The following is a 57,671-nucleotide window of genomic DNA, read 5'->3' on the forward strand; positions in this document are numbered from 1 at the left end:
GCATCACGCGTATGGCAATCTCGCCGCGATTGGCGATCAGGATCTTGTTGAAGTCGGTCATTGCGGGTCCCGGTCTTGGTGGTTTGGCCTTCTCATAGGCGGACAATACGCGCTGCTATATCAGTCTTTTTGACAGAACCGGCATGTTAACGCTCGCAAACGCCGCTTATATGCGCAGTATTAATACACACGCTGCACCGCAGCATCAATCACCCATGTGAATTGAACTCACGAACCGGCTTCGGGACCCGAATTAGGCTGCACGACAGGTCGTGAGAATCACTCTGGCGGCTGACGAGTTGGCGTTGCTTTGGGCGTTCGGGCCATCTAGGCTGCTGACGATCGCTTGGCGGGCTTTACCGTCGCAGAGTCGACTGCACCAGAATCCCTGAGTGCAGGCAAAGACTGCGCTGCGACCTGCACCTGATTTCGCCCACCGTCCTTTGCGGCATATAATGCGTCATCGGCTGCACGCATCAGATCCTGCGGCATTGAACCATGTGCGGGGTAATGCGCCACCCCAACCGAAATCGTGATCCGTGGCAGGGACTTTTCGCCATACCGGACCGACACAGCCTCGACCGCCTGCCGTAGCTGTTCGGCGCGTGTAACCGCTTCTTCCGGAGTGTTGTCGGGCAAGATCAGCATGAACTCCTCTCCACCGATCCGGCATGCGACCTCATCCCGGTCGCAGCCCTGTTCCAGCGCGGCACCCACCGCACGCAGAACCATGTCGCCGGCGTCATGGCCATGTGTATCGTTGAACTTCTTGAAATGATCCACATCCACCGCAACCAGGCTGAGGGCTGCTCCGGTCTGCTGGCTCCGGCCGATGGACTTTCGCAGCGATTCGGTCATGTGGCGGCGGTTGAACAAACCGGTGAGAGGGTCGCGTACCGATTGGTCATGCAACTGATCCCGCATCCGCACATTTGCGATCGCCATGCTGATCTGCTCGGCGCAGAGCTGCGCAAGCTTCTTGCTGGCATGGAATTCTTCGCAGGCGCCGTCATGGGCGCGCAGATGTAACAAACCGACGGTTTCCCCATGCGCAAGGATGGGAAAGCAGAAATAGGCCCGACCATCATGCGGCTCTGCATGTTCGCAGACAAAATCGATCTCGGAGGCGCCGAATTCATAGGTTCGACCGCGACGCAGGCCCCAGCACCCTTCAGGGTGGATATGCGATTTGTGCGTGCCGCCGTTCCAACTGGCGCAGCCGTCCAGAACGTCGCGCGAATTGGAATAGACATATACGCTGCCCTCGGCCTCGGGCAGGATGTGGGTCATGAAACGCGAGACCATATCGAACAACTCGTCCAGCGAGCGGCTGGATTGCAGCCACTCATTCAATTCACCCAGCAACCGAACCTCGCGCGCAAGGCGCAGTTGTTCATCCATCAAGTCCCGTTCTTTTGCGGACTGCCTGTGCAGGGCCAGCACCTGAAACCGGTTGGTCCGATAGGTCGCAAAGGACACTGCCCCTAGGGCGAGCAGGGCAATTCCACTCAGAACGGTCAGTGAGACCCTGAGCCGCGATATGAAAGTGGCACGCAAGTCGGAGATATCGGTGAAGAATTCGATCGCACCGATAAAGCGCCCGTTGCGGGTGACCGGCATGAAAACCTCGGCCACGTGGTGTTGCAGTGTGTTGTTGATATTGTCGGTATGCAGATCCAGCCCGTCAATTTCCGAAAGCGGGACGACCTCCTGAATGTAATGGATCATCCCTCGGGCGACGTCGCTGCGAAAAAAGTCGCGGCTTTCGACACTGCCAATCTCATCGGGGCGAGTTGACCATGTCACCTTGCCCGACGCGTCGAACAGCTTGAAGCGATAGACATCCGAGGCTTCGGGCATCGAGGACAGAAACTCGGCATCGTGCGTATCGATCAAGCCCGTCTTCAAGGCGCGCTCGGGGTTTTCCAGGTGCAGAACGACCCGTCGTTTCCAGAGTTCGGCCTGTTTCAGGATATCGGTCTGCAGCATCCTGTCGACCAGCGGGGCCGGCAACTTATAGATGCCCCAGCCGCATCCAACGGCCAGAGTTATCAGCATCACGCTGATGCCGATCCATTTCAGACGATGTTTCACGGTCCCCTGAGGTTTCTGTTTCATACCCTACGCTCCCACAGCAATGAGACGATCATGGCGGCCTGGTTTTTACAGGTGGTTAATGGCACCGTGGCAGTTCTGCTCGGTTTGTTTAGAATTGGCGGGAACCCAGCGCGAAATTCTGCGCGAACAAGCCGTGAACAAACCCTTTCCCTTCGCGCCCATCCGGCGTAGTTTGGAACCATGAGCAGTTTTGACGAAATGGACGCCTTCGAGGGCGCATCGCTGTCGGCGCGGGCGATGGCGCGGTTCTCGCAAGAGAAGGGTTTGTATAAGAAGGGTCTCAACCCCGACCAAGAAAAGGCAGTCGATAAAGTTGACGGCCCCCTCTTGATTTTGGCCGGTGCAGGTACCGGAAAAACAAGGACGTTGATGGCGCGGGTTGCACATCTCATAGAACAGCACAACGTAAAAGCGTATGAGATTTTGGCGGTTACGTTCACCAACAAAGCTGCACAAGAAATGCAGGTTCGATTGGAGAAGACCCCTTATTCGCTCCAAGAACCTGTTAAGTGGCTGGGTACGTTTCACTCAATCAGCGCGAAGTTGCTCCGACGTCACGCTGAACTGGTTGACCTTAAGCCTAATTTCACCATCTTGGACACCGACGATCAAATTCGGCTGATTAAACAGCTATTGAAGGTCAATAATATTGATGAAAAGCGCTGGCCGCCGAGGCACTTGGCTGGAGTTATTGAAGATTGGAAAAACCGCGCTTTGACGCCCGATAAGGTGCCCGCATTGGACGCGGGGGCCTTTGACCATAAGGGTATTGAACTTTACGCCCAGTATCAGACTCGCCTGCGTGAGTTGAACGCGGTGGATTTCGGTGACTTGCTTCTACACATGGTGACGATTTTTCAAAGCCACCATGATGTGCTTGAGAAGTACCAGCGCCGGTTTCGTTATATTCTCGTGGATGAGTATCAGGATACCAATGTGGCCCAATATCTGTGGTTGCGATTGCTATCACAGAATCACAAGAATATCTGCTGTGTTGGCGACGACGACCAGTCGATCTATGGCTGGCGCGGGGCCGATGTTACCAACATTTTGCGTTTCAAAGAGAATTTTCCAGGCGCTGAAGTTGTGCGGCTGGAACAGAATTACCGCTCGACCCCGCATATTCTGGCCGCCGCCTCGAACGTTATTCGCGGTAATGAAAACCGGCTGGGCAAAGAGCTTTGGACGGCGGAGAAAGAGGGTGAAAAGGTTCGTCTGATCGGCCATTGGGACGGCGAGGAAGAGGCGCGCTGGATCGGCGAGGAAATCGACGCCATGCAGGGCGGTACACGGGGTGTGCGGCCGATGAACCTCGATGAGATGGCTATCCTTGTGCGTGCCTCGCACCAGATGCGCGCGTTTGAGGATCGGTTTCTGACCATCGGTCTGCCTTACAAGGTGATCGGCGGCCCTCGGTTCTATGAGCGGATGGAGATTCGCGACGCGATGGCCTATTTCCGGCTGGTAGTCAGCCCCGAGGATGATCTCGCCTTTGAGCGGATCGTGAACACACCCAAACGCGGCCTCGGCGACAAGGCGCAGCAGACGATTCAGATGACGGCGCGGGAACATGGGGTGTCGCTGGTAGAAGGCGCTCGGATTGTCGTTGAAGAAAAACTGATCGGCGCGAGAGGTGTCAAAGCGCTGCGCGAACTAATCGACGGGTTGGCAAGGTGGAATGCCGTCGTCGGGACGAGGCGAACTGCGTCAACCTCACGGCAAAACGCTGCCCCACCCAGTGCAAGAAAACGTGTGGCCCGGCCTCTTGGCGCGGAAGAATACGATGCCTCGTATCGGCAGCATGAGTACGAAGGGCACACTGAATACGAAGATGAAGTGGTCGAGCCGATAGTCGAACCCTTTGAGGAAAGCCAAACTAGCAATTACGACCATATAGAACTGGCGCAGATCGTGTTGGACGAATCCGGCTACACTGCCCATTGGCAGAACGAAAAGACGCCCGAAGCGCCGGGAAGATTGGAGAACCTTAAGGAACTGGTTAACCAGCTGGATAATTTCGAGAACCTGCAGGGGTTTCTGGAACATGTCAGTCTGGTGATGGATAACGAGCAGGAAACCGATGGGGCCAAGGTCTCGATCATGACCCTGCACGCGGCGAAAGGGCTGGAGTTTCCCGCCGTGTTCCTGCCGGGATGGGAAGACGGATTGTTCCCCTCGCAGCGGTCGATGGACGAGCAGGGGCTCAAGGGTCTCGAAGAAGAACGACGGCTGGCCTATGTGGGAATCACCCGCGCCGAGGAGGTCTGTACCATTTCCTTCGCAGCCAACCGGCGGGTGTTCGGGCAGTGGCAAAACGCGATGCCGTCGCGGTTCATTGACGAGTTGCCCGAGGATCATGTCGAGGTTCTGACACCTCCGGGTCTTTACGGCGGTGGGCAGGTTTCGGCCAGTATCGAAACCCGCGCGGCCGAGGCGAATGTCTATAACTCTCCGGGCTGGAGGCGATTGCAGGCGCGGCAGGGGCAGTATGGGATGTCTCAGCCGAAAGAAAGCCGGAATACAGTGATTGATGCGACCGCCGTGGCCAGTTTCACGCTGGGCGAACGGGTGTTTCACCAGAAATTCGGGTACGGCGCGGTGATCGGCATCGAAGGCGACAAAGTCGAGGTCGATTTTGACAAGGCAGGTGTGAAAAAGGTGGTCTCACGCTTTCTGACTGCCAAGGACGACGTGCCGTTCTGACGCCTACAACCCTTCGACAAGCACAAGATTCGCCGTCGCGGTTTTTTGCCTGATCCGGGCCAACTCGGCATAGTCGGGGTCGTCCTTCCATGCTCTGGCGGCGGCCATGTCCGGAAATTCCATCAGCACGATCCCGTCTTCAGCCCAACTGCCTTCGACAATCTCGACGGGTTTCGAGGAAACGGTCAGCAGGCGCCCGCCATGCCGGTCGAAAATTGGCATGAAACCTTCAAGATATTCTTGGTAACCATCCGGATCATGAATGGAAATCTGGGCGATGAAATAGGCGGCCATGGGATGCTCCTGATGAACTCGTTCACGACCCAAGCTTACAACGTATGCGGAAAAACGAAAAACGGCGGTTCCCAGGGAGGAGGAAGGGGAACCGCCGTTCTTTTCAACACCAGGGTAGGGAGGAGGAGAACCCCGATGTATCCGAACCCGGGTTTGAACCCGGTATGAAGAAGTCGCGGCGACGTCAGGGAGGAGAAGGACGTCGCCGCGCGCTTTCTACATCAAGGCAGGGAGGAGGAGAGCCCTGATGTATCTGCTTCCGGCGTTCTGGGCCGGTATAAACTGCGGCAACGTCAGGGAGGAGGAGAGACGTTGCCGCTGAAATACAGGTCCGAAAGGGAGGAGTACGGACCTGATCTCGGTGTTCTGACGCGCTTAGCGCGCTGTCTGTTCTTCTGCCGCCTGCAAGGCCAACCGGCGGATCATCGAGCGATTCAAGCCCAGATCTGCCAACTCGCGGTTGGACAGCGCGGACAGTTCGTTGACCGTTTGGCGGTACATGCGATAGCGCACGAACCGGGTCGTGACTGATTCAAACAACGCGGCAATTCCGACTGCCGGGGCGCTCTTTGAAGCTGCGTTTGTGGTTGCGACTGCCATATTCGTATTCCGTATTTGATCTTTTGCCGGAACGTTCCGGCGTTTGCTTGAGACTGAAAATAGGCAAATGCTGCAGCTGCACAATAGCCCACGTCGTCAATGCTGCTATGCGGCGAACGCATGGATTGCCTTGAACACTTCGGATCAAGCCATGTTTGCCATGAAAACAAGGGGCTTCCGGTGCGATTTCGATGCCTCTAAACCTCTATCCGATTGCGCGCGCGACAATGACGTCAGGGCAATTCGGTGGCGCTGGCCTTGAATTGAGGGAAGCCGGACCCGGCGCTGCGCGAACAGTCTCATTGATGCTGAGCGGGAGGCAGAATCTCTTCATGGGAATTCATGGGCCGGGGCAGAATTCAAGCTGAGGGCGTCAGATTTCGGGTGATTTAACTCAGGTTTAGGTCGTTAGAACTTGAAAAGCTCTGTAATTTCCCAGGGCGCATGAAGTTTTTTCGGGAATTCATGGGCGCATTTTAGGTCATACATCTAGTGGTCGTTCTGTTTGCGCCGCCAAATTGTGGTGCAATTTCCGCCGATTCTCAGTATTTTCTAGATTTTTGAGCCCGGTCATCAGATGGTGGTGTTTAAATTTCCTATTGATTTCCATGAATTCCCATGTCATCCCTTATACATCCGATGAGGACGAGGCGTAGGGGCACCAAACGACCCCGAACCAAAAATATAAGAACAGGTTTCATACAGGCATCTCGCTTTCATCACTCAACAGATCCGGCGCGCGGGCGAGCAGACATCCCCCCAGGTGGCGCGCGCAGCTGGACATCCCGCAAAGCGGGTCAATGCGGCGGGTTGGTCAGTGGCAGCAGATCAACCCGCCGTTTTTCATCCGGGGGGGATACGAATTTTGAGGTGGGGCGCAAGCGAAAGGGACAGTCGTCTTGGCGCGCAGGTTTAGAGGTGAAAGCCACCATAAGGTGGACACGAAGGGCAGGGTATCGATCCCGGCCTCGTTTCGCCGTGTGCTTGAAGCCTCCGATCCCAACTGGCAACCTGGTGACAATCCAGAGCTGGTGATTGTCTATGGCGACCACCGCCGGAAATATCTTGAATGCTATACGATGGAGGCAATCGACGAGGTCGATGCCAAGATTGATGCCCTGCCGCGTGGCTCGATGCAGCGCCGGATGCTGCAGCGCCTGTTCCACGGTCAGTCCTTCCCGACCAACGTAGATGAGACGGGCCGTCTTGTGCTGCCTGCAAAGCTGCGCAACAAGATCGACCTCGAGAATGAGGCGTTCTTTATCGCCGCCGGTGACACATTCCAGATCTGGAAACCCGAAACGTACGAGGCCGAGGAATTGGCCACGACCGAGGAATGGCTGGACGATCTGCCCGAGGATTTCGATCCGATGCAGTATCTCGATGGCATCGGGGATGGGTGACGGCATGGCCGGCGCTCAGACTTCTGCGGACAAACCTCATATCCCTGTTCTTCTGCGCCCGTTGCTGGCTGCCGTGGCGCCGGTGTCAGGTGTCTGGCTGGATGGCACCTTCGGCGCAGGCGGTTATACCCGTGGCCTGCTTGAAGCCGGGGCCGAGAATGTTATCGGCGTGGATCGCGATCCGCTGGCCTTTGAAATGGCCGCAAGCTGGGCCGGGGAATACGGCGATCGGCTGGTGATGCAGCCGGGTGTGTTCTCTCGGATGGATGAATATGCGCAAGATCTTGACGGCGTCGTTCTGGACCTGGGTGTCTCGTCCATGCAACTGGATCAAGCCGAGCGCGGCTTTTCCTTCATGAAAGACGGCCCGCTTGATATGCGCATGAGTCAGCAGGGCGAAAGTGCTGCCGATCTGGTCAATACGGCCACCGAGGCGCAACTGGCCGATATCCTGTTTCATTTCGGCGAGGAGCGTGCCAGCCGTCGGATCGCGAAGGCCATCGTAAAGGCGCGGGCGGAAGAACCGATCGAAACGACACTGCGTCTTGTCGAGATCATTGAATCTTGTCTGCCACGCCCAAAGCCGGGTCAATCGCATCCGGCGACACGTAGCTTTCAAGGGCTGCGCATTGCGGTGAACGCCGAGTACGAAGAGCTGTTTCAGGGCCTCATGGCGGCCGAGCGCGCGCTGAAACCAGGCGGGCAACTGGCCGTTGTGACATTTCACTCGATCGAGGACCGGATGGTCAAACGGTTCCTACAGTCGCGCGCAGGCAAAACCGGCCGCGCCAATCGCTATGCGCCTGAGATGCAGGAAGATCAGCCTCAATTCACGTTAAAAACGCGCAAGGCCGTTGGGCCAGATGACCAGGAGTTGCAGGAAAACCCTCGTGCGCGCTCGGCCAAGCTGCGCGTGGCGGTGCGAACGGATGCGCCGGCGGGGGAAGAAATTGAGGCCCGTGCCATTGGCATGCCGCAACTGGGGGGGAGGGCAAGATGAAGAGTGTTTTATATGTGTTGACTGCCTTGGCCGTGTTCGGACTGGCCCTCTGGGCCTATCAGGAAAACTATCGAACCCAGCAAGTGCTTAAGGAAACGCAGTCGTTGCAGCAGAAAATCGGCAATGCGCAGGCGCGGTTGGCTGTGTTGAATGCGGAATGGGCCTATCTCAACCGTCCGGATCGTCTGCGTGAATTGGCAGATCTGAATTTCGAACGGCTGGGTCTGCTGCCGCTGCGCGCCGAACAGTTCGGGCGCGCGGATAGAATCGCCTATGGCGAGGACCCCGATCTTCCGATCGTCAGCCCTGACGAATTGCAGGCGATCACGGAAATTCAGTCGCTGGGCGAGGTGCAGATCCCATGACACGCACCCCGCTTCGACCTCTGGCCCGCGTTCTGGACGCCCGCGCTCGTGGTGAGAACCCCAAGGCGATTGAGCGCGAGAACATCCGTCAACGCCACGAGGACATGAAAGACCGCGCCCGCGCCCGGGCTGAGGGTCGCTTGCTGGTGCTGGGGCTGTTCTTTTTCTGTGCGTTTGCGGTGGTGGGCGTGCGTATGGGCATGTTGGCCACGTCCGAGGCGCAAGAGCCTTTGGCCACCGCCCAAGGTGCAACCATCGCGATGCAGCGCGCCAATATCGTGGATCGTGAGGGGCGCATTCTGGCCACCAACCTGGATACCTATTCGGTCTATGCCCAGCCCCCGTTGATGATCGATCCAACCGCGGCCGCTGATCAACTGGTGGCGATCTTCCCGGATCTGGACCGTGAACGGCTGATCAAGGACTTTACTGGCGACCGCAAGTTTTTGTGGATCAAAAAGCGGATCTCGCCAGAACAAAAGCAAGCGGTTCATGATATCGGCGACCCCGGTATTCTGTTTGGCCCGCGCGAGATGCGGCTTTATCCGAATGGCAAGCTGGCCGCGCATATTCTGGGCGGCTCGGGATTCGGGCGCGAGGGTGTCAGCGCCGCCGAAGTGATCGGAGTTGCAGGTGTCGAGAAGCAGTTCGACAATTATTTGCGCGACCCGGCCAACGGCAACAAGCCGCTGCAATTGTCGCTGGACCTGACGGTGCAGGCTGCGGTCGAGCAGGTGCTTTATGGCGGTATGAAGATCATGAACGCCAAAGGCGCGTCGGCGGTTCTGATGAATGCCCATACGGGCGAGGTAATCTCGGCCGCGTCGCTTCCGTCTTTCGATCCCAACGACAGACCGCGTCCACCAACCACCGGGTTCGACCCTTCGGATAGCCCGCTGTTCAACCGCTATGTGCAGGGCGTGTACGAGCTGGGGTCGGTCTTCAAGATTTTCACCGCCGCGCAGGCGGTGCAGCTTGGATTGGTCAACTCGAATACGATCATCGATACGTCCGGCCCGATGAAGATCGGCCGGTTTCCGATTGGCGAATTCAACGGCAAGAACTATGGCAAGATCAGCGTGGCCGATGTGATCGTCCACAGTTCGAACCGGGGTACCGGACGTTTGGCACTGCAAATTGGTGCGCAACGGCAACAGGATTTTCTGGAAACGCTGGGCATGTTCGAACCCACCCCGTTCGAGATCGTCGAAGCCAAGGGTGGACAGCCGCTCAAACCCAAAAAATGGGGTGAGTTGAGCACGGTCACTATTTCCTATGGTCACGGCCTCTCGACCAGCCCGATGCATTTGGCGGCGGGCTATGCGGCGATTGCAAATGGTGGGCATTATGTCAGCCCGACCATCCTGCGCAAAAATGGCCCGCAATATGGCCCGCGCGTCTTGTCGGACTCCGCCGCAAGCCAGGCCCAAAAGATGTTGCGCAAGGTTGTCACTGACGGCACCGCCAGCTTTGGTGACGTCGCGGGGTACGATGTTGCGGGCAAGACAGGCACTGCCGACAAGCCCAAACCCCGGGGTGGGTATTATGACGAGAAGGTAATCGCCACCTTCGCGACGATTTTCCCGGCCTATGATCCGAAATACGTGATGATCGTGACGCTGGATGAGCCTTCGATCGTGGCCTATGGCGAAAAGCGCCGTACCGCAGGGTGGACCGCCGTGCCGGTGGCGGCGGAATTGATCGGTCGGGTCGCCCCGCTTTTGGGCCTGCGTCCCCGGCTTGAGCCTGAGGCGGGCGCTGCTATAACGCTGACCTCGAATTAGGCTGTCCAATAGAGGTGGGTCATGGGCGCAAGGACAAAGAAACTCAGCCAATTGGCCCTGACAGCGCGCGGTGGTGCGAATCCCGATATCAATGGGCTGGCTGTGGACAGCCGCGAGGTTAAGGATGGCTATCTGTTTGCGGCCTTGCCCGGAACGCGGGTTCATGGCGGTGAGTTCATCCAATTCGCCCTGCGCATGGGGGCCGCTGCGATTCTGACCGACGCCGAGGGGGCGGAGATAGCGGCCAAGGAACTCGCCGCCTCCGACGCCGCCCTGATCGTGACCGAAGATCCGCGTCAGGCGCTTGCCGGGGCTGCCGCGCTTTGGTTCGGGGCGCAACCGCAGACCATCGTGGCCGTTACCGGCACCAACGGCAAAACATCCATCGCCACATTCGTGCGCCAAATCTGGTCCGAGCTTGGCCATGCCGCCATCAATCTTGGCACCACCGGTGTCGAAGGCGCATGGACCGCGCCGCTGGCCCATACCACACCGGAACCGATCACCCTGCATCGCGCTCTGGCCGAGGCTGCCGAAAATGGCGTAACCCATGCCGCGATGGAGGCGTCGTCGCACGGGCTCGAGCAGCGCCGCCTGGACGGAGTGCATCTGACAGCCGCCGGTTTCTCGAACTTCACACAGGACCATCTGGACTATCACGAAACATTCGAGGCGTATTTCAACGCCAAGGCCGGGCTGTTCGACCGGGTGCTGCCGCAGGACGGAACGGCGGTGATCAACCTCAGCGATCCCAAGGGCGCGCAGGTGCAGGACATTGCCGTGGCGCGGGGCCAATCCGTTCTGACCGTCGGGGCCGAGGGCGCAGACCTTTGCCTTTTGAATCAACGCTTTGATGCGACGGGGCAGGATCTGCGTTTCTCATTCCAGGGCAAGACCCATCAAACTCGCCTGAACCTGATCGGAGGGTTTCAGGCCGAAAACATCCTGCTGGCCTGCGGTCTGGTCATTGCCGCCGGAGAAGATGCCGACCGGGTGTTCGAGACCCTGCCGCATCTGACAACCGTACGCGGGCGGATGCAACTGGCCGCCACCCGGGAAAACGGCGCGACGGTGTTTGTCGATTACGCCCACACCCCGGATGCCGTTTCCACCGCTCTGAAAGCGATGCGCCCGCATGTCATGGGTCGTCTGATTGCCATCGTCGGCGCTGGTGGGGACCGCGATGCCACCAAGCGCCCGCTGATGGGGCAGGCTGCCGCTGACAATGCGGATGTGGTGTTCGTCACCGATGACAACCCCCGCAGCGAAGACCCCGCCACCATCCGCGCCGCCGTCATGCTGGGCGCTCCCGAGGCGACCGAGGTTGGCGACAGGGCCGAGGCCATCCTGCGCGGCATCGACGCCCTGCAACCCGGCGATGCGCTGCTGATCGCGGGCAAAGGGCACGAAACCGGCCAGATCGTCGGTGATCAGGTGCTGCCCTTCGACGACGCCGAGCAGGCCAGTATCAGCGTCGCCGCGCTGGATGGGAGGGTCGCATGACCCTCTGGACTGCATCCGAGGCCGCCGTGGCCACCGGTGGGCGTGCGACGACAGACTGGCAAGCCGACGGCGTGTCCATCGACACCCGCACCTTGCAGCCCGGCGACCTCTTTGTGGCGCTCAAGGCCGTGCGCGACGGGCATGAGTTCGTCGCTCAGGCTTTGGAAAAAGGGGCAGGGGCCGCGCTGGTGTCGCATATCCCCGATGGTGTCGACGACACCGCACCGCTTTTGATCGTGGACGATGTGCAGACAGCACTCGAAGCTCTGGGTCAGGCCGCACGTACGCGCACATCCGCTCAGGTTGTTGGCGTGACCGGCAGCGTCGGCAAGACCTCAACCAAGGAAATGCTGGCGACGATCCTGGAAACCCAAGGCAAGACCCACGCCAGCGTCGCCAGCTATAACAATCATTGGGGCGTCCCGCTAACGCTGGCCCGAATGCCGCGCGATACCGAATTTGCGGTGATCGAGATCGGCATGAACCACCCCGGAGAGATCGCCCCGCTCGCCCGTCAGACCCGCCCGCATGTGGCGCTGGTTACAACCGTCGCGGCGGTTCATCTTGAAGCGTTCGACTCGGTCTCCGGAATCGCCGCCGAGAAAGGTGCGATTTTCGACGGTCTGACCGAGGGCGGCACCGCCATCGTGAATGCCGATATCGAACACACCGGTATCTTGCGCCAATGCGCGACGCAAAACGGCGCGCGGATTGTGGATTTTGGCCGGAATGCTTCGGATTACGTACTGACCGAAGTGGAACCGCAGGCCAACGCGATCCACGCGCAGGCCATGATTGCCAGCCAACCCGCCGCTTTCGACGTCGACTCGGCAGGAACCCATTTCGCCATGAACGCGCTGGGTGCCTTGGCGGCTTGTGCGGCGATGGGCGTCGACACGGACGCGGCCATCAAAGGGCTGGGCCGGTGGTCTCCGGTCAAAGGGCGCGGCGTGCGCGTGGTGATTGACCTTGCAAACGGCGGCAGGATCGAACTGCTGGATGACAGCTATAACGCCAACCCAACCTCGATGGAGGCGGCGCTTGACGTGCTTGCGGCCGCGCAAGCCACGCGCCGCATCGCGTTTCTGGGCGATATGAAGGAACTGGGCGCGCAGGAACAGGCGATGCACGCCGCGATGGCCGATGTCACCGCGATGGCGCGTGTCGATCAGGTGCATTGCATCGGCCCGCTGATGCAGGCGCTGCATGAGGTGTTGCCACAAGACAAACGCGGACTGTGGTTCGAGACGAGCGCCGAAATGGCCGCCCACCTGCCGGATCTGATCCGCGACGGAGACGCCGTTCTGGCCAAGGGATCGCTGAGCATGGCGCTGGCGGGCATTGTTGACGGCCTGCGAGAAATGGGGCAAGGGGGCGCGCTTGATTGAACGCGCGCCGTGACCTCTGTGTGAGAAAGGTATTGGTATGCTCTATTGGTTGACCGCACTGTCGGACGGAGGGGACTTTTTCAACCTCTTTCGCTACATCACGTTCCGCGCTGGCGGCGCGTTTCTGACGGCGCTGGTCTTTGGGTTTATCTTTGGCAAACCCCTGATCAACGTGCTGCGCCGCAAGCAGGGCAAGGGCCAACCGATCCGTGATGACGGGCCCGAGGGGCATCTGAACAAGGCCGGAACCCCCACCATGGGCGGGCTGCTGATCGTCGGCGCGCTGGTGACATCAACCCTGATCTGGGCGCGCTGGGACAATCCGTTTGTATGGATGGTCCTGTTTGTGACACTGGCATATGCAGCGATTGGCTTTGCCGACGACTACGCCAAGGTGTCGAAACAAAACACCAAAGGCGTGTCCAGCAAGATGCGGTTGGCTCTGGGTGTGCTGATCGCGGTTCTGGCCGCGCTTTGGGCAACGTTGCATCACCCGGCTGATCTGCAGAACCAGTTGGCGCTGCCGGTGTTCAAGGACACTCTGATCAATCTGGGCCTGTTCTATATCCCATTCGCCATCGTGGTCATTGTGGGTTCGGCAAATGCAGTGAACCTGACCGATGGTCTGGACGGTTTGGCCATCATGCCGGCAATGATTGCGGCCACAACGCTGGGTATCATTGCCTATGCGGTCGGGCGCGTCGACTTCACCGAATATCTCGACGTGCATTATGTGCCGGGGACCGGAGAGATCCTGATCTTTACGGCAGCCCTTTTTGGCGGCGGGCTTGGTTTCCTTTGGTACAACGCCCCTCCTGCGGCGGTGTTCATGGGCGATACCGGATCGCTCGCGCTGGGCGGCGCATTGGGGGCCATCGCCGTTGCCACCAAGCACGAGCTGGTTCTCGCGGTAGTCGGCGGTCTGTTCGTGGTTGAGGCGCTGAGTGTGATCATTCAGGTTCTTTACTTCAAACGTACTGGCAAGCGCGTATTCCTGATGGCGCCGATCCATCACCATTATGAGAAGAAGGGTTGGGCCGAGCCGACGATTGTGATCCGGTTCTGGATCATCTCTCTGATCCTGGCGATGATCGGTCTGGCAACGCTGAAAGTCCGGTAGCTCTCCCGCCAGGTTCGGAGGGCCTTCGGCCCGCCTGCACCTGTTGGGTCCGGCTCGCGCGCAGGCGCGCGAGCCTGATCGCGCCCTTGCCTTTCGGTTTTCCTTGGGTGCAGTGTGCGCGTGGAATTCACGTCAGGAAGGTATGCGGCATGATCCCGGTCAAAGGGTTTTCTGGGCAGAAAGTTGCGGTATTGGGATTGGGTCGTTCCGGTCTGGCTACGGCGCGGGCACTGCGCGCAGGCGGGGCGGAGACAGTTTGCTGGGATGACAACCCAGCGGCGCGTGAAACGGCCGAGGCCGAAGGGTTTTCCTGCACGGAGCTGAAACGCCAGGGCGCGATGGAGGATGTCGCATCGTTGATCGTTTCGCCCGGGATTCCGCATCTTTATCCTGAGCCGAACCCTGTCGTGCTGGCGGCGCTGGAGGCGGGCGTGCCCGTCGACAATGACATTGGCCTCTTCTTTCGCAGCTTTGCCGGCCAGGATTGGGGCCGGTTCGAAACCCCGCCCCGTGTTATTGCTGTGACCGGGTCGAACGGGAAATCAACCACGGCGGCGCTGATTCATCATATTCTGACCGAGGCTGGGCGGGACTCGCAGCTTGCCGGGAACATTGGTCGTGGGGTTCTGGATATTGATCCCGGCGGTGACGGTTCTGTCGTTGTTCTTGAGCTCAGCAGCTATCAGACCGAACTTGCGCGGGCACTGACACCTGATATCGCGGTCTTTACCAACCTGTCGCCCGACCATCTGGACCGGCATGGAGGTATGGGTGGCTATTTCGCTGCCAAGCGACGCTTGTTTGCCGAGGGGGGACCGGACCGAGCCATCATCGGCGTTGACGAGGACGAAGGCGCCTTTTTGGCAGGACAGCTGGCCGAAGGTCCCGCCGATGACCGTGTTATCCGCGTCTCTGTTGAACGCAAGCTAACTGGCCCGGGATGGCAGGTCTTTGCACGTAAGGGGTTTCTGTCGGAATACCGCAAGGGGCGGCAGGCGGCTTCGATCGACCTGCGCGGCATTAAGGGGTTGCCCGGCGCGCATAATCACCAAAATGCCTGCTCTGCTTATGCGGCCTGCCGTGCGCTGGGGCTGGCTCCGAAATTGATTGAATCCGCACTGCACAGTTTTCCGGGCCTGCCACATCGCAGCCAGATCATCGCCGAGGCTGACGGGGTCACTTACGTCAACGACTCGAAGGCGACCAATGTGGACAGCGCCGTTAAAGCTCTGCGTGCCTTCCAAAGCATTCGATGGATTTGCGGAGGGCTTGAGAAAGAGGGCGGGCTGGCCGCCGTGAACGACGCCTCGGACCATGTACTGAAAGCCTATGTGATCGGGCGCGAGGCCGCGCGTTTTGCCATGCAGTTGGACGCGGAAACCGTGGTCTGCACCACGATGGCAGACGCCGTCGCGCAGGCGATGGCTGACGCGCAATCAGGCGAGACGATTCTGCTGGCACCGGCGGCGGCCAGTTTCGATCAATATGACAGTTTCGAAAAACGCGGTGAGGATTTCGAGGCCGAGGTTCGCAAGTGGCTGTCAGAGGCCAGCGGTTGCAAATGACCGCCGGTTCGGTCAGGCTCTGACCCTATCAGCTTGACGCGCCATTGCTTTTGGTTTTGCCTGCCGAAAATTTCACTACGAGGTTATGAATATGCCATACCGTAAGTTTGCCCTGATCCTTCCTGCCCTCTTTGTGGTAGGAGCTTGCACCAACACCGGTGCGAACTATCAGCCCGTGATTGATGGCCCCGTTGGCCCGAACTACAACAACGACCTGCTGCAATGCCAGCAGCTTGCCGCATCGCAGGCGAGCGTTGACGGCTCAACGGCAGGCAACGCCGCAATCGGTGCGGCGGGTGCGGCTGCGGTCACTGGAATCGTACAGGACAGCAGCGACAATCTGGGCCGCGCAGCGGTTGCAGGTGCGCTTGTCGGTGCTGGCGCGGACGTGATCAATAAGAATCAGAACAAGGAAGTCATCGTGCGCAATTGCATGCGCGGACGCGGCTATAACGTCGTCGGCTAACCACCTGCGATGGCGGTTCCAGCGGCGTGGCCTGACGACCACGCCCATTGAAAATTGTAGCCGCCCAGCCAGCCGGTGACATCCACCGCTTCGCCAATGACATAAAGGCCAGGGACATCCCTGGCCTCCATTGTTTTTGACGAAAGCCCATCGGTCGAGATGCCGCCGAGTGTCACCTCGGCCGTGCGATACCCTTCGGTGCCCGAGGGGGTCAGGTGCCAGTTGGACAGGGCGGAAACCAGTTCACTCAACGCGTCGTCGGATTGATCGGCCAAATTGCTATGCATCGGGATCTGATGGCTCAGATACTCGACCAGCCGAGCAGGCAAATGCCTGGCCAGTTCCGTTTTCAGGGCCTTACGACCACCGCTCTGGCGCTGATCACGCAGCAGATCATGCAGGTTGAGATCAGGGATCAGATTGACGCTGATATCCTCGCCCTCGCGCCAGTACGAGGACAGCTGCAAAACCGACGGACCGCTGAGACCGCGATGGGTGAACAGCAGTGCTTCGTCAAAGCTGGTGCGGTCATTCGAGAGGCGCACGGGCAGGGAAACCCCGGACAGATCCTTGAATTTGCCATCCGAGAAGGTGAACGGAACCAGCGCCGCGCGCGTGTCCGTGACACTCAGGCCAAACTGGCGAGAAATATCATAAGCCAGCCCGGTCGCGCCCATTTTGGGTATCGACTTGCCGCCCGTTGCCAGGACCAGATTGGCGCAAGACAGGCTCAGCCGCTGCCCTTCGCGATCGACGTCCAACGCAAATCCGGCTTCGGTCCGGCGCAGTTCTTTCACATCGGTCTGAACCCATAACTCTGCCCCGGCGCGCGCCATTTCGGTCAACAGCATCTGGATGATCTGTTTTGAGGACCCGTCGCAGAAGAGCTGCCCCAGAGTCTTTTCGTGCCACGCGATACCGTGACGCCCAACAAGATCGACAAAGTCCCATTGAGTGTAGCGCGCCAGCGCGGATTTACAGAAATGCGGGTTCTGCGACAGGAAGTTCTGCGCGCTCGCGTACATATTGGTAAAATTGCAACGCCCGCCACCCGAGATACGGATTTTTTCGCCAGCAGCCTTTGCGTGGTCGATCACCAGCACACGCCCGCCGCAATGGGCGGCGCACATCATGCCCGCAGCACCTGCGCCCAGTATGATGGTGTCATAGGTCATGCGAAGCCCATGGCGCGGTTTGCGCTCGATGGCAAGTCGAAGCTGCCCGTGCAGGGTCTGCCCATCCAGAGTTCTGCCAAGCCACACGCGATCTCTTGCCGGTGGCATGTATTCTTTGGATGTATCACGGCCACAGTTATGCGCGTGCATATCATCGATAGTTGACCGGTTCCGGCAACATTTCTATCAATCTCCAACCCTGACGCTAGGGAAGGGGCACTTTAGTCTGGCGGAGTCTCACCTGAATGCCGACTACGATTTATGGTGCATTTCGCAGCAACAGTACTCTGACGGACGCGGGTGCTTCGTCGACGGTTGTCGGGTCTGTTTTTGAAATCTCGTCATATAGCCAGATCACCATCGAGGATGGTGCAGACGGAACAGTGTTCGACGGTGATAGCAGTTCGAACGAAACCGCCAATGACCCCACCCAGACGTTTAACGACGAGATCATTTTCTGGGATTTCACGGTTTCGGTGACGGACGGCACGAATACCTATCAGATCGCCCTTTTCGACTATGACCTTGACGGTGACGGAAACTCGATTGGCGTGGATTCCGAAGATGGGTATTTCATGGCGTTTATCGGCCCGATTCCGCCGCTTGATACGCCGCTCGAGATTACGGCCATCATCGACAACGGGCCGAATATTGACGTCGACACCGTTGTGCCGTGTTTCGTTTCCGGTACAGCAATCCTGACGCCTGATGGCAGTCGACCGATCGAGACGCTAAGCGTTGGCGACACCGTCATCACATTGGACAACGGCCCGCAGGTGATCCGATGGATCGGATCCCGGACGCTCGATTGCATTGATCTTGCGATAAAGCCAAAGCTGCGCCCGATCAGGTTCGCGCCTGGGTCGCTTGGCAAGGGATTGCCCGAGCACGAGTTGTTTGTGTCCCGGCAGCATCGGATGCTGGTGCGGTCTCCGATCGTTGCCAGAATGTTTGCCAAGAACGAGGTGCTGATCGCCGCACATAAGCTTGTGGGTCTGCCGGGTATCACAGTGGGCGATGACGTAGAAGCGGTCACCTACCACCATATGCTATTCGACCGGCATGAGGTCGTCTTTGCCGAAGGCGCGCCATCAGAAAGCCTGTTTACCGGACCCGAAGCATTGAAAGCCGTCGGAGAGGCGGCAATTGCCGAGATCAATACCCTGTTCCCGGAGCTTCTGGCGGACGATTACGTGCCGCAGTTGGCTCGACTTGTTCCGGCAAAGGGCCGAAAGGTGCGTTCTCTTGTTGCGCGGCACAAGAAGAACGGAAAACCGCTTTTGTCCTGAATTGCGAGCCGGACAGCTCGGCTGAAATCAATTGGGCGTATCCGCAAAGGGCTCGGCGACGATCTGGTGGTCGTCCTCATAGACGACGTATCCGACGCGATCGGTGCGCAGGGTTTCGATGATATAACCGTTTTCCGCCAGCAAAGCGATCAACTCATAGGATTTGTCCAGCGCCTCTGATGCGCCGGGTTTGAACCAGCTCAACCCTTTGGTTTCGCGATGGAATGCACCCTTGGACTTGGTGCTGTTGAAGCGCGTCGGAGTAGGCAAATGTACGCGAAACCAGTCCAGCAGGTCCTCGAGACGCGCATAGGAATATTGGTCCAGCGTTTCCAGATCGCGAAGATCGTAGGCGGCGCAGAAAAATCCGCTGCGGGCTGCCATGCCGGCAACGGCGTCCTGACACACAAACCTGACATACATTACCTGATGACTTCCGCATTCATTGTCTGACGTTCAGTAAGCTATTCGCTCGTCCAAAGTGTCAATTGCGGTAAGGTCTGCGCGTTTCGCAACGCGTGCGCGAAATCCCCCCGCACCCGTCATTCCGCTAGCCCAAATGCAAATTTCCCTGTAGAGTCTCAATCAGACCCCGAAAACGGGGCGTTAACGAGGCAGATAGTGGCGGTATCTCATGACTGAGATGGTGTATGGCGCGGTCCAGAACCAGCGCGGCGAACCGATTCTTCCAAAGTGGTGGCGAACGATTGATCGCTGGAGCATGTCCTGCGTTCTGATCCTGTTTGTCATCGGGTTGTTGCTGGGGCTGGCCTCTTCCCCGCCGCTGGCAGGGCGCAACGGGTTTGATCCGTTCCACTATGTCGAACGGCAGGCGCTTTTCGGTGGACTGGCTCTGGTTGCGATGCTGCTGACCTCAATGATGTCCCCCATTTTGGTGCGGCGCCTGGCGGTGCTGGGGTTTCTGGGGGCCTTCGTGGCGCTGGCATTCCTGCCGGTATTCGGCACTGATTTCGGCAAGGGTGCGGTTCGGTGGTATTCGCTGGGCTTTGCCTCGCTACAACCATCCGAGTTCCTTAAGCCGGGTTTCGTGGTCGTGGCCGCTTGGCTATTGGCCGCTTCGCAAGAAATCAACGGTCCGCCGGGGCGGCTGTGGTCCTTTGCTTTGTGCATGGCCATTGTTGGCATGCTGGTGATGCAGCCCGATTTCGGTCAGGCCTGCCTGATCCTGTTTGGCTGGGGCGTGATGTATTTTGTGGCCGGCGCACCCATGTTGTTACTGGTCGGGATGGCTGGTGTCGTTGTCTTGGGCGGGATGTTTGCCTATTCGAACTCAGAGCATTTCGCACGCCGGATCGACGGCTTCCTCAACCAAGAGGTCGATCCGACCACTCAGCTTGGCTATGCGACCAACGCTATCCGCGAAGGCGGCCTGTTCGGTGTTGGTGTTGGCGAAGGACAGGTGAAATGGTCTCTGCCTGACGCGCATACGGATTTCATCATCGCCGTGGCCGCCGAGGAATATGGCCTGATCCTGGTGCTGATCATCATTGCGCTCTATTCGATCATCGTTGTGCGTTCGCTGCTGCGTCTGATGCGCGAACGCGACGTTTTCATCCGTCTGGCTGGCAGCGGTCTGGCGTGCATGTTCGGTGTTCAGGCAATGATCAACATGGGCGTTGCGGTCCGCCTGCTGCCCGCCAAAGGCATGACGCTGCCATTTGTCAGCTATGGCGGATCCTCTCTGATCGCGGGTGGTATTGCTGTCGGCATGCTGCTGGCCTTCACCCGTAGCCGCCCGCAGGGCGGGCTTGGCGAAATTCTGCGCGGACGAGGCTGATGGGCAAACCCTACCTTCTGATCGCGGCTGGCGGCACCGGGGGGCATATGTTCCCGGCGCAGGCTCTGGCCGAGGCGATGCTGCACAAAGGCTGGCGGGTACGCCTGTCCACCGACCCGCGTGGTGCGCGCTATACCGGAGCCTTCCCCGAAGGTGTAGACATCGTTCAGGCCTCCTCGGCAACTTTCGCCCGTGGCGGCCTCGCGGCCAAGGTGCTGGTCGGGCCCAAGATCGCAGCTGGTGTCACAGGAATGGCCGCGCAGATGATGCGCGACAAGCCGGACGTGGTGGTGGGCTTTGGTGGGTATCCTTCGATTCCGGCTTTGGGCGCAGCGACGCTGTTGAAGATTCCGCGCATGATCCACGAACAGAACGGAGTTTTGGGCCGCGTTAACAAGGTGTTTGCCACCCGCGTGGCGCATGTGGCCTGCGGTGTCTGGCCAACCGATCTGCCGGAAGGCGCGCAAGGCATTCACACTGGAAACCCGGTCCGCGCCGCCGTGTTGGACCGCGCCGCCGCGCCTTACATTCCGCCCGGAGATTACCCGATGTCCGTCCTTGTGATGGGCGGCTCTCAGGGCGCGCGTATCCTCAGCGACATGGTGCCGGGGGCAATTGCAGCGCTGCCCGAACACCTGCGCGGCTTCATCCGCGTCGCGCATCAGGCCCGTGATGAGGACGCAGAAAGGGTCAATGCGTTTTACGCCGACCACGGCATCCGTGCAGACGTTCAATCCTTCTTCGATGACGTCCCTCGGCGCATGTCTGATGCACAGCTTGTCATTTCACGTTCCGGGGCCTCGAGCGTGGCGGACATCTCGGTCATCGGGCGACCGTCGATCCTGATCCCGTTTGCCGCCGCCGCAGGCGATCACCAGACTGCCAATGCGCGCGGACTGGTTCAGGCCGGTGGTGCGATCATGATCCCCGAAAATGCCCTTGACGTTCCCGCGTTGACCGAGCAAATGACCACGGTTCTCACCAACCCCGAAGCCGCACAACATATGGCCCATGCCGCGCTATCGGTTGGGGCGCCGGACGCAACCGAGCGTCTGACAGCCCTTGTCGAGCAACTGGCGCAGAAGGAGACCTCATGAATCCAGCAACCAAACTGCCGCAGGACGTTGGGCCGATCCACTTTGTCGGCATCGGCGGAATCGGGATGTCAGGCATCGCCGAGGTGCTTCTGAACCTGGGCTACCGTGTCCAAGGCTCGGACCTGAAGGCGTCAAAGATCACCGACCGTCTGGCCGCGTTGGGGGCCGAGATTTTCGAAGGCCAGCGTGCCGAGAACTTGAAGAACGCTGCCGTTGTCGTGGTTTCGACTGCGATCAAACCGGGCAACCCGGAACTGGACGAGGCGCGTGCGCAAGGTCTGCCGGTGGTGCGCCGCGCCGATATGCTGGCCGAGCTGATGCGCCTGCGCTCGAACATCGCGATCGCGGGAACCCACGGCAAGACCACCACCACCACCATGATGGCCGAATTGATGGTGGCCGGTGATTTCGATCCAACCGTCATCAATGGCGGCATCATCCACGCCTATGGCTCGAATGCCCGCATGGGGCAGGGCGAATGGATGGTGGTCGAGGCCGACGAGAGCGACGGTTCCTTCAACCGCCTGCCCGCGACGATTGCTATCGTCACCAATATCGACCCCGAGCATATGGAGCATTGGGGTGACTTCGACACGTTGCGCGACGGCTTTTACGAGTTCGTCTCGAACCTGCCCTTCTACGGACTGGCCGTCTGCTGTACCGACCACGCCGAGGTGCAGACGCTGGTAGGGCGTATCTCGGACCGCCGTGTGCGCACCTATGGGTTCAACGCGCAAGCTGATGTGCGGGCCGAGAACCTGACCTATAAAGGCGGCATCGCGCATTTCGACATTCACCTGCAATACGAAGACAAGGTAATCGAGGGCTGCACCCTGCCGATGCCCGGTGACCACAATGTCTCGAACGCGCTGAGCGCTGTGGCCGTGGCCCGCCATCTGGGCATGAAAGCCAGCGAAATCCGCGATGCGCTGGCCAATTTTGGCGGCGTCAACCGCCGCTTTACCAAGGTCGGCGAAGTTGATGGGGTGACCATTATCGACGATTACGGCCACCACCCCGTTGAAATCGCCGCAGTCCTGAAAGCAGCCCGTCAGGCGACCGAGGGGCGGGTGATCGCCGTCCACCAGCCGCACCGCTTTTCCCGCCTGTCCGATCTGTTCGACGATTTCTGCACCTGTTTCAACGACGCCGACGTCGTTGCCATCGCCGAGGTCTTTGCCGCAGGTGAAGACCCGATCGAAGGGGCCGACCGCGACGCTTTGGTGCAAGGGCTGATCCGTCACGGCCACCGCCACGCGCGCGCCATTCTGGACGAAGGCGACCTAGAACGCCTTGTCCGCGAACAGGCCCGCCCCGGTGACATGGTCGTGTGTTTGGGGGCCGGTACGATCAGCGCTTGGGCCAACGGGTTGCCGGAAAGATTGCAAAGGAAAGTGGCTGTTTGACGCGGCCACTCAACAGGGCGTGACGCCCTGATGCTCGAAACCATATTTTAGCCGCAATGACGGTGTCAGAAGCGCATATGTATTTGTCCGTCGTCCTGTCCGCCCTTTGGGTCATCTGCGCTACAATCGTGGCCATGCTGCCGATGCGCTTGCAGTTTCCGCCGGGCATCACCCTGCTGATCTGCGCACCTGTGCTGATCGTCTGGCTGGGATATGATTTTGGATGGTTCATCGCAGTCCTCGCACTCGGAGGATTCGTGTCAATGTTCCGAAACCCGATCCGCTACTATTGGCGTAAATGGACCGGGCGCGAGGTGCAGGAATGAGCTGGTCTATCGCCTTGGCCGGGTTGTGGGGATTGATCGCCAATGTGCTGGCGATGATCCCCAGTAAAGACAACCACTGGACCCGAGCCTATGTCCTGATCGCCGTGGGCGTGCCCATTCTGGGCTATGTCACCTACGAAAACGGCCCCTGGATCGGGCTGGTCGTGCTGGCGGCCGGCATGTCTGTCCTGCGTTGGCCGGTGATTTACTTGGGGCGGTGGTTGCGCAAACGTGTTTGAGACCTTGCCATGTTTCCTCAAATCCGCGATCTAGCCCCCATGGACACCCTTCCTATCCCTCGCGGCAAACTAACCGAAAATCGTTCCCTGAACGACCTGACGTGGCTCCGCGTCGGGGGTCCGGCGGATTATCTGTTTCAACCGGCTGACACCGAAGATTTGCAGACTTTCCTACGCGACTTGCCTGCCAATTTCGCGGTGTTCCCCATCGGCGTCGGCTCGAACCTCATTGTGCGCGATGGGGGGCTGCGCGCCGTTGTGATCCGGCTTGGGCGCGGGTTTAACGGGATATCTGTTGAAGGCAATTCCGTCACCGCAGGGGCCGCCGCGCTGGACGCCCATGTTGCGCGCAAGGCGGCAGATGCAGGCGTCGACCTGACATTTCTGCGCACAATTCCGGGCTCTGTCGGTGGAGCCGTGCGGATGAATGCGGGCTGCTATGGCAGCTACACCGCAGACGTTCTGCAAAAGGCCACCATCGTCACACGAGGCGGAGAGATCAAAGACCTCTCACCCCAAGACCTCAACTTCCGCTATCGCCAGTCCGATGTGCCCGAAGGCGCGGTGCTGATCTCGGCTACGTTCCAAGGACCCAGTGGCGACCCCGCCGCGCTGCATGCCCGCATGGAAGCGCAACTTAAGAAACGTGACGAGACCCAACCTACCAAGGACCGCAGCGCCGGGTCGACCTTCCGAAACCCCGCTGGGTTCTCGTCGACCGGCAAGGCAGACGATACCCATGACCTCAAGGCGTGGAAAGTGATCGACGATGCCGGGATGCGCGGTGCGACAAAGGGCGGTGCCCAGATGAGCCCGAAGCACTCGAATTTCCTGATCAACACCGGCCACGCCACCGCCGCAGACCTCGAAGGTCTGGGTGAAGATGTGCGAAAAAAGGTTTACGAAACAAGCGGCATCACGCTAGAGTGGGAAATCATGCGGGTCGGCGATCCGCTGAAAGAATAAAGCCCCGACCGTCAGACCAAAACAGGCAAATTCAGGCGACGGATCAAAGGCATAAACGCAGTACGGACCACCACATAAGGTCCGGGGACATTGAGGCGCACATTGGGTATGTCGAGCAGGACAAACCCCAAAGTGGCGGTATTGATGGGCGGCCCCTCGGCTGAACGCGAGGTGTCTCTCAGCTCTGGGCGCGAATGCGCGGCCGCCCTTGTGGGAGAAGGCTTTGAAGTGGTCGAGCTGGACGCAGGTCCCGACCTCTATGCGCGCCTTTTGGACATCAAGCCGGATGTGGTTTTCAACGCCCTGCATGGCCGTTGGGGCGAAGATGGCTGTGTGCAGGGCCTGCTGGAATGGGTGCGCATTCCCTACACGCATTCCGGCGTTCTGGCCTCGGCTTTGGCGATGGACAAGCAGCGCAGCAAAGAGGTCTATCAGGCCGAGGGCCTGCCCATTGTGCCCAGCGTGATCGTGCCCAAGATTGAGGTGGTCGAGGTCCACGTGATGGAGCCGCCCTATGTGGCCAAGCCCAACAACGAGGGTTCCAGCGTCGGCATCTATATCGTCCACGAGAACGCCAACGGCCCGCCGCAGCTGTCCGAGGACATGCCCGAGCACATCATGGTCGAGAAATACGTGGCAGGCCGCGAACTGACCGTGACAGTGATGGGCGACCGCGCATTGACCGTGACCGAGATCATGACCGATGGCGGCTGGTACGACTACGACGCCAAGTACAAACCCGGCGGATCGTGGCACGTGCTACCGGCAGACATCCCGCAGGATATCTTTGACCGCTGCATGGACTACGCGCTGAAGGCCCACAATGCGCTGGGATGCAAAGGCGTCAGCCGAACCGATTATCGCTGGGATGACAGTCTTGGTGCGGACGGGTTGTTCCTGCTGGAAACCAACACGCAGCCGGGAATGACCCCGACCTCGCTTGTGCCGGAACAGGCCGCGCATATTGGCATGACCTTCGGCCAGCTCTGCGCCTGGATGGTGGAGGACGCCTCATGCGACCGCTGACCGCCACCCGCGCACCGGTTATTCACCGGACCAAAGCCGTTGCGGGGCCGGATGCGGATTTCGCTTCTGCGCCACGACCCGAGCCAAGGCCCGAGCCCAAACTGCGCCTACGCGGCGCGCGGCTATTTGGCCGATCGCGCCTGTCCGATCCCGCGCCATCGCGCCTCAGCTACCGCCTTCAGCGCTGGATGCTGACGCCAGGCATTCGGCGCGGACTGAGGATTGGCTTGCCGGTGCTCGCGGTCCTCGGCGCTGTCGGCGGCTATTTTGCTTCGGAAGACCGCCGTGAGGCGGTCAGCACCTATATCGCAAGCATCAAGACCTCAATTCAGGAACGGCCGGAATTCATGGTCAATCTGATGGCGATCGATGGGGCAGGGACAGGGCTATCCGAGGATATCCGCGAAGTCGTGCCGTTGGATTTCCCTCTCAGTTCCTGGGATCTGGACGTCGAGCGAATCCGCGACACGATCACCGGGCTTGATCCGGTAAAATCGGCGACCGTACGTATTCGCCCCGGCGGCATCCTTCAGGTGGATGTGGTAGAGCGCCAGCCGGTCATCGTCTGGCGGAACCGTGACGGGATCGAACTGCTGGACGAAACCGGTGCCCATGTGGATCAGATCGCCGCGCGCGCCAATCACGCCGAATTGCCTCTGATCGCGGGAAGGGGGGCGGACCGGCACGTGCCCGAAGCGTTGGAAATCCTGACAACGGCGCGCAGCCTGGGTGAGCGCGTGCGTGGCCTTGTCCGAGTTGGCGAGCGGCGTTGGGACCTGGTTCTGGACCGCAGCCAGCGCATCATGCTGCCGACCGAACGCCCGGTGCGGGCGTTGGAGCATGTTCTCGCAGTCAACGAAGTGCAGGACCTGCTTGAACGCGATGTTGCCGCGGTGGACATGCGACTCGGGCAACGACCGACAATCAGAATGAACAAAACCGCCAGTGACATCTGGTGGAACACAAAAGTTACAGCAAGTGACGGGCAGTAAGACCATGATGACCGATCTTTATCAGTCCCAACGGGCAATGCGGCAGATGCGCAGGCAAGCGATGCAGCGGGGCGTTGTCGCCATTCTGGACGTGGGCAGTTCCAAGATTGCCTGTCTGGTCCTGCGCTTTGATGGCACCGGCAGGCTGAGCGAGGATAACGCGATCGGCTCCATGGCAGGTCAGACCGGCTTTCGTGTGATCGGCGCAGCCACGACGCGTTCACGCGGGGTGCAGTTTGGCGAAGTCACGGCAATGCAGGAAACCGAACGTGCGATCCGCACGGCGTTGCAGGCGGCGCAGAAAATGGCCGACATTCGCGTCGATCACGTGATCGCCTGTTTCTCGGGTGCCAACCCGCGCTCATACGGATTGGATGCACAGGTCGAACTAGAAGGTCAACTGGTCACCGAGGCAGAGGTTGGCCGGGTGCTGAACGCCTGCGACGTGCCGGATTATGGTGCTGGCCGAGATGTATTGCACGCGCAACCGGTGAACTTTGCACTCGACAACCGCTCGGGTCTGATTGATCCGCGCGGGCAGCTGGGTCAGTCGCTGGCGGTCGACATGCATATGCTGACGGTCGATGCAGCCGCAATCCAGAACATCGTGCGTTGCATCAAACGCTGCGATCTCGAATTGGCGGGGATCGCGAACTCGGCCTATGTGTCGGGTATCTCGGCGCTGGTGGAAGACGAACAGGAACTGGGCGCGGCCTGTATCGACATGGGCGGCGGCACGACCAGCGTGTCGATCTTCATGAAGAAGCACATGATCTACGCCGATTGCGTCAAGATGGGCGGTGATCACGTGACCAGCGATATCTCGATGGGTCTGGGTGTGCCTGCTGCCGTGGCGGAACGGATCAAGACCTTTAACGGAGGTGTCCACGCAACCGGAGCCGACGATCGCGACCTGATCGATATTGGCGGGGATACCGGCGACTGGGAACATGACCGCCGGACCGTCAGCCGGGCCGAGCTGATCGGCATCATGCGCCCCCGCGTCGAGGAAATACTTGAAGAGGTCAGAACTCGTCTCGACGCCGCAGGCTTTGATCATTTGCCCAGCCAGCAGATCGTTCTGACAGGGGGCGGTAGTCAGATCATGGGGCTCGACGGGCTGGCCACACGCATTCTGGGCCAACGTGTGCGCTTGGGCCGCCCACTACGCGTTCATGGCCTACCGCAGTCGGCCACTGGGCCTGGCTTTTCGTCAGCCGTTGGTCTCAGTCTGTTCGCGGCGCATCCGCAGGATGAGTGGTGGGATTTCGAGATCCCGGTCGATACCTATTCCGCACGACCTTTCAAGCGGGCGGTGCGCTGGTTCCGTGACAATTGGTAAGGTCGCCGCCACGGCTGTGATGGCCATTGCGAGTGCTCTTGGATCAACAGCTGCCCTTGCTCAGACCCGTATCTCACCCGAGGCGTTTCTGGCCGCCCTTCAGGGCAAGACGGTCGACTTTCATGAGATACACAGCGGCGAGCTGGTCGGTACCGAACAGTTTCTGAGTACAACGCTTTCGGTCTGGCGACAGCAGGGAGAGGACTGCGTTTATGGTCGGATCACAACACCCGATGGTCAGGTTTGTTTCCTTTACGACAATGATCCGGACGGTTTGCCGGTCTGTTGGTGGCCGTTCGAGCATGAGGGCAGGCTAATGGTGCGGCTGTCCAGATTCGACAGTGCGGAAATTCAGGAAATTCGCCGCGTCTCGACCGAGGGTTTAAACTGTCCGGGGGCGCCGACCAGCTAAGAATTGGGTTGCACGGGCCAGATTTATCCCTAAAACTATCCACAGGGTCCGAAAGAGGCCCAGCGGCAGGACCTGAGCAGTTTTCCGCGATCAAAAACCGATCTACGTGATGCAACGTTTCGCTGTGGTGGCGGGGCGATGATGCCGTGCATTGTGCGTCTTTGGGTTGGCACCGCTACATGTGGCGTGGCATGCGAAATGCCGCTGATCTCTGCCATATTTCCTCCACATTTTGTGGATTCTCGCGATTTTTGGCGTGACGTTTGGGGATTTCAGCAGTAGAATCAAAGGTGGATAGGTCAGAAAAGTACCGCATTACGCGGCAACATATAAAACAGGCGGACAGAGCATGACATTGAATCTTTCGATGCCCGGGCACGATGAATTGAAGCCACGGATTACGGTATTTGGCGTTGGCGGAGCGGGTGGAAACGCGGTCGACAACATGATTGCAAAGCAGCTGGACGGGGTTGAGTTCGTGGTCGCGAACACCGACGCACAGGCGCTGCAGCAAAGCAGCTCGTCCGCGCGGGTTCAACTGGGCGTCAAGGTTACCGAAGGTCTGGGCGCGGGGGCTCGCCCGACCGTTGGTGCGGCGGCTGCCGAGGAAAGCATCGAACAGATCGTCGATCATCTGGCGGGTGCGCATATGTGCTTTATCACCGCAGGCATGGGCGGCGGCACAGGTACGGGTGCCGCCCCTATCATCGCGCAGGCTGCACGCGAACTGGGGGTTCTGACCGTCGGCGTTGTGACCAAACCCTTCCAATTCGAAGGCGCCAAGCGCATGCGTCAGGCAGAGGATGGCGTTGACGCCCTGCAAAAGGTTGTCGACACGCTGATCATAATCCCGAACCAGAACCTGTTCCGTCTGGCCAATGAGAAAACCACGTTCACCGAGGCGTTCTCGATGGCTGACGATGTCTTGTACCAGGGCGTCAAAGGTGTGACCGACCTGATGGTGCGTCCGGGCCTGATCAACCTCGACTTTGCTGACGTTCGCGCCGTCATGGACGAAATGGGCAAGGCGATGATGGGCACGGGTGAGGCGACCGGTGAGGACCGCGCCATTCAGGCAGCCGAGAAAGCCATTGCCAACCCGCTGCTGGACGAGATCAGCCTCAAGGGTGCCAAGGGCGTGCTGATCAACATCACCGGTGCACACGATCTGACCTTGTTCGAGCTGGACGAAGCCGCGAACCGCATCCGCGAGGAAGTGGACCCCGAGGCAAACATCATCGTCGGTTCGACCCTCGATACCGAAATGGAGGGCGGCATGCGCGTGTCGGTCGTCGCCACCGGCATCGATGCAACCGAGAAAACTGATGACGTCCCGGTCGCGCGCCGCTCGATGTCGGCCCCGCTGACCCGCACGGTTTCGGCAGAAGAGGCACCGGAAGAACCGGCTCAGGAGATCGCGGCCCAAGCGCCTGCGCAAGAGGAAAACGTGGCACCAACCCTGTTCGAATCCATTGAGGATGTTGAACTGCGGGAAGGTTGGCATGAAGAGCCTGCTGCGACAGCTCAGCAGGACGACGGATTGCCCCCGCCAGCCTATCAACCGCAAGTGGCAGAGTTTGAACCGCGCCACGAACCAGAAGAGCCGGTCGCCGAAAGCTATGTCGCTCCGCGTGCGCCAGCCCCGGGAACGCCGTCTCCAGCGGCCATGAAACGCCTGCAAGCGGCGGTGCAGAAAGTACCATCAAACGGACAGCGCATGCACGTAACACCCGCGCAGGAACCCGCCCCTCAGGCCCAGCCTGAACAAGAGGAACGGCCGCGGTTTGGCTTCAACCGTTTGATCGACCGGATGACCGGGCATGCAGCTGATACGCCCGCGCAACCAACGCGCCAACAGCCCGCGTTGCGGACATCTGACGCCACGGCACCCGCCCAGGATGAGGCCGATCCGGATCAGGAACGCATCGAAATTCCGGCGTTCCTGCGGCGTCAGGCCAACTGATCGCGGTAACAAAATACAACCCAAGGGCCGCCTCAGGGCGGCTCTTTTTTGTTGAAAAGCAGGGTGTTGGGTGGCTGTAAGCAGGGTTTTGCCGATCTGTCACATTCATGTTTCATTCAGTTGCAAAGAGTGAGTTGAGCCTTAGCGCGCCGTTCCTTAACTGATGTGCCAACACAGCCACTGCCAGGCTGGACACCGCTCTCTGAGGTTCATTTTGCAACATACGCTCAAATCATCGGTAACGTTCACGGGCGTTGGGCTGCACAGCGGCAAGCCTGTGGCGATGGTTCTGAAACCTGCTGCGGCGGGTCACGGAATCTGGTTCAAGCGGACCGATATCGAATTGGGCAATGCACTGATCCCGGCGATCTACGATGTGGTCGAGCGGACACCGCTGTGTACGCGCCTGATCAACGACGCGGGTGTGGCGGTCTCGACCGTGGAGCATATCATGGCGGCGCTGGCTGGCTGCGGTATTCACAATGCGCTGGTTGAAATCGACGGACCCGAAGTGCCGATCATGGATGGCTCGTCGGTCGAGTTTGTGCGCGGTATCATGGCCAAGGGCGTTCGTCGTCAGGCCAGCCCGGTTCTTGCGTATGAAGTTCTGAAACCGGTGACAGCGACTCGGGAAGGTGCAAGCGCCTCGATCGCGCCTGCTGACGGGCTGGTGATCGAATTCCACATCGACTTCGAAGACGAAGCAATTGGCAGCCAGACCAAGGTTCTGGACATGCGCAATGGCTCGTTCGCGCGTGAGCTGTGCGACAGCCGGACTTTCTGCCGCCGCACCGATGTCGAAGCGATGCGCGAAAACGGGCTTGCGCTTGGGGGCACCCTGGACAACGCCGTTGTCGTACAGGGCAGCGAAGTGCTGACCCCAGGCGGTTTGCGCCACGAGGACGAAGCCGTGCGCCACAAGATGCTGGACGCGCTGGGGGATCTGTACCTGGCAGGCGGACCGATTCTGGGTCGCTTTACCGGTGACAAGTCGGGACACGCCATGACCAATACGCTTCTTCGGAAGCTGTTCGAGACGCCGGGTGCCGTGCGTCCCGTTCTGTGCACGCCGGAACAGGCCGCGCAATTGCCCGGGCAGGGGCTCGTGCGCAGCGAAATTCCGCAGGTTGCGTGAACAGATCAACTCTGACGACATTTCCGACAGAGGGCGCATAAGGCGTTTTGCACCGGAATTTTATGTGCTAGACCAAGGCCGATCCGGGGCAATCCCCGCTTGGTAAGACGACAAGGATGTGCGGTATGATTGGCAGCAAAGCGGCAGTCAGGTTCGCGGGTGCGATTCTTCTGGCAGCAGTTTTGACGGCATGCGGTAATTCCGGTGGCCTGTTCAGCAAAAAAGGTGCCGATCGTTCGCAGAACCTGGAAGGTTTTACACCCGAGCAGATCTATACCCGAGGCGAGTTTGAATTGTCGCAGAATCGCTCGGACGATGCTGCGTGGTATTTCTCCGAGGTCGAGCGTCTGTATCCCTATTCTGACTGGGCGAAACGCGCATTGATCATGCAGGCGTTTTCGTTCCACACGGACAAGAACTACGAAGAAAGCCGGGCTGCCGCGCAGCGGTATATCGACTTTTATCCGACCGACGAAGATGCAGCCTATGCCCAATACCTTCTGGCACTCAGCTATTATGACCAGATTGACGAGGTTGGCCGCGATCAGGGCCTGACCTTTCAGGCGCTGCAAGCCCTGCGCACCGTGATTGAGGTTTATCCCGACAGTGAATATGCCACCTCGGCCATTCTGAAGTTCGATCTGGCCTTCGACCATCTTGCGGGCAAAGAGATGGAGATCGGGCGCTATTACCTGCGGCAGGATCACTATACGGCGGCAATCAACCGTTTCCGCGTTGTGGTTGAGGACTTCCAGACTACTTCTCACACCGCCGAGGCGCTCTATCGCCTGATCGAAGCATATCTGTCTTTGGGTCTGATCGATGAGGCCCAGACCGCTGGCGCCATCTTGGGTTACAACTATCAGTCGTCCGAGTGGTACGATGCAGGCTACAAACTGCTGACCTCGCGCGGTCTTGACCTCAAGAGCCGCGGCAACAACTGGCTCAGCACGATCTATCGCCAAACGGTCAAGGGTCAGTGGCTGTAATCGCGATGGCTTTGGGCTTGGGGCGGTAAAGACCCGATGCTGCGCGCCCTTGATATCCGCGACATGCTGATTATCGACCGGCTGGAACTGGCGTTTCAGCCAGGTCTAAACGCGCTGACCGGAGAAACCGGCGCGGGAAAATCGATCCTGCTGGATTCGCTGGGCTTTGTTTTGGGCTGGCGTGGGCGCGCAGAACTGGTCCGTCAGGGCGCCGCGCAGGGTGAGGTTGTTGCAGAATTCGAACTGCCCGACGGTCATCCGGCGCATGAAGTGCTGGCCGAGGCAGGACTACCGGGCGGAGAGGAGCTGATTCTGCGCCGCGTGAACACCGCTGAGGGGCGGAAGACCGCCTGGGTCAATGACCGTCGCTGCTCGGGCGAAGTGCTGCGTGCGCTCTCCGAGACATTGATTGAACTGCATGGTCAGCATGATGACCGGGGTTTGCTGAACCCGCGCGGCCACCGTGCAATGCTGGACGATTACGCGGGGGCGGGCAATCAACTGGCTGCTGTCCGTGCAGCGTGGTCCGATATGTCGCGCGCCCGTAAGGCACTTGAGCAAACCGAAGCCACCCTTACAGCCATGCGCGCGGAAGAGGAGTTCCTGCGCCATGCGGTCTCGGAACTCGATCAGTTGGACCCGCAGCCGGGTGAGGATGCCGAGCTTGATGCCCGCCGCCGGATGATGCAGGGGGCCGAGCGCATTCGCGATGACGTCGCGCGCGCGTTCGATCTCTTGGGCAATGACGGCGCCGAGGGCGCGATGGGCGATGCTGTGCGCTGGCTCGAAGGGGTTTCGGACAGCGCAGGCGGGCAGTTGGAGGAGCCAATCGCGGCTCTGGGCCGGGCGATGATCGAATTGGGCGAGGCACAGGACGGTGTAAATGCGTGCCTTCAAGCGCTTGATTTCAACCCAACGGAACTGGAAGCCGCCGAAGAACGTTTGTTTGCAATACGGGCACTGGCGCGCAAGCATGACGTGGCGCCCGACGATCTGGGCGGGTTAGCCGATACGTTGCGCGACCGTCTGAACCGGCTTGAGGCTGGGGACGCGGATCTGGCCGAGCGGCGCGCGGCGGTCGCGGCGGCGCAAACGGCTTATAACACCGCTGCCGAAAAGCTTGGCGCGGTTCGGCGCGCGGCGGCTGGTCAGTTGGACGCTGCCGTGATGGCAGAGCTTGCACCTCTGAAAATGGAACGCGCGGTGTTTCAGACCGAAATCTCGCCGACAGATCCGGGACCCGAAGGTGCGGATGCGGTGGCCTTCACAGTAGCCACCAATCCCGGAGCGCCATCTGGACCGCTGAACAAGATTGCCTCGGGCGGGGAACTCAGCCGCTTCCTGCTGGCGCTCAAGGTCTGTCTGACCGGCGAAGATACCGCACGCACGATGATTTTCGATGAGATCGACCGGGGCGTTGGAGGCGCGACGGCAGATGCGGTTGGCCGACGATTGGCAGCGCTTGCCAAGGGAGGGCAGGTTCTGGTGGTGACGCATTCGCCACAGGTCGCCGCTCGTGCCGCGCATCACTGGCGTGTGCAAAAACATGTTACCGACGGGCAAACACTGTCGACTGTTATACCCCTGGCCGACCCGGACCGCGTCGATGAAATCGCGCGTATGGTCGCCGGAGACACGATCACGGATGAGGCCCGAGCGGCGGCGCGCGCCTTGTTGCTCGCCTGACACAGTATCGGGCGACAACTGAGTGTGATGCGTCTTTTCTAAGGGCTCTCCGTGGCTTACTAAGGGTCACCAGCTATTCGACCGAGGGCCAATGACCCAGTCAACCCGCACCGTTCTGCGCAACCAGTTCAATCAGGCCGTCGCCGCGCTTTGGGATGCGTGGCGGGTTCTGCGGCGGCGCGGGCCCAGTCAGATACAGTTCTGGTTCATTGCGCTGGCCATCGGGATCGCGGCCGGCTTTATGGCGCTTGGTTTTCGCAAGGCGATCCGCTCGTTGCAGGCCTATATCTACGATACCGACGATATTTTGCTATTGCATTCGCACGCGGAAATGCTGCCTTGGTTCATTATCCTGATCATTCCGATCATCGGCGGTCTGCTGGTCGGTATCATCTTGCACAATTTTACCGATGATGGGCGGGTCAGGTCAGTTGCGGATGTGATCGAAGGGGCCGCCGTCACCGATGGGCGCGTCGAGACCAAAGCGGGGATCGCGTCATTCTTCGCCTCGCTCATTACCCTCAGTTCCGGTGGATCTTCCGGGCGCGAGGGGCCGGTCGTGCATATGGCGGGTGTGATATCGACCTGGGTCAGCAATCGCATCCACGCGGATGGGATCACCGGGCGCGACCTGCTGGGGTGCGCCGTAGCGGCCGCTGTTTCGGCCAGTTTCAATGCCCCCATCGCCGGGGCGTTGTTCGCGCTCGAGGTCGTCCTGCGCCACTTTGCCGTGCATGCTTTTGCGCCGATTGTCATCGCCTCGGTCGCGGGGACCGTGATCAACCGTTTGGAATATGGCGATGTCACAGAGTTCGCGCTAAAGACCCCCGGATCGTTGCAATTCTATGTCGAACTGCCCGCGTTTCTGATCCTCGGGCTGATCTGTGGGCTGGTATCGCTTATGCTGATGCGGTCGATTTTCTTTGCCGAGGACATCGGCACACATGTCCAGAACCGCCTGTCATTGCCGCGCTGGCTGCGCCCTGCGGTGTCCGGTGCCATGCTGGGTCTTTTGGCGATCTGGTTCCCGCATATCATCGGTGTCGGATATGAGACCACAATCCGCGCATTGACCGGGGATCTGGTGCTGACAACTGCGATCGCCTTTGCGGTGATCAAAACCGTGGCTCTGGCCATCACCATGGGTGGGCGCATGGGCGGCGGAGTATTTTCGCCCTCGCTGATGATCGGCGCGCTCACCGGCCTTGCGTTCGGGCTGATCGCCACCGGGCTGCTGCCGGACGTCTCGGGCACGCATACTCTTTATGCCTTTGCGGGCATGGGCGCAGTTGCGGCCGCCGTTCTGGGCGCGCCGATATCGACGACGCTGATCGTATTCGAACTGACCGGAGATTGGCAGATCGGGCTTGCGGTGATGGTATCGGTATCGATGAGCACCGCTTTGGCCTCGCGCCTTGTGGACCGATCGTTCTTCCTGACCCAGCTCGAGCGACGCAATGTACATCTGGCTGCCGGGCCGCAAGCCTATCTGCTTGCAATGTTGCGTGCGGGGGCTGTGATGCGCCCGATCGGCGACGCGCGTTCGATCACCAAGGACGAGGCGCAGGCTCTGATCGAGCAGGGGCTCTGCGTCAAGGCGAGCGCCACGCTTGAGGCCGCGATGCCCTATTTCGACCGCGACGACATCCCCTGCATCCCGGTTGTGATCATTGACGATGATGGGTGCGAGAACGCGGTGGGGGCGCTGTATCACGTAGATGCGCTCAAGGCGTATAACCGGGCGCTGGCAGCCACGGCGGCCGAGGAACATTCCTAGTTTCAGCCGCCATAGACACTGGCCGCATCGCCCAGATAGTTGTCCCAGGCAAACCAGTACGAGATATGTCCGGCCACCCGCGGCATTTGGGTGCCATTGGGCGCGATCAGGGCCTCTTCGGTCAATCGCCATCTTTGGCCTGCCTCATCGACAAGTCCGCCATCAGATGTGGTAAACCGGTGCGATCCGCGTTCATAGGCGCGCACTGCGCGTTTGTCCGCATTGCCGATCAATACCAGCGGTCGGTTGCCAATCGCATCGTTGATAACCCGCGTCCGGCTGAACGCGTCCAATGGCCAGGCTCTGGCGGCGCCGAATTGGCGGATCGTAAAGACATAGTCCTTCTGCCGATGCCGCGACTGATCGACCAGTGCCGGGAACATCAACTCGCTCGACGCGAAATAGTCGCGATAAACCACGCCCGACCCATAGTTCCTGCGATGCCCGGTTCTGAGCGACAGAACTTTGCTATCCGGGTGCGAGGTTTTCCAGCTGTCCCAGGTGGTGATCACCACGGGGCGTTGCCTTAGCTTGATCCCGCTGTCGACCAGAGGGCCGACAACCGGCCTGCCTGTATACTGGTTCCAAAGGGAATGCGTCTGGCGGTCGAACATCAACTTGTTCGAACGATAAAGAAACCCTGATGAGCCGAAGACCAATGGTTTGCTTCTACCCGCCACTTTCGTTTCAAAAAGGATGCCAGACCCGCAGAGCGTGCAATAGGCAAGGGCGACGGGAACCCCGCCGATCGTTTCGTTGAACATCTCGTGCCAGCCCATAATGCGCAGCGGATAGGCGCGTGCATCGCCGTTGATCGAGACGCCAAAGACCAGATCACCCTCTTTCAGGTAGTCCGCACTTGCCGCTGATATCAGCGTCGGATTGTCCAGCGAGGGAATGCCATCTTTGGATACACCGCCCCATGCAATCTCCTCCAGGCGGATCTTCATCCGGTTGGGTTGCAGGTATTCAGGTCGCAGGAAGACGTCGAAATTCGGGTCCACGCCCAGAAGAACCTCGCGTTTGAAGGGGATCAGCGAGGGATGCGGAGCGATCTGCGGGTTGCGTTCCTGCCACAGCATCCATTCGAACCAGTCAGTACCGTGCGACTGCCCTGTCAGGGCTTCGGCCACTTCGGCGATCTGGTCGTCCCGACGTCTGGCGAAGCGCATCGCCGTCAAAAGGGCGGCGACCACATCCGGGTTGCCTCGCTGTTTCAGGTAGGCCATGCCCTGTTCGAATTCGGCGGACGATCCGAACAGCGTGGATCTGACTGCGTCCAGAATCGGGTCCTCTTGCGCCCATAGCGATCCGGGAAGCCCAAGCGCTAATCCGAGCCCTCCTGCGAAACCACGACGTGAAATAGACATGGCACCCTCCGACATGTGTTCATGCCGAATGTGCCAGCTTTTACGTTCACATTCACACCACAGTGCCGTGACCGGCGGTCGGAGGTATCAGGGTTTTGGCTCTGACGCGTCCTGATCAGAGTCTGGAACGCTTTCCGTGTCTTTCAGCGTTAGGGGCGGGTCCTTCACCTCGGCGGCGATTGGCGCAGGGGCCGCGACCTGAGGCTCTGGTGTTGGGTCTGGCAGGCGTTCTTCCGGTCCGGGAACGGGACGTGCCAATGGGACGCCCTCGGGCTCTGCATCTTGGGGGGCGTCTTGATCCTGAGCGGTTGCATCAGTCAATGCGCGCCGAAACACCAGAACATTGCGCCAGTTCACCGCTGACCCGGTCAGACCGGTACGCTCTTCGCTGGGCAGCAGCTCGGCGCGTTGGTATTCCCAACCCTCCTGTCCCATCTGGTTCAGAAGCTGCTCGACCGAGTTCGCAAACCTGCCCTCGGGCGTCTTGACGCCTTTGGCCTTGGTGCCTTTCTGCGGGGCGGGGACAACTTTGTATTCGTAGCGCTGCATCAATCGGTCCTGATTGTCATGTCCCGGCAAACTAACATTTTGCTGCCGAGGGAAAAGCGATCTTCGGCAATTGGCGAAATTCAGCCCGCACTGTTGCTCGCAGCCCGCGCTGCCTTGCCGACAAGAGACAGGCAAACCTCGGTCGCGAGCGCCATATCCTGCACGGAAATCCACTCTTTCGGGCCATGAATGCATTGCATGCCGGTAAAGATGTTGGGCGTCGGCGTGCCAAACTCTGTTAGGCGCGAGCCGTCGGTGCCGCCTCGGATCGGCACCGAAATGACCTCGACCCCAAGGTCCTCGCAGGCTGCGCGGGCCAAATCGACGGGGGTCATGTCCTTTTCCAGCCAATAGCGCATGTTGCGGTATTGGTGGCTGATGTCGCAAGTAATGGTCGCACGCGGTTCGGTGGCCTGCACGGCAGCGCAAATCTGACGGACGATGTTGCGTTGGGCCTCCAGCCCGTCCATCTCGAAATCGCGCAGGATCAGCTTGATCTCCATCTCAGACGAACCACCATTCATGTCGGTGATGTGGATGAACCCCTCGCGCCCATCGGTCACCTCTGGTGTCATGGTGGCCTGTGGTAGCGCTTGCACGATCTTGGCCGCCAGATGGGCGGCATTCACCAATTGTCCTTTGGCCAACCCGGGATGGATCGACACGCCGGTGATCTTGATCACCGCCCGGTCGGCCGAGAAGCTTTCGTATTCGATCTCGCCAACCTCTTGCCCGTCGAGCGTATAGGCGAAATCGGCCTTCAGATCCTTGGGCAGCTGTTCTGTGACCCCGCGCCCGATTTCCTCGTCAGGCGTAAAGGCGATGCGGATCGGACCGTGAGCCACGTCCTTGTTTGCAATCAGGTGCCGCGCCATCGTCATCAGGATCGACACGCCTGCTTTGTCATCGCCCCCCAAAAGCGTCGTTCCCGAGGCTGTGATCAGGTCATGTCCGATCTTCTCGGCCAGATAGGGGTGATCGTCAGGAGAAAGAACAAGATCGGGATCATCGGGAAAGGTGATGTCCCCGCCATTGTATCCCTTGATCACGCGGGGTTTGACACCGGTGGCATTGAACTGAGGTGCCGTGTCAACATGGGCCAGAAAACCCACGGTCGGCCCCGGTGCGGTCCCGGGAATGGTTGCCACGACAACGCTGTCACCGGTCAGCTCCACGTCCTGCGCTCCGATCTCGGTCAACTCATCGCGCAGCAGGTTCAGCATGTCGAACTGGATTTCGGTGCTTGGCGTAGTCGCCGATGTCTCGTCGCTTTGGCTGTCAATGGCCGCATAGCGCATCAGCCGGTCTTCGAGTTCCTGATCAAATCTGTTCTGCATGATACCTCACCTCTCTGGTGCCGAAGAAAGAGCACAAAAGAAAACGGAGTCAAGCCGGGGCCTGACTCCGTTCAATCCATCGGAAGCTGGGTTTACGATCCCAGCTTTTTGCTCACCAACTCGTTAACGGCTTTCGGATTGGCCTTGCCGCCAGTGGCCTTCATGACCTGACCAACGAACCAGCCTGCCAGTTTCGGGTTCACCTTGGCCTTCTCGACCTGCGCCGGGTTCGCGGCGATGATTTCGTCCAGCGCGGACTCGATGGCGCCGGTATCGGTCACCTGCTTCATGCCACGCTCTTCGACGATCTGCGCCGGGTCGCCACCTTCGGTATAGACGATCTCGAACAGGTCCTTGGCGATCTTGCCCGAGATCGCGTCCGAGGCGATCAGGTCGATGATGCCGCCCAGTTGCGTAGGTGAGACCGGAGATTCAGTGATCTCATGATCTTCTTTCTTCAACCGGCCAAACAACTCGTTGATGACCCAGTTCGCAGCCAGTTTGCCATTACGCCCCTTTGCGACGTCTTCGAAATAGGCGGCGCTTTCGACCTCGGCGGTCAGCACGGATGCGTCATAGTCGGTCAGGCCGAATGCATCGATGAACCGTGCCTTCTTGTCGTCAGGCAGTTCCGGCAGGTTGGCGGCGATGTCATCCACCCATGCCTGCTCAATCTCTAGCGGCAGCAGGTCGGGATCGGGGAAGTAGCGATAGTCATGCGCTTCTTCCTTGGAGCGCATCGAGCGGGTCTCACCCTTGTCCGGATCATAAAGACGGGTTTCCTGCTCGACCTTTCCACCACTTTCGACGATCGCAATCTGACGGCGGGCTTCGACCTCGATCGCTTGCTGGATAAAGCGCATCGAGTTCATGTTCTTGATCTCGCAGCGGGTGCCGAGATGCGAGAAATCCTGCGTTTCCTGATACTTCTCATAAGCACCCGGCAAACAGATCGAGACGTTCACGTCCGCCCGCAGATTGCCGTTTTGCATGTTGCCGTCGCAGGTGCCCAGATAGCGCATGATCTGGCGCAGCTTAGCGATATAGGCTGCAGCCTCTTCCGGGCCACGAATATCGGGGCGGCTGACGATCTCCATCAGGCAAACACCTGTCCGGTTCAGATCGACGAAGGACATATGCGGGTCCATGTCGTGGATCGATTTGCCCGCGTCCTGCTCCATGTGGATACGTTCGATGCGCACCATCCGCGCGGTGCCGCCGCCCATCTCGACCAGCACTTCGCCTTCGCCCACGATAGGGTGATACAGCTGGGAAATCTGATAGCCCTGCGGCAGGTCAGGGTAGAAATAATTCTTGCGGTCAAACGCCGATTTCAGGTTGATATCCGCTTTCAGTCCCAGCCCGGTACGCACAGCCTGTTCGACGCAGTATTCGTTGATCACCGGCAGCATGCCGGGCATCGCGGCGTCCACAAAGGCCACGTTCGAGTTTGGTTCGGCCCCGAATTGGGTTGACGCGCCCGAAAACAGCTTGGCGTTGGATGAGACCTGAGCATGCACCTCCATCCCGATTACCAATTCCCAATCGTGCTTGGCACCGGCAATGGTTTTGACTTTGGGCATATCGTAGGTCAGGTCGAGCATGGCGCGCCTCTTATCCGCAGCAATCTAGACCAGCGTATTATGCCTGCCACGACAAGGGGGCAAGGGGGAATGGGGCGGAATCCCTGAAATCGGCCGCCGGTGCCAGTGCTGATCAGTTGCTGGAAAGGCGCAGCCCGCTGGGCGTGAAGGTCACGTTCAGACCGCTGCGCAATTCATCCCGGAACAGGTTGCCAATCGCTCGCAAGGCATCGCGGTGTCCCAATGCGGCGAAACGTTCGGCCGAGCTGATACGAAGACTGTTGTTGAACCCGTTTGCGGCATGCGCCCAGATCAGCGGGTGCAGTTCGGTCAAGTGGTCGCGGATCAGCCAGTCGGCCGCATCGCAAATCTGTTTGCGCGCTTGATCGGCCCGGTCGTTGCGACCCATGCGGTTCTTCAAAGTGATTGCGCAGTACGCGGCCAACAGGTTGATGGTTTCCTGATCCGGCCGTCGCGCTACGATATCGCGCATACCTTCCAGGAAATACTCGACATCGACGCGTGCGCAGGCTTCGTCATCCTGCGCAATCGCATCGAACTGAACCCAGGTATAGCCACCCGCGCCCCAGATCGCCTGGGTCTTTGCCGCCATACGTAGCGCCTGATTTTCAAGCTTTTCGTAGCTGCCAAAGAATCGCGGCAGCAGATGAGCCCCCATCACACGCATGTGGCGGTGATTGTGCGGGTCCAGCGAAATCAGGGTTTCGAACTTGTCCGCAGCGCGGACGTTTGCGGTACGGTGACCGGCCAACAGCGCGCAGTCGCCGGCAGCGATGGCCGGGCTGTCTTTCGCCTGGGCGCGGCATTCGGCCAATATCGCCGAGGCCCGGTCAAAATGCGCCGCGCAGCGCGAGCGGTGCAGGCGGGGCAATTGGGCTTCGGGCGTTTTCCCGCGCCATGCCCAAGCCAGGTCGATATGGGCCAAGGCGACGACAAGCGCGATCATCGGATCGCCGGGATGCTCATTCATCTCGCTTTCAAGCTCGGAGATACCGCAGAGCAAGTCGTAGTCTGCGATCGCTTTGCCGTCAGACAGGGCGTGCTCAACCGCCAGCACGACATCCGAACGCGCACCAAATGCCAGAAGGTCGGCAACCGGCTGACCGCACGGGGTCGTTTCACCGGCCCTGTCCGCTGTCTGCATCTCAGAGGACAGGTGGGACCACATGCCCTGGCGCGCCAGATACCGCCCGCGTTCGATGATCTTGTGATCAATCAACGCTTCGGCACTTGGTTTTGCAACGGGAATGTTCAGCTTTCCTGTCGCGAAATGCTCAACACCCTCGACCGGGCACTCCGCGAACGGATGCAATTTTTCTTGACGGGTAGGAGCAAATAACCGGGCAAACACAGCCCTCATAGACCGCAACATGGCAAAACTCGAACTTGAACACACTTCTAACCCCGCAAGTCTGGCCAAAAAACGCTCTTAAATCAAGGTAGCACCGTCGAAACGCCTGATTTTGGATCAATCCTGTGCAATGCTGCCGATCGTTTCAGAAAACGCGGAAATGGTGGCGTTCGACCGTGAACCCGGCGTCAATCAGGAGCTGTTCGAACTCTCGGTGCGGCGGAAGTGATTCATCCGGCAGGCGCACGCGTTTGTCCGTTTGCAGGATGGCGGACGCGCGGACCGAAAGATCCCAGCGCGTGTCGAAGCGGAATTTCTTTATCTGCGCCAATGGGATATCGCCCTGACGTTGCCCGCTGTGCCAGCTGAGCGTTTGGCCGTCCATCCGTACACCCGCATTCGTGTCCCGTACCACGTCCCAAAGCGCGGGCAGAGTGGCTAGGCCCAGCAAGCCGACCAGCCACCAGACAGCGTCAAACACGACCACCAGCCCGATCAGAGCGGCATAGACGCAGATCAGAACTGCAACCGTGCGCTGTGATCGGTTGTGGCGCGTAAAGGAAAAGGGTTCCGGCCCCACGTTTACGCGTCCAAAATGCGCGAGACCATCTCGGTCGTGTCGCGCGACAGGTCGGGGGTTTCAGCGATACGGGTCAACTGCGCGCGCAGCAGGTCTTGCCGGTCAGTGTCGTATCGTTTCCAGGTCTGAAAGGCAGAACACATCCGGGCCGTTGTTTGCGGATTGACGGGGTCCAGCCGGATCAGCCAATCGGCCAACAGCGCGTATCCCGTGCCATCTGCCTGATGAAACCCTGCATGGTTTGTCGCAAGCGATCCCATAAGCGCGCGGAACCGATTGGGGTTTTTCCAATTGAAATCTGGGTGCTGCGTCAGGTCTCGCGCGGTTGCAGGTGTGTCCTGCGGGGCCGCCAGCGACGCCTGAAGCGCGAACCACTTGTCCATCACAAGCCGGTCATGACGCCACTGATCATAGAATGCGGATAGTTGCGCCTTGCCTTTGCCTGCACGCAGCAAGCAGGATAAGGCCGCCAATTGCAGGGTCATGTTGCCTGCCGCGCCGTAAGCGTCCGCGGCTTGTGCGCCACCGTCCAGCCGGGTCGTCAACGCCAGTACCGCACCTCCCAAGGCTCTCTTGCCCGATTGGTCCGCATTCGGTTGGTAGGGGGCATTGACCAGAGCCTCGCTTTGCAGACGCGGCAGCAGATCCTGCAAATGCTGTGCCGTGGCCTGCCGCAACGTTTCCACTGCGGTCCAGATTGCCATCGGATCAGGTGTCGTACCCTGTTCGTGCAGGGCGGCTGCCAGTTCCGATTGCGTCGGCAGACCGAGCATAAGTGCGCGATAGGCCGGGTCCAGATCACCATCCCGCATCACCGCCAGCAGCCCGTCGAGATATTCGGCATCGGGTGCTGCGTCTTGCGTAATCATCTTCAACAGGCTGTCCTCGGCCAGCGAGCGACCGGCCTGCCAGCGGTTGAACGGGTCGGTGTCATGGGCCAGCAGAAAGGCGCGCTCGGCATTCGAGTGGGCATGCTCAAGGATCACCGGCGCCGAGAAATCCCGCAGAATCGACGGCACAGGTTTGGCGGCCAAACCTGTGAACTGAAAGCTTTGTTCGGCTTCGGTCAGTTCCAAGACCTGAGTCTCGTGGACCTCATCACCGTTTGGACTCAACAGGCCCACGGCCACAGGAATGACCTGTGGTTGCTTGTCGGGTTGCCCGGGTGTCGGGTGCGTCTGCTGGCTTAGGGTCAGCGTATAGGTGCCATCTGCCCAATCCTCGGCGACCGACACACGCGGCGTGCCCGACTGGCTGTACCAGCGTTTGAACTGGCTCAAGTCGCGGCCTGTCGCGTCCTCGAACACCTTGAGCCAATCCTCGATCGTGCAAGCCTGTCCATCGTGACGGTCGAAATAGAGGTCCAGCGCCTTGGCATAGGCGTCATCACCGACCAACCGTTTCAGCATGCCGATAACCTCGGCGCCCTTTTCATAGACAGTTGATGTGTAGAAGTTGTTGATTTCCTGAAAACTTTCCGGGCGAACAGGGTGCGACAGCGGTCCGTTATCCTCGGGGAATTGCCGCGCCCGCAAGTCGATGGCGTCATGGATTCGCTTCACCGGGGCTGAACGCAAATCGGATGTGAATTGCGCATCGCGGAAGACGGTCAGCCCTTCTTTCAAGCACAGCTGGAACCAGTCGCGGCAGGTGATGCGATTGCCCGTCCAATTGTGGAAATACTCGTGCGCGATGATCGCCTCGATCCGTTCGAAGTTCATGTCAGTCGCGGTTTCCGGGCTGGCCAGAACGGCTGAGGAGTTGAAGATGTTCAACCCCTTGTTCTCCATCGCGCCCATGTTGAAGTCATCTACGGCGACGATGTTGAACACATCCAGATCGTATTCTCGGCCATAGACGTCTTCGTCCCATTTCATCGACTTTTTCAAAGCCTCCATGCCAAAGGCGCACTTGCCTTCGTCGCCGGGGCGAACCCAGAGGTTCAGCTCGACTTCGCGACCCGACATGGTGGTGAACTGGCCCGGATGCGCGATCAGGTCGCCCGCCACCAGTGCAAAAAGATAGGCCGGTTTGGGCCACGGGTCGGTCCATTCGGCCCAGCCTTCGCCCTTTGCCGTCGGGTTGCCGTTGGACAGCAACACCGGAAGGTCGCCATTGATGCGCACGGTGAAGATCGACATCACGTCCGGGCGGTCTGGGTAATAGGTGATCTTGCGGAACCCCTCGGCCTCGCATTGGGTGCAATACATGCCGTTGGACATGTAAAGCCCTTCAAGCGCGGTGTTGTTGCCGGGATCGATCTCGACCTCAGCCTCCCACAGAAACGGCGCCTCGGGCACATCGGCTGTTAGCCCCTTGTCGGTTACCTCTGGCGAGATTTCTACGCCGTCGACCGAAGCGCGGATCAGGGTCAGGTCTTCTCCGTGCAGAAAGAAGGTGCGGTCGGTCGCCGCGGGGTTCGGGCGGAAGGCAATCCGAGATGTGACCCGGGTGGCATGGGCCGCAAGGTCGAAGGTCAGGTGCACACTTTCTACCAGATAGCCGAAGGGCGTGTAGTCTTTCAGATAGATGGTGGTAGGGGCGGCATCGCGCATCGGGGGCCTCGCATCAATACGGTTCTGGCGCGACGTTAGGGGCTTCGTCAGGGGGCTGCAACCGGCCCGGCCATTGCCTTGACGATTTTGAAACAGCTTCTTGCAGAGCCGAACGGCGCGCACGCAAAGTCAAAAGTTGCCTATCGGAAACAAACGGCCTAAGTGAGAAGCGCATACAATGGCACACAATTGCGAGAGAGTAGGGCGCATGACTGACAGAATGACCCGGAGCGGGCTGCAAATTGACCGGGATTTGGTGGATTTCATTGAAACCCGCGCATTGCCGGGTACAGGCGTCTCACCCGAGAGCTTCTGGGCCGGTCTTGCGCGTCTGGTCAATGAGTTGGGCCCGCGGAACCGCGATCTTCTGGCAAAGCGGGCTGATCTCCAAAGCCGCATCGATGGCTGGCACGTGGACCGTAAGGGGCAGCCGCATGACGCCGACGCCTATCAGGATTTCCTGCGCGAAATCGGCTATTTGGTCGAGGTTGGCCCGGACTTTCTGATTGAAACGGACAGTGTCGACCCTGAAATCGCGGTGACGCCCGGGCCGCAGCTGGTTGTGCCGATCACCAACGCCCGTTTCGCGCTGAACGCCGCCAACGCACGTTGGGGCAGCCTGTATGATGCGCTTTACGGAACCGATGCTTTGGGTGATCTGCCCAACGGAAAGGGCTATGACACCGAACGCGGCGCGCGCGTCATTGCATGGGCCAAGTCGTTTCTGGATCAGGCCGTGCCATTGGCCTTTGGTTCCTGGGCAGATGTATCCGGTCTGAGCGTGCAGGACGGCGCGCTGATGCCAACCCTTGCGGATCCCGGTCAGTTCGCTGGATTTGGTGGCGCGCCTGACAAGCCCGAGTTTGTGCTGTTGCGCAACAATGGCCTGCACATTCAGATCATGCTCGACCCTCATAGCGTCATTGGCGCGACGGATCCTGCGCATATCTCGGATGTGCGGTTGGAATCGGCACTGTCGACGATCATGGATTGCGAAGATTCCGTTGCCTGCGTGGACGCCGCTGACAAAGTCGTGGCCTATGGCAACTGGCTTGGGCTGATGAAAGGCGACCTGGCCGAAGAGGTGACGAAGGGTGGTAAAACCTTCACCCGCAAACTGGCGCGCGATCTGGACTATTCCGAACCGAATGGCGACGCTGCCACGCTGAAGGGCCGCTCGCTGATGCTGGTGCGCAACGTGGGGCACCTGATGACCAACCCCGCAGTGCTGGATGCCGAGGGTCGCGAGATCGGCGAGGGGTTGATGGATGCGCTTTGCACCACGCTGATTGCTATGCACGACCTTCAGCGCGGTGGTGGCAACTCGGACGCCGGTTCGGTCTATGTGGTCAAACCCAAGATGCACGGACCGGAAGAGGTCGCCTATTCGGTCGAAATCTTCGACATGGTCGAAGATATTTTGGGCTTGCCCCGCAACACTGTCAAATTGGGCATCATGGATGAAGAGCGTCGCACGTCTGCCAATCTCCGAGAGTGCATCCGCGCCGCCAAATCGCGCGTCGCCTTTATCAATACCGGTTTCCTCGATCGAACCGGAGATGAGATTCACACCTCGATGGAAGCGGGCCCGATGCTGCCCAAAGGCGACATCAAGAACACTCCGTGGATCGCATCCTACGAAGATCGCAATGTCGATATCGGTCTGGCCTGTGGCCTGAAAGGCAAGGCGCAGATCGGCAAGGGCATGTGGGCGATGCCAGACCGGATGGGCGAAATGCTGGAGGCTAAAATCGGCCACCCGAAATCAGGCGCGACCTGCGCCTGGGTACCGTCGCCCACAGCTGCGACATTGCACGCTACGCATTACCACAAGGTAGATGTGCTGGCACGTCAGGACGAACTTGCAGCTGGCGGCGCGCGCGGGACGCTCGATGACCTGCTGAGCATACCATTGCTCGAAGGGCGCAACCTGAGTGACGAAGAGATCACCCGCGAGATTGAAAACAACGCGCAAGGCATTCTGGGCTACGTCGTGCGCTGGGTCGATCAGGGTGTCGGGTGTTCAAAGGTGCCAGACATTCATGATGTTGGATTGATGGAAGACCGCGCCACCTGCCGGATTTCCTCGCAGGCGCTGGCGAACTGGCTGCATCACGACGTTGTCAGCCGGGAACAGGTTATGGCCGCGATGCAAAAGATGGCCGCTGTCGTCGATCGGCAGAATGCGGATGATCCGGCCTATACTCCAATGGCCCCCAATTTTGACGGCATCGCCTTTCAGGCTGCCTGTGATTTGGTCTTCCGGGGCCGGGTGCAGCCCTCGGGGTATACCGAGCCTGTCCTGCATGCCCGGCGTTTGGAACTGAAGGCCCAAACCAAATGAGACCTTGAAGATACGGGCTCTGGGCTACAGTTTGATCCGGAGAAATTCTGTCGAAAGGACTCCATATGTCGGTTTCACTACGCAAAGCCCGCACGATCATCCGAAAAACGCTGGAAAACGGGCGGGAGAACGAATTGAAACCGCTATCCGTTGTGGTTCTGGATGCTGGCGGCCATGTCATCGCTTTCGAGCGTGAAGATGGCGCGGCCCCGGGTCGGTTCGCGATTGCCCAGGGTAAAGCCTATGGTTCGGTCATGTTGGGCATGGCAGGTACCGCTCAGATGCAGCGGGCCGAGGCACAGTCGTATTTCATGGCCTGCATGAATGGTGTCTATGGTGGTCAGCTGGTTCCGGTTCCCGGCGGTGTGCTGCTGCGCGACCGTAAAGGGGCGGTGATTGGCGCTGTGGGCGTAACCGGCGATACGTCAGACAACGACGCCGCAGCCGCGCTGGCGGGTATAGAAGCAGCAGGGTTGGTCGGCGAAGCCTGACCTAGGTCTTCGCGCCGTGCATCCACGGGCGGGTCGCGATCCACGTCGCGATTGCGAAGACCACAATCCCTCCGACCATGTCCATCAGGTGGTGACCGCCATGGGACAGTATCGCCGGGATCATCAAAATGTTCAGCAGAACGGCAGGTACAAACAACGCCGTTCTGCGTAGGAACCAGACGACCAGCAGCGACATCACCGTATGGTATGACGGAAATGCGATCGTTCCAACGATGTCCGACGGGCGTATAACCTCAAGCCCATGCGCGGACAGGGTACGCAGCGTCTCGGCATAGTAGGCGTTGGTTACCAATCCGATCCGGTCCTCAAGCCCGTCCGGCAGGCTATGAAAGACCGAAGGCCCAACGCTGGGAACAATCCACCAGATGATCGTGGTCAAAAGCAGGCTGAGCGTTCCTGCAAGCAGCGCTTGATCCAGCCTGTCGCTTCGGCCCGACAAGGCAAGATACCCGACCATGACAAAAAGCTGCGGCAGCGAGCTGAGGTAGACAAACCGCAGGACGTATCCGAATTCCGGATAGGCAGCGACGGTCTGGACAAGGTCAGGCCAGACATAGCCCATCGCGGCATCGGCGCGCAAAAGCACCTGGTCAAAGGCCAACTCTACAATCGGAAACCGAAGGTAGATCAACAGGGTGGTTACGCCCATGAATCCCAGAAATAGGCTGTTTGCGATGGCGAGCTGCGCAATTCTGGGCTGGTTCTTGACCTGGCGGATGTAAATCCCCGCCACAAACAGGCCAACGGTCGGCACAAGGCTCATCCCGAAACCGGCCCAGGCGATGGGTTGAGATTTCAGGATCGACAAAACAACACAAAGTCCGGTGATCGCTGCCAGCAGACAGGCCAGAATGACCTCGGCCCGGCTGAGGCTATCAGACAGCACCAGCCGCTGAATTCTGCTTTGGTTTTTGACTGTTATTGTCACGACAATCTGTCCAATCCCCTCGGATAATGGCTGTTTGGCCCAGAACTGCGGCATATCTATGGCCCGAAAATGCAGGTGTTGAGAAATTCACAGCCCAAGCTGCGCCCACGCACTTTGAATGTTCGGGCATTTTTGGCATGAATATTCGAACAGTTCTAAATTCTGGTGAGGATTGAATGGTGCGACCGGTCGTCGGAATAATCGGCAACTCATACCTGATGAATGATCAGTACCCGACCCATGCGGGCGGGACGATGAATTCTGACGCGGTTTCGAACGTATCAGATTGCGTGCCGCTGTTGATTCCGGCCGACCCGCGCTTTGTCTCGGTCGAGGAATTGCTGGAAGTGTGCGACGGGTTTCTGCTGACCGGCGGGCGACCGAATGTGCACCCGGAAGAGTATGGCGAATGCGCGACCGCCGCGCATGGGGATTTCGACCGCGCCCGCGATGCGATCACACTGCCCCTGGTCCGGTCTTGCGTCGAGCGGGGCCAGCCGTTCTTTGGCATCTGCCGCGGGTTTCAGGAGGTGAACGTCGCGATGGGCGGGACGCTTTACCCGGAGATCCGCGATCTGCCCGGGCGAATGAATCACAGGATGCCGCCTGACGGCACGTTGGAGGAGAAGTTCGCTCTGCGCCATGTGGTAACCCTGACCGAAGGCGGTGTGTTCCACGACCTGTTCGGGGCCACCGAGGTGATGACCAACACTCTGCACGGGCAGGGGATCAAGACCCTGGGACATGACGTTGTCATCGACGGCCACGCGCCCGATGGCACGCCCGAGGCGATCTATGTCAAGGATGCCCCGGGTTTCACCTTGTCGGTGCAATGGCATCCCGAGTGGGACGCGGCAAACGATCCGGTCTCGCGCCCCTTGTTCGAGAAGTTCGGCGCGGCGGTCCATGCCTGGGCCGCTGGTCGCAAGTCAGCGCGCCTGCAGCGTACGGCTTAAGGCGTTTGGCATCGACCCCGGACAAGCTCCGGGCCGATGCCATAGGTCAAACCAACAGATCGAACTGAGTATTCAGTGGCAGGGTGCGCGCGCGCTGACCCGTCAGGTCGAACAGCGCGTTGCCAAGCGCGGGCATGGACGGGGGCGTTCCGGGTTCTCCTGCGCCACCCAGATGCTTGTTGGTTTCAAGAATCCGTACTTGGGTCACGGGTGTGTTGTGCATGCGCAGAGCGTCGTAATCGTAGAAATTGCCCTGTTCGACCTCACCATCGGCAAAGGTGATTTCTCCCTGAACCGCTGCAGACAGGCCATAGATCATGCCGCCGATCATTTGCGCTTCGACCGTTGCAGGGTCCAGCGCTAGGCCCATGTCGCAGGCGATCCAGGCTTTGCTAATGCGGATCGTGCCGTCCTCGTCCACCACCTCGATCACCTGCGCGACCGGGGTGCCGAAACTGTAGGTCAGCGCGACGCCGCGCCCGACGCCATCCGGTGTCTTGCCGGTCCAGCCCGACATCTCTTTGACCGCCTGAAGGCACCCTGCCGAAGGCTCGTGTTCGGTCTTGGCCAGATCCAGCCGGAACTCCAGCGGGTCGCGACCTGCTGCATGGGCCATCTCGTCCATGAAGGTTTCGTGGAAGAACCCGTTATGGCTGTTGCCGACCGAGCGCCAGAAGCCAACTGGCACAGCCAGATCGGCGATATGGCCGCTCATCCGGTAGTTCGGGACCGCGTAGGGTTGGTTAAAGAACCCCTCAACCAAAACCTTGTCGGGGCCCCCTCCGGCAAATCCGGTATACCGTGTGACCGCCTGTTGCGTCGGCGATTGCGAGGCAACCTTGCCGTCGATCAGAACCGCCTTGCTGTCCTTGACCGCACCGCGCATCCGCGCGATCGCGGCTGGTCGGTAGAAGTCGTGGCGCATATCCTCTTCGCGGCTCCAGGTCGTTTGGACCGGGGTGCCGGGCATGGTCATTGCGACCTTGGTGGCAATTTCGCTAAAGTCCAGCTCCCCCCGGCGACCGAATCCGCCGCCCAGATAGGTGGTGTGTATCTCGACCGCGTCGGTGTTTAGATTGGCGACATTGGCGACGCGGAACTGGATCAGCGTCGGTGCCTGGTTACCGCACCACAGGTCGAGTTTCTTGCCGGTATAGAGCGCCGTCGCATTCATCGGCTCCATCGTGGCGTGGGCCAGATAGGGCACGGTGTATTCCGCGGTGATTTCGGTTGCACCTTGGGGGGTTACATCGACATCCCCGTCATCCCGCATGGTCGAGTTCGGGGCCGTGTCGAAGGCCTGCGCGATCTCGGCCATCAGACCGTCGGTTTCGGGCGGATAGGGCGCCTCGCCCCAATCGACGTCAATCGCCTCGACTGCTTGTATCGCCAGCCAGGTGTTATTCGCGATGACCGCGACACCGGTGCCTAGATCAACGATCTTTTCGACACCGGGCATGGATTCGGCTGCACTTGCATCGAAACCGTTCATCTGACCGCCCAGCTTGGGGTTCATCCGAACCGAGGCGAATTTCAAACCCTCGGGCCGGACGTCAATGCCGAATTCGGCGGTGCCGGTGGATTTGCCGGGAATGTCCACGCGTTTCTGAGGTTGCCCGAGCAGCCGCCATTCCGACGGGTCGCGCAGGGCCGTTTCGGGCGGTTCGATCTGGCCGGCGGCTTCGGCCAGTTCCGTATAGAGAATGCGTGTGCCATCTGGCGCGATAACCGTTCCGTTTTCGGTTTTCAGATTACCGCGGTCGACGCCCAGACGGTCAGCCGCAGCCTGCTTGAGCGTTTCGCGCGCGGTGGCTCCGGCCATCCGCATCCGCTCGAACCCGTCTTTCATCGAGGTCGAACCGCCAGTGACCTGCAAGCTCAGCGTTCTGCCGAGCACGCCCAGCGCTTCACCCAGATTGTGCTGAAAGTCCGAGACGTCATAACCTTTGTTCGGCAAGCCTTCTCCGACCAGGGCGGAGTTATAGTAAGCCGCTGCAGCCGGGCCATGCAGAACGCGAATCTGGTCCAGTTCGACATCCAGTTCCTCGGCAATCAGCGCGGTCCAGGTGGTCATAACGCCCTGACCCATTTCGGCGCGCGGGGCAAACAGCGTCACGCCTTGCTGGTCGATCAGAACAAAGGGGCTAAGGGCGGTTTCACCCTTTCCGGGTTTCAGCGGATTGGCCGCCGGGCGCGAGACATAGTACGCGCCAAAAGCAACTCCACCTACAACAGCTGCGGACCCGATCAGGAAGGTGCGGCGCAGGATTTTTCCGATGCTAGCCATGGCTCAGACCTCTTTCAGCTTGGCGGCGGCGTCATGAATGGCGGCGCGAATTCGGGGGTAGGTGCCGCAACGGCACAGATTGCCCTGCATCGCCTCGTCGATATCGGAGTCCGAGGGCGCTGGGTTTTCGGACAGCAATGCCGCTGCCTGCATGATCTGGCCAGACTGGCAGTAACCGCATTGGGCGACCTGATGATCGACCCAGGCCTGCTGGATCGTAGCCATCGCATCCGGGGTGCCCAAACCCTCGATCGTTGTGACGTCCCCCCACACATCGGACAGTGCGACCTGGCAAGAGCGCACGGCCTCACCATCAATGTGAACCGTGCAGGCGCCACAGGCGGCGACGCCGCAGCCGAACTTGGTGCCGGTCAAACCGACCTCGTCCCGCAGGACCCAGAGAAGGGGAACGTCATCGGGCAGGTCGACCTGATGCGCTTTTCCATTGATCTTAAGGGTGGTCGACATGGCGCACCTCTCTTGGCTGTGGCTGTTTTCTGACATATTTATCGCAAAGTGTCACTGTGTCAATTGACAAAATAAACAAAAACTGTCAAAGGTCGCATCATGATAGAAGACGTGGACGATCCAAAGCAGGCTGCGATCCTGAATTCGGCTTTTTTTGCCTTTGCGAGCTATGGGTTCCGCAAAACCTCGATGGATGACATTGCCAAGGGCGCGGGAATGTCGCGCCCTGCCGTTTACCTGCACTATAAGAACAAGCAGGACATCGTTCGCAGCCTGACGCGATCGTATTACGAAAAGAAGGCGCATGCCGTGGCCGAGGCGTTGCAGGCATCAGGAACCGTTCCTGATGTACTGGGTCAGGCGATTCAGGCGCAAAGCGAAGGTATGGCCCAGATTTTGTCGTCACCCCACGGGGTCGAGATGCTGGACGCCACCAAATCCATGGCCACCGACATTGTCGAGCAGGGCGAAATGCAGCTGACGCAGCTATACGCCGACTGGTTGAAACAGGAACAGGCTGCGAACCGTGCACGTCTGCCGGATGGAGCCGAGGAAACCGCCAAGACGATTACCGCTGCACTCAAGGGCATCAAGCTGACCGCAACAGATGCGCAGGAATACACCCAGCGGATAACCCAGCTTGCTACGCTGATCGGGGCCGGGATCAAGGGCGTCTGATACATCGCCGGCCCCGTAACGCGGTGTCGCCGACCTGCGACTATCTGTGTTTTGCCTTGACTGGTGGAAAACGGTAAGCCTGCCCCCGAAAACGACATGTTTGCGTGTGTTTTTGGAAGGTGGAAAGAAAGGTATGCGCAGTATTGATATCCCTCCGGTCTGGTTGCTGGGCGCTGCATTTCTGGCCTGGCTACAATCGCGGTATGCACCTCTGGACCTGTCGCTGGACGGATGGTTCACCGATCTGCTCAGTGGTTTGCTGATCGGGGCAGGGTTCATTCTGGTTGTCCTCGCGATTGCCGAGTTTCGGCGGTTCAAGACAACGGTGATGCCGCATCAGGTGCCAACTTCAATGGTTCAAACAGGGATATTCAAACGCAGCCGCAACCCGATCTATCTGGGCGATGTGCTGATCCTGACCGGGTTGATCCTCAGGTTCGATGCGGTCCTGTCATTGGTGCTGGTCCCGATATTCGTCTGGTTGCTGGAGCGCCGTTTCATACTGCCCGAAGAAGACCGATTGCGCCGCACCTTCCGCGCGGATTTTGCACGCTACGAACGCCAAACACGGCGCTGGATTTGAGGCTGTGAGGAATTTGACACAGCGGAAAAATTGCTGCGCTTGCGAAATAATCTTTCGCGAGATACATCAGGGCTTGAAGAAGAATACCTGCCACCCATGCGAACAGACCGAAAATTAGGGGGACCGCACCGTTGAAGATAGGAACGCCAAAGGAAATTTTTGACGGTGAGAACCGGGTCGCGATGACGCCGGACTCGGCCCGTCAGTTGCAGAAGCTTGGCTATGAGTGCCTGATAGAAAAGGGAGCCGGGGCTGCCGCCGGGTTCTCGGACGCCACTTATGAAGAGGCCGGAGTCGAAGTCGTCAAGACCGCCGCGTCCTTGTGGAAGGCGGCTGACATCGTTGCCAAGGTTCGCCAGCCGAACGAAACCGAGCTGAAGCGTCTGACCAAGGGTAAAACATTGATTTCCTTCTTCAATCCCGCCGGGAATGAAGAGGGAATGGAAGCGGCCAAGTCCAAGGGCGCAAACGTGATCGCCATGGAGATGGTGCCGCGTATTTCGCGTGCTCAGAAGATGGATGCGCTGTCCTCGATGGCCAATATCGCGGGCTATCGCGCGGTGATCGAGGCGGGCAACAACTTTGGCCGGTTCTTCACCGGTCAGGTGACGGCGGCCGGTAAAGTGCCGCCTGCCAAGGTGCTGATCGTGGGCGCGGGCGTGGCTGGCCTGGCCGCCATCGGCACCTCAACGTCGCTGGGTGCGATCACCTATGCGTTCGACGTACGCCCCGAAGTGGCCGAGCAGGTCGAATCGATGGGGGCCGAATTCGTCTATCTGGACTTCGAAGAAGAACAACAGGACGGAGCCGCGACCGGTGGTTACGCCTCGGTTCAGTCGGAAGAGTTCCGCAACGCGCAGTTGGCCAAATTTCGCGAACTGGCGCCAGAGATGGACATTGTAATCACGACGGCCCTGATCCCGAACCGTGAGGCGCCCGAGCTTTGGACCAAGGATATGGTCGAAAGCATGAAGCCGGGCTCGGTCATTGTGGACCTTGCGGCGGAAAAGGGCGGCAACTGTAAGCTGACAGTCGCGGATGAGAAGATTGTGACCGACAATGGGGTGACGATCATCGGGTACACCGACTTCCCCAGCCGAATGGCCGCTCAGTCCTCGTCGCTCTATGCAACCAACATCCGCCACATGATGACTGACCTGACCCCTGAAAAGGACGGTCAAATCAATCACGACATGGAAGATGACGTCATCCGTGGGGCGACCGTGACATTTGAAGGAGACATCACCTTCCCGCCGCCACCGCCCAAGGTGCAGGCGATTGCGGCGCAGAAGAAACCCGAGGTCAAGGAACTGACCCCGGAAGAGAAAAAGGCGCAGGAGATTGCTGCCTTTAAGGCGCAGACCAAGCAGCAGTTCACTCTGCTGGGTGTTGGCGGTGCGCTGATGTTGCTGGTCGGGCTGGTTGCTCCGGCAAGCTTCATGCAGCACTTCATCGTTTTCGTGCTGGCGATCTTCGTAGGCTTCCAGGTGATCTGGAATGTCTCACACTCGCTGCACACTCCGCTGATGGCGATCACCAATGCGATTTCGTCGATCATCATCGTTGGGGCCTTGATGCAGATCGGATCGGGATCGTTCCTGGTCATTCTGCTGGCGGCGCTGTCCGTCTTCATGGCCGGGATCAACATCTTCGGCGGCTTCCTCGTAACCCGGCGCATGCTCGCCATGTTCCAGAAATCTTAAGGAGGTCGGGCATATGATTGGCTTCACTTCTGCCGCTTACGTTGTTGCGGCTGTCCTTTTCATTCTTTCGCTCGGTGGTCTGTCGAACCAGGAAAGCGCCAAACGCGCGGTCTGGTATGGCATCGTCGGTATGGCGCTGGCGGTCTTTGCCACGCTGGTTGGCCCGGGTTCCGGCCTATGGCTGCTGTCGTTGCTGCTGATCATCGGCGGCGGTCTGATCGGTCAATATGTTGCGCAGCGCGTGCAGATGACCGAGATGCCACAGCTGGTGGCGGCAATGCACTCGCTGGTGGGTCTGGCGGCTGTGTTCGTCGGCTTCAACGCGCATTTTGAGATCGGCAATGTTGCCGAAGTCATGGCCATCGCGGACAGCGCGAAAGAGGCGGACCTGTCCGATCTGGGGGCCTTTGCCAAGCTGATCGCCAAGAAAACCTCGGCCGAGCTGGCGATCCTGCATGTCGAATTGTTCCTGGGCATCTTCATCGGTGCGATCACCTTTACTGGATCTGTCGTGGCCTATGGCAAGCTTGCGGGCAAGGTGACAAGCGCCGCGACCAAACTGCCCGGCGGTCATGCGCTGAACGCCGCTGCTGCGGGTCTCTCACTGATCTGCCTGATCTGGTACACCTCGTCAGGGGGTCTGTTCCCGCTGTTCCTGATGACGCTGGCGGCGCTGTTCATCGGCTATCACCTGATCATGGGCATCGGCGGTGCCGATATGCCGGTGGTTGTGTCGATGCTGAACAGCTATTCCGGCTGGGCGGCCGCGGCGATCGGCTTTTCGCTGGGCAACGACCTGCTGATCGTGGTTGGTGCGCTTGTTGGCTCGTCCGGTGCGATCCTGTCCTATATCATGTGTAAGGCGATGAACCGTCACTTTGTCAGCGTGATCCTGGGTGGATTCGGTGGCACCTCGGGCCCGCAGATGGAGGTCGAGGGCGAACAGGTCGCGATCGAAGCTGACGGAGTTGCTGCGGCTCTGAATGATGCGGACAGCATTGTCATCATCCCGGGCTACGGCATGGCGGTTGCACAGGCGCAGCAATCGGTTTCTGAACTGGTTCGCAAGCTGCGTGCCAAGGGCAAGAACGTGCGCTTTGCGATCCACCCGGTTGCGGGTCGCCTGCCGGGCCACATGAACGTGCTGCTGGCCGAGGCGAAGGTGCCGTATGATATCGTTCTCGAAATGGACGAGATCAACGATGACTTCCCGGACACCGATGTGGCCATTGTCATCGGCTCGAACGATATCGTGAACCCTGCGGCGCAGGAAGACCCCAACAGCCCCATCGCCGGAATGCCGGTTCTGGAATGCTGGAAGGCCAAACAAGTCTTCGTGTCGAAACGCGGCCAGGGCACAGGGTATTCGGGCATCGAAAACCCGCTGTTCTTCAAGGAAAACACCCGCATGTTCTACGGCGACGCCAAGGCGAGCCTCGACAAACTTCTGCCCATGATCGACTGATCGGGGCCGAAAACCACTGGAAAAGGCGCCCAAACGGGCGCCTTTTTTGCTTTTTGGTATATTCTGTTCCTAAAGGAGGTGTCTCATGGAGAAAGTAAACGGTATCGGTGGCGTATTCTTCCGCGCCCGCGACCCCAAGGCGCTGAGCGCTTGGTACGAGACGCATCTGGGCGTCAATCACTATGACCCCGTCCCCTGGAAACAGCGCGAAGGCTATACCGTCTTTGCCCCCTTTGCGCAGGACACCACGTATTTTGGCCGTACCGAACAGCAGTGGATGATCAACTTCCGCGTCGATGATCTGGCTGCGCTGACTGCGCAGCTTGAGGCGGCGGGGATAGAGGTTGAAACCAACGCTGACTGGGACAGTGAGGTCGGCAAATTTGCCCGCATTCACGACCCAGAGGGCAATCCGATTGAGCTCTGGCAGCCAAATCAATGAGATAGCGGGTCTGTATACCGTTGTATCCTTGT

49 protein-coding genes are annotated in these 57,671 nt (G+C 59.6%); 34 read left to right on the forward strand and 15 right to left on the reverse strand.

What is annotated here, in order from left to right:
• Nucleotides 1–327: 327 nt before the first annotated feature.
• Nucleotides 328–2,118 (reverse strand): sensor domain-containing diguanylate cyclase, encoded by a 1,791-nt coding sequence (locus tag ACR0LX_RS15180; RefSeq protein WP_480784437.1) that lies wholly within the window; start codon nucleotides 2,116–2,118, stop codon nucleotides 328–330.
• Nucleotides 2,119–2,298: 180 nt separating this feature from the next.
• On the opposite strand from ACR0LX_RS15180, the gene ACR0LX_RS15185 reads away from it, so the two are divergent.
• On the forward strand, nucleotides 2,299–4,821 hold the full coding sequence (locus ACR0LX_RS15185; protein WP_480784438.1) for an ATP-dependent helicase: 2,523 nt from the start codon (nucleotides 2,299–2,301) through the stop codon (nucleotides 4,819–4,821).
• A gap of 3 nt (nucleotides 4,822–4,824) precedes the next feature.
• Here ACR0LX_RS15185 and ACR0LX_RS15190 read toward each other — a convergent pair whose 3' ends face one another.
• Nucleotides 4,825–5,115: a DUF1330 domain-containing protein gene (locus ACR0LX_RS15190; protein WP_480573016.1), complete on the reverse strand. Its 291-nt coding sequence runs from the start codon at nucleotides 5,113–5,115 to the stop codon at nucleotides 4,825–4,827.
• A 375-nt stretch (nucleotides 5,116–5,490) separates the two neighbouring features.
• On the reverse strand, nucleotides 5,491–5,715 hold the full coding sequence (locus ACR0LX_RS15195) for a DUF1127 domain-containing protein (RefSeq protein WP_480784439.1): 225 nt from the start codon (nucleotides 5,713–5,715) through the stop codon (nucleotides 5,491–5,493).
• Nucleotides 5,716–6,614: 899 nt separating this feature from the next.
• Between ACR0LX_RS15195 and mraZ the strand changes: the two genes are divergently transcribed.
• The 9 genes from mraZ to ACR0LX_RS15240 all read left to right on the forward strand — a co-directional run bounded on the left by mraZ (nucleotide 6,615) and on the right by ACR0LX_RS15240 (nucleotide 16,309).
• Nucleotides 6,615–7,118: a division/cell wall cluster transcriptional repressor MraZ gene (mraZ, locus tag ACR0LX_RS15200; RefSeq protein WP_480784440.1), complete on the forward strand. Its 504-nt coding sequence runs from the start codon at nucleotides 6,615–6,617 to the stop codon at nucleotides 7,116–7,118.
• A 4-nt stretch (nucleotides 7,119–7,122) separates the two neighbouring features.
• Nucleotides 7,123–8,118, forward strand: a complete 996-nt coding sequence (gene rsmH, locus ACR0LX_RS15205; RefSeq protein WP_480784546.1) for a 16S rRNA (cytosine(1402)-N(4))-methyltransferase RsmH — start codon at nucleotides 7,123–7,125, stop codon at nucleotides 8,116–8,118.
• Nucleotides 8,115–8,483, forward strand: a complete 369-nt coding sequence (gene ftsL / locus ACR0LX_RS15210; RefSeq protein WP_480573022.1) for a cell division protein FtsL — start codon at nucleotides 8,115–8,117, stop codon at nucleotides 8,481–8,483. The genes rsmH and ftsL overlap by 4 nt, the downstream gene beginning before the upstream one ends.
• Complete coding sequence (locus ACR0LX_RS15215; protein ID WP_480784441.1) at nucleotides 8,480–10,267, forward strand: peptidoglycan D,D-transpeptidase FtsI family protein; 1,788 nt, start codon at nucleotides 8,480–8,482, stop codon at nucleotides 10,265–10,267. Before ftsL ends, ACR0LX_RS15215 begins: the two co-directional genes overlap by 4 nt.
• Nucleotides 10,268–10,288: 21 nt before the next feature.
• Entirely contained in the window at nucleotides 10,289–11,770 is a 1,482-nt protein-coding gene (locus tag ACR0LX_RS15220) for a UDP-N-acetylmuramoyl-L-alanyl-D-glutamate--2,6-diaminopimelate ligase (RefSeq protein WP_480784442.1), read from the forward strand.
• Nucleotides 11,767–13,158: a UDP-N-acetylmuramoyl-tripeptide--D-alanyl-D-alanine ligase gene (locus tag ACR0LX_RS15225; protein WP_480784443.1), complete on the forward strand. Its 1,392-nt coding sequence runs from the start codon at nucleotides 11,767–11,769 to the stop codon at nucleotides 13,156–13,158. Before ACR0LX_RS15220 ends, ACR0LX_RS15225 begins: the two co-directional genes overlap by 4 nt.
• Before the next feature lie 37 nt (nucleotides 13,159–13,195).
• A complete protein-coding gene (gene mraY / locus ACR0LX_RS15230; protein WP_170710236.1) occupies nucleotides 13,196–14,278 on the forward strand; it encodes a phospho-N-acetylmuramoyl-pentapeptide-transferase in 1,083 nt (360 codons plus the stop codon).
• Between the two features lie 149 nt (nucleotides 14,279–14,427).
• Nucleotides 14,428–15,843, forward strand: coding sequence for a UDP-N-acetylmuramoyl-L-alanine--D-glutamate ligase (gene murD, locus ACR0LX_RS15235; protein WP_480784444.1), 1,416 nt, complete (start codon nucleotides 14,428–14,430; stop codon nucleotides 15,841–15,843).
• Nucleotides 15,844–15,934: 91 nt separating this feature from the next.
• Nucleotides 15,935–16,309, forward strand: coding sequence for a glycine zipper family protein (locus tag ACR0LX_RS15240; protein ID WP_480573038.1), 375 nt, complete (start codon nucleotides 15,935–15,937; stop codon nucleotides 16,307–16,309).
• On the opposite strand, the gene ACR0LX_RS15245 is transcribed toward ACR0LX_RS15240, so the two are convergent.
• Nucleotides 16,306–17,484: a BaiN/RdsA family NAD(P)/FAD-dependent oxidoreductase gene (locus ACR0LX_RS15245; RefSeq protein ID WP_480784547.1), complete on the reverse strand. Its 1,179-nt coding sequence runs from the start codon at nucleotides 17,482–17,484 to the stop codon at nucleotides 16,306–16,308. The genes ACR0LX_RS15240 and ACR0LX_RS15245 overlap by 4 nt on opposite strands.
• Nucleotides 17,485–17,729: 245 nt before the next feature.
• Here ACR0LX_RS15245 and ACR0LX_RS15250 point away from each other — a divergent pair, with 245 nt between their 5' ends.
• Complete coding sequence (locus ACR0LX_RS15250; RefSeq protein WP_480784445.1) at nucleotides 17,730–18,773, forward strand: Hint domain-containing protein; 1,044 nt, start codon at nucleotides 17,730–17,732, stop codon at nucleotides 18,771–18,773.
• A gap of 27 nt (nucleotides 18,774–18,800) precedes the next feature.
• On the opposite strand, the gene ACR0LX_RS15255 is transcribed toward ACR0LX_RS15250, so the two are convergent.
• On the reverse strand, nucleotides 18,801–19,196 hold the full coding sequence (locus ACR0LX_RS15255; RefSeq protein WP_480784446.1) for a hypothetical protein: 396 nt from the start codon (nucleotides 19,194–19,196) through the stop codon (nucleotides 18,801–18,803).
• A 211-nt stretch (nucleotides 19,197–19,407) separates the two neighbouring features.
• Here ACR0LX_RS15255 and ftsW point away from each other — a divergent pair, with 211 nt between their 5' ends.
• The 15 genes from ftsW to ACR0LX_RS15330 all read left to right on the forward strand — a co-directional run bounded on the left by ftsW (nucleotide 19,408) and on the right by ACR0LX_RS15330 (nucleotide 35,927).
• Nucleotides 19,408–20,571 (forward strand): putative lipid II flippase FtsW, encoded by a 1,164-nt coding sequence (ftsW, locus tag ACR0LX_RS15260; RefSeq protein WP_480784447.1) that lies wholly within the window; start codon nucleotides 19,408–19,410, stop codon nucleotides 20,569–20,571.
• Complete coding sequence (locus ACR0LX_RS15265; RefSeq protein WP_480784448.1) at nucleotides 20,571–21,668, forward strand: UDP-N-acetylglucosamine--N-acetylmuramyl-(pentapeptide) pyrophosphoryl-undecaprenol N-acetylglucosamine transferase; 1,098 nt, start codon at nucleotides 20,571–20,573, stop codon at nucleotides 21,666–21,668. Before ftsW ends, ACR0LX_RS15265 begins: the two co-directional genes overlap by 1 nt.
• Nucleotides 21,665–23,074 carry a UDP-N-acetylmuramate--L-alanine ligase gene (gene murC, locus ACR0LX_RS15270; RefSeq protein WP_480784449.1) on the forward strand — a complete coding sequence of 470 codons (1,410 nt, stop codon included), beginning with the start codon at nucleotides 21,665–21,667 and terminating at the stop codon, nucleotides 23,072–23,074. Before ACR0LX_RS15265 ends, murC begins: the two co-directional genes overlap by 4 nt.
• A 77-nt stretch (nucleotides 23,075–23,151) precedes the next feature.
• Complete coding sequence (locus ACR0LX_RS15275) at nucleotides 23,152–23,400, forward strand: DUF2484 family protein (protein ID WP_480784450.1); 249 nt, start codon at nucleotides 23,152–23,154, stop codon at nucleotides 23,398–23,400.
• The gene (locus tag ACR0LX_RS15280; protein ID WP_480784451.1) at nucleotides 23,397–23,639 is read left to right on the forward strand and encodes a DUF2484 family protein; all 243 of its coding nucleotides are present in this window, start codon (nucleotides 23,397–23,399) and stop codon (nucleotides 23,637–23,639) included. The genes ACR0LX_RS15275 and ACR0LX_RS15280 overlap by 4 nt, the downstream gene beginning before the upstream one ends.
• A gap of 39 nt (nucleotides 23,640–23,678) precedes the next feature.
• Complete coding sequence (gene murB, locus ACR0LX_RS15285; RefSeq protein WP_480784452.1) at nucleotides 23,679–24,605, forward strand: UDP-N-acetylmuramate dehydrogenase; 927 nt, start codon at nucleotides 23,679–23,681, stop codon at nucleotides 24,603–24,605.
• 108 nt (nucleotides 24,606–24,713) lie between these two features.
• Complete coding sequence (locus ACR0LX_RS15290; protein ID WP_480573066.1) at nucleotides 24,714–25,631, forward strand: D-alanine--D-alanine ligase; 918 nt, start codon at nucleotides 24,714–24,716, stop codon at nucleotides 25,629–25,631.
• Nucleotides 25,619–26,623: a cell division protein FtsQ/DivIB gene (locus ACR0LX_RS15295; RefSeq protein WP_480573069.1), complete on the forward strand. Its 1,005-nt coding sequence runs from the start codon at nucleotides 25,619–25,621 to the stop codon at nucleotides 26,621–26,623. The genes ACR0LX_RS15290 and ACR0LX_RS15295 overlap by 13 nt, the downstream gene beginning before the upstream one ends.
• 7 nt (nucleotides 26,624–26,630) lie before the next feature.
• Nucleotides 26,631–27,965 (forward strand): cell division protein FtsA, encoded by a 1,335-nt coding sequence (gene ftsA, locus ACR0LX_RS15300; RefSeq protein ID WP_480573073.1) that lies wholly within the window; start codon nucleotides 26,631–26,633, stop codon nucleotides 27,963–27,965.
• Entirely contained in the window at nucleotides 27,952–28,377 is a 426-nt protein-coding gene (locus tag ACR0LX_RS15305) for a hypothetical protein (RefSeq protein WP_480784453.1), read from the forward strand. Before ftsA ends, ACR0LX_RS15305 begins: the two co-directional genes overlap by 14 nt.
• Before the next feature lie 349 nt (nucleotides 28,378–28,726).
• Entirely contained in the window at nucleotides 28,727–30,340 is a 1,614-nt protein-coding gene (gene ftsZ / locus ACR0LX_RS15310) for a cell division protein FtsZ (RefSeq protein ID WP_480784454.1), read from the forward strand.
• 214 nt (nucleotides 30,341–30,554) lie between these two features.
• A complete protein-coding gene (lpxC, locus tag ACR0LX_RS15315; protein WP_480784455.1) occupies nucleotides 30,555–31,475 on the forward strand; it encodes a UDP-3-O-acyl-N-acetylglucosamine deacetylase in 921 nt (306 codons plus the stop codon).
• A gap of 125 nt (nucleotides 31,476–31,600) precedes the next feature.
• On the forward strand, nucleotides 31,601–32,464 hold the full coding sequence (locus tag ACR0LX_RS15320; protein WP_480573085.1) for an outer membrane protein assembly factor BamD: 864 nt from the start codon (nucleotides 31,601–31,603) through the stop codon (nucleotides 32,462–32,464).
• A gap of 36 nt (nucleotides 32,465–32,500) precedes the next feature.
• On the forward strand, nucleotides 32,501–34,150 hold the full coding sequence (gene recN, locus ACR0LX_RS15325) for a DNA repair protein RecN (RefSeq protein ID WP_480784456.1): 1,650 nt from the start codon (nucleotides 32,501–32,503) through the stop codon (nucleotides 34,148–34,150).
• Between the two features lie 91 nt (nucleotides 34,151–34,241).
• The gene (locus tag ACR0LX_RS15330; RefSeq protein ID WP_480784457.1) at nucleotides 34,242–35,927 is read left to right on the forward strand and encodes a chloride channel protein; all 1,686 of its coding nucleotides are present in this window, start codon (nucleotides 34,242–34,244) and stop codon (nucleotides 35,925–35,927) included.
• A 2-nt stretch (nucleotides 35,928–35,929) separates the two neighbouring features.
• Here ACR0LX_RS15330 and ACR0LX_RS15335 read toward each other — a convergent pair whose 3' ends face one another.
• The 7 genes from ACR0LX_RS15335 to pepN form a co-directional block, all read right to left on the reverse strand.
• Nucleotides 35,930–37,297: a DUF3179 domain-containing protein gene (locus ACR0LX_RS15335; RefSeq protein WP_480784458.1), complete on the reverse strand. Its 1,368-nt coding sequence runs from the start codon at nucleotides 37,295–37,297 to the stop codon at nucleotides 35,930–35,932.
• Nucleotides 37,298–37,384: 87 nt separating this feature from the next.
• On the reverse strand, nucleotides 37,385–37,846 hold the full coding sequence (locus ACR0LX_RS15340) for a DUF4177 domain-containing protein (protein WP_480784459.1): 462 nt from the start codon (nucleotides 37,844–37,846) through the stop codon (nucleotides 37,385–37,387).
• Nucleotides 37,847–37,926: 80 nt separating this feature from the next.
• A complete protein-coding gene (gene pepT, locus ACR0LX_RS15345; protein ID WP_480784460.1) occupies nucleotides 37,927–39,183 on the reverse strand; it encodes a peptidase T in 1,257 nt (418 codons plus the stop codon).
• A gap of 92 nt (nucleotides 39,184–39,275) precedes the next feature.
• Nucleotides 39,276–40,787 carry an Asp-tRNA(Asn)/Glu-tRNA(Gln) amidotransferase subunit GatB gene (gene gatB, locus ACR0LX_RS15350; RefSeq protein ID WP_480784461.1) on the reverse strand — a complete coding sequence of 504 codons (1,512 nt, stop codon included), beginning with the start codon at nucleotides 40,785–40,787 and terminating at the stop codon, nucleotides 39,276–39,278.
• 112 nt (nucleotides 40,788–40,899) lie between these two features.
• Nucleotides 40,900–42,099, reverse strand: a complete 1,200-nt coding sequence (locus tag ACR0LX_RS15355; RefSeq protein ID WP_480784462.1) for a hypothetical protein — start codon at nucleotides 42,097–42,099, stop codon at nucleotides 40,900–40,902.
• Between the two features lie 184 nt (nucleotides 42,100–42,283).
• On the reverse strand, nucleotides 42,284–42,718 hold the full coding sequence (locus tag ACR0LX_RS15360; RefSeq protein ID WP_480784463.1) for a hypothetical protein: 435 nt from the start codon (nucleotides 42,716–42,718) through the stop codon (nucleotides 42,284–42,286).
• 2 nt (nucleotides 42,719–42,720) lie between these two features.
• Nucleotides 42,721–45,273 carry an aminopeptidase N gene (gene pepN, locus ACR0LX_RS15365; RefSeq protein WP_480784464.1) on the reverse strand — a complete coding sequence of 851 codons (2,553 nt, stop codon included), beginning with the start codon at nucleotides 45,271–45,273 and terminating at the stop codon, nucleotides 42,721–42,723.
• Between the two features lie 208 nt (nucleotides 45,274–45,481).
• Between pepN and ACR0LX_RS15370 the strand changes: the two genes are divergently transcribed.
• Both ACR0LX_RS15370 and ACR0LX_RS15375 read left to right on the forward strand, forming a co-directional pair.
• Nucleotides 45,482–47,617 carry a malate synthase G gene (locus tag ACR0LX_RS15370; protein WP_480784465.1) on the forward strand — a complete coding sequence of 712 codons (2,136 nt, stop codon included), beginning with the start codon at nucleotides 45,482–45,484 and terminating at the stop codon, nucleotides 47,615–47,617.
• Between the two features lie 65 nt (nucleotides 47,618–47,682).
• Entirely contained in the window at nucleotides 47,683–48,108 is a 426-nt protein-coding gene (locus ACR0LX_RS15375) for a GlcG/HbpS family heme-binding protein (RefSeq protein WP_480573120.1), read from the forward strand.
• Between the two features lies 1 nt (nucleotide 48,109).
• On the opposite strand, the gene ACR0LX_RS15380 is transcribed toward ACR0LX_RS15375, so the two are convergent.
• Nucleotides 48,110–49,057: a phosphatase PAP2 family protein gene (locus tag ACR0LX_RS15380; RefSeq protein WP_480784466.1), complete on the reverse strand. Its 948-nt coding sequence runs from the start codon at nucleotides 49,055–49,057 to the stop codon at nucleotides 48,110–48,112.
• A 176-nt stretch (nucleotides 49,058–49,233) separates the two neighbouring features.
• Here ACR0LX_RS15380 and ACR0LX_RS15385 point away from each other — a divergent pair, with 176 nt between their 5' ends.
• Nucleotides 49,234–50,013, forward strand: a complete 780-nt coding sequence (locus tag ACR0LX_RS15385) for a gamma-glutamyl-gamma-aminobutyrate hydrolase family protein (protein ID WP_480573126.1) — start codon at nucleotides 49,234–49,236, stop codon at nucleotides 50,011–50,013.
• A gap of 46 nt (nucleotides 50,014–50,059) precedes the next feature.
• Here ACR0LX_RS15385 and ACR0LX_RS15390 read toward each other — a convergent pair whose 3' ends face one another.
• Nucleotides 50,060–52,300: a xanthine dehydrogenase family protein molybdopterin-binding subunit gene (locus tag ACR0LX_RS15390; protein ID WP_480784467.1), complete on the reverse strand. Its 2,241-nt coding sequence runs from the start codon at nucleotides 52,298–52,300 to the stop codon at nucleotides 50,060–50,062.
• A 3-nt stretch (nucleotides 52,301–52,303) separates the two neighbouring features.
• On the reverse strand, nucleotides 52,304–52,768 hold the full coding sequence (locus ACR0LX_RS15395) for a (2Fe-2S)-binding protein (protein ID WP_480784468.1): 465 nt from the start codon (nucleotides 52,766–52,768) through the stop codon (nucleotides 52,304–52,306).
• Between the two features lie 99 nt (nucleotides 52,769–52,867).
• Between ACR0LX_RS15395 and ACR0LX_RS15400 the strand changes: the two genes are divergently transcribed.
• The 5 genes from ACR0LX_RS15400 to ACR0LX_RS15420 all read left to right on the forward strand — a co-directional run bounded on the left by ACR0LX_RS15400 (nucleotide 52,868) and on the right by ACR0LX_RS15420 (nucleotide 57,639).
• Complete coding sequence (locus ACR0LX_RS15400) at nucleotides 52,868–53,446, forward strand: TetR/AcrR family transcriptional regulator (RefSeq protein WP_480573135.1); 579 nt, start codon at nucleotides 52,868–52,870, stop codon at nucleotides 53,444–53,446.
• Nucleotides 53,447–53,579: 133 nt separating this feature from the next.
• Nucleotides 53,580–54,029, forward strand: a complete 450-nt coding sequence (locus tag ACR0LX_RS15405) for a methyltransferase family protein (protein WP_480784469.1) — start codon at nucleotides 53,580–53,582, stop codon at nucleotides 54,027–54,029.
• A 131-nt stretch (nucleotides 54,030–54,160) separates the two neighbouring features.
• The gene (locus ACR0LX_RS15410) at nucleotides 54,161–55,732 is read left to right on the forward strand and encodes a Re/Si-specific NAD(P)(+) transhydrogenase subunit alpha (protein WP_480573141.1); all 1,572 of its coding nucleotides are present in this window, start codon (nucleotides 54,161–54,163) and stop codon (nucleotides 55,730–55,732) included.
• 13 nt (nucleotides 55,733–55,745) lie between these two features.
• Nucleotides 55,746–57,197 carry an NAD(P)(+) transhydrogenase (Re/Si-specific) subunit beta gene (locus ACR0LX_RS15415; RefSeq protein WP_480784470.1) on the forward strand — a complete coding sequence of 484 codons (1,452 nt, stop codon included), beginning with the start codon at nucleotides 55,746–55,748 and terminating at the stop codon, nucleotides 57,195–57,197.
• Nucleotides 57,198–57,282: 85 nt separating this feature from the next.
• A complete protein-coding gene (locus ACR0LX_RS15420; RefSeq protein ID WP_480784471.1) occupies nucleotides 57,283–57,639 on the forward strand; it encodes a VOC family protein in 357 nt (118 codons plus the stop codon).
• Nucleotides 57,640–57,671: the final 32 nt, after the last annotated feature.

The sequence above is a fragment of the Ruegeria sp. CH11 genome, from assembly GCF_056537105.1.

Coding starts and splice junctions, on each gene's coding strand:
- murD (WP_480784444.1), top strand. CDS start 14,428: ATGATCCCGGTCAAAGGGTTTTCTGGGCAGAAAGTTGCGGTATTGGGA.
- ACR0LX_RS15255 (WP_480784446.1), bottom strand. CDS start 19,196: ATGTATGTCAGGTTTGTGTGTCAGGACGCCGTTGCCGGCATGGCAGCC.
- rsmH (WP_480784546.1), top strand. CDS start 7,123: ATGGCCGGCGCTCAGACTTCTGCGGACAAACCTCATATCCCTGTTCTT.
- ACR0LX_RS15190 (WP_480573016.1), bottom strand. CDS start 5,115: ATGGCCGCCTATTTCATCGCCCAGATTTCCATTCATGATCCGGATGGT.
- mraY (WP_170710236.1), top strand. CDS start 13,196: ATGCTCTATTGGTTGACCGCACTGTCGGACGGAGGGGACTTTTTCAAC.
- ACR0LX_RS15390 (WP_480784467.1), bottom strand. CDS start 52,300: ATGGCTAGCATCGGAAAAATCCTGCGCCGCACCTTCCTGATCGGGTCC.
- murC (WP_480784449.1), top strand. CDS start 21,665: ATGAATCCAGCAACCAAACTGCCGCAGGACGTTGGGCCGATCCACTTT.
- ACR0LX_RS15250 (WP_480784445.1), top strand. CDS start 17,730: ATGCCGACTACGATTTATGGTGCATTTCGCAGCAACAGTACTCTGACG.
- ACR0LX_RS15240 (WP_480573038.1), top strand. CDS start 15,935: ATGCCATACCGTAAGTTTGCCCTGATCCTTCCTGCCCTCTTTGTGGTA.
- ACR0LX_RS15320 (WP_480573085.1), top strand. CDS start 31,601: ATGATTGGCAGCAAAGCGGCAGTCAGGTTCGCGGGTGCGATTCTTCTG.
- ACR0LX_RS15280 (WP_480784451.1), top strand. CDS start 23,397: ATGAGCTGGTCTATCGCCTTGGCCGGGTTGTGGGGATTGATCGCCAAT.
- ACR0LX_RS15295 (WP_480573069.1), top strand. CDS start 25,619: ATGCGACCGCTGACCGCCACCCGCGCACCGGTTATTCACCGGACCAAA.
- ftsL (WP_480573022.1), top strand. CDS start 8,115: ATGAAGAGTGTTTTATATGTGTTGACTGCCTTGGCCGTGTTCGGACTG.
- murB (WP_480784452.1), top strand. CDS start 23,679: ATGGACACCCTTCCTATCCCTCGCGGCAAACTAACCGAAAATCGTTCC.
- recN (WP_480784456.1), top strand. CDS start 32,501: ATGCTGCGCGCCCTTGATATCCGCGACATGCTGATTATCGACCGGCTG.
- ACR0LX_RS15420 (WP_480784471.1), top strand. CDS start 57,283: ATGGAGAAAGTAAACGGTATCGGTGGCGTATTCTTCCGCGCCCGCGAC.
- gatB (WP_480784461.1), bottom strand. CDS start 40,787: ATGCTCGACCTGACCTACGATATGCCCAAAGTCAAAACCATTGCCGGT.
- ACR0LX_RS15220 (WP_480784442.1), top strand. CDS start 10,289: ATGGGCGCAAGGACAAAGAAACTCAGCCAATTGGCCCTGACAGCGCGC.
- ACR0LX_RS15245 (WP_480784547.1), bottom strand. CDS start 17,484: ATGACCTATGACACCATCATACTGGGCGCAGGTGCTGCGGGCATGATG.
- ftsW (WP_480784447.1), top strand. CDS start 19,408: ATGACTGAGATGGTGTATGGCGCGGTCCAGAACCAGCGCGGCGAACCG.
- ACR0LX_RS15335 (WP_480784458.1), bottom strand. CDS start 37,297: ATGTCTATTTCACGTCGTGGTTTCGCAGGAGGGCTCGGATTAGCGCTT.
- ACR0LX_RS15415 (WP_480784470.1), top strand. CDS start 55,746: ATGATTGGCTTCACTTCTGCCGCTTACGTTGTTGCGGCTGTCCTTTTC.
- ACR0LX_RS15290 (WP_480573066.1), top strand. CDS start 24,714: ATGTCGAGCAGGACAAACCCCAAAGTGGCGGTATTGATGGGCGGCCCC.
- ACR0LX_RS15395 (WP_480784468.1), bottom strand. CDS start 52,768: ATGTCGACCACCCTTAAGATCAATGGAAAAGCGCATCAGGTCGACCTG.
- ACR0LX_RS15340 (WP_480784459.1), bottom strand. CDS start 37,846: ATGCAGCGCTACGAATACAAAGTTGTCCCCGCCCCGCAGAAAGGCACC.
- ACR0LX_RS15275 (WP_480784450.1), top strand. CDS start 23,152: ATGTATTTGTCCGTCGTCCTGTCCGCCCTTTGGGTCATCTGCGCTACA.
- ACR0LX_RS15185 (WP_480784438.1), top strand. CDS start 2,299: ATGAGCAGTTTTGACGAAATGGACGCCTTCGAGGGCGCATCGCTGTCG.
- ACR0LX_RS15225 (WP_480784443.1), top strand. CDS start 11,767: ATGACCCTCTGGACTGCATCCGAGGCCGCCGTGGCCACCGGTGGGCGT.
- ACR0LX_RS15180 (WP_480784437.1), bottom strand. CDS start 2,118: ATGAAACAGAAACCTCAGGGGACCGTGAAACATCGTCTGAAATGGATC.
- pepN (WP_480784464.1), bottom strand. CDS start 45,273: ATGCGCGATGCCGCCCCTACCACCATCTATCTGAAAGACTACACGCCC.
- ftsA (WP_480573073.1), top strand. CDS start 26,631: ATGACCGATCTTTATCAGTCCCAACGGGCAATGCGGCAGATGCGCAGG.
- ACR0LX_RS15330 (WP_480784457.1), top strand. CDS start 34,242: ATGACCCAGTCAACCCGCACCGTTCTGCGCAACCAGTTCAATCAGGCC.
- ACR0LX_RS15375 (WP_480573120.1), top strand. CDS start 47,683: ATGTCGGTTTCACTACGCAAAGCCCGCACGATCATCCGAAAAACGCTG.
- ACR0LX_RS15265 (WP_480784448.1), top strand. CDS start 20,571: ATGGGCAAACCCTACCTTCTGATCGCGGCTGGCGGCACCGGGGGGCAT.
- ACR0LX_RS15195 (WP_480784439.1), bottom strand. CDS start 5,715: ATGGCAGTCGCAACCACAAACGCAGCTTCAAAGAGCGCCCCGGCAGTC.
- pepT (WP_480784460.1), bottom strand. CDS start 39,183: ATGCAGAACAGATTTGATCAGGAACTCGAAGACCGGCTGATGCGCTAT.
- ACR0LX_RS15215 (WP_480784441.1), top strand. CDS start 8,480: ATGACACGCACCCCGCTTCGACCTCTGGCCCGCGTTCTGGACGCCCGC.
- ACR0LX_RS15370 (WP_480784465.1), top strand. CDS start 45,482: ATGACTGACAGAATGACCCGGAGCGGGCTGCAAATTGACCGGGATTTG.
- ACR0LX_RS15385 (WP_480573126.1), top strand. CDS start 49,234: ATGGTGCGACCGGTCGTCGGAATAATCGGCAACTCATACCTGATGAAT.
- ftsZ (WP_480784454.1), top strand. CDS start 28,727: ATGACATTGAATCTTTCGATGCCCGGGCACGATGAATTGAAGCCACGG.
- ACR0LX_RS15400 (WP_480573135.1), top strand. CDS start 52,868: ATGATAGAAGACGTGGACGATCCAAAGCAGGCTGCGATCCTGAATTCG.
- ACR0LX_RS15405 (WP_480784469.1), top strand. CDS start 53,580: ATGCGCAGTATTGATATCCCTCCGGTCTGGTTGCTGGGCGCTGCATTT.